This window comes from Streptomyces sp. NPDC000404, assembly GCF_040300365.1.
In the GTDB taxonomy this organism is placed as follows: domain Bacteria; phylum Actinomycetota; class Actinomycetes; order Streptomycetales; family Streptomycetaceae; genus Streptomyces; species Streptomyces ramulosus.
The window spans coordinates 513,040-570,710 of sequence record NZ_JBEPDN010000002.1; the positions used below are offsets into that span (position 1 = coordinate 513,040).

Below are 57,671 nucleotides of genomic sequence, written 5' to 3' on the forward strand. Positions count from 1 at the left end.
GACGCTGATGGTGCCGGTCTCCGGCAGGTAGAGGCTGGTGAGCAGCTTGGCGAGGGTGGTCTTGCCGCTGCCGTTGCCGCCGACGACGAACAGCACCTCGCCGCGGCGGAAGGTGAAGTCGAGCGGGCCGAGGCGGAATTCCTGGCCGGCGGCGCCGGTGTAGGCATGGGTGACGCCGCGGAACTCGATGGTCCGCCAGTCGCCGAAGACGGTCTGCGGCAGCTGCGTGGCGCCGCCGTCGTCGGTCTCGCGGCCGGCCTGCTCCAGGGAGGCGAGGCGCTCCTCGACGGTGCGCAGCGCGACCGCGGCGCGGCCCAGGACCGGCAGCCAGGTCAGGACGCCCTGGAGGCTGGAGACCATGAACAGCAGGATCAGCACCGAGTCGGACAGGGTGGTGGCGTCGAGCGCGAAGGCGGCGGGCAGAACGAACAGCAGCACGCCGATCAGCGCGAAGAAGACGGCCTGGCCGCTGCCGGCGGCGCCTTCGAAGACGGTGAGGCCGGTGACGGAGCGGCGGCGGTAGGTGTCGGCGGTGGCGTCGAGGGCGTCCCCGGCGAGCGCCTCGCGGCGCGGGCGGCTGAGCTTCAGCTCCTTGACGCCCTCGGTGACCGCGCGGAAGTGGCCGAAGAGGCGGTCCTGTTCGGCGCGGGCGGCGGTCAGGGCGCGCATGCCGCGGGCGGCGAAGAGGCGGTAGAGCCCGATGCCCAGGAGCGTGGTGAGCAGTCCGGCGAGGGCCACCACCGGGGAGACGGTCACCAGGTAGACGATGCTGACGACGGCGAAGGTGGCGCTGAAGCAGAGCAGCGGCAGGCCGGGCAGCGCGTCGGCGATGACGACGACGTCGTCGGAGAGCGCGGCGTAGAGCTTGGCGGTGCCGAACCGTTCGACGGTGCGCAGCGGGGCGGCGAGGACGGCGTCGATGAGGCGGCGGCGCAGGTCCTGGATGACGCCCTGGGAGAGGCGGAAGAGGAGGCTCTGCGCGAGGAAGCGGGTGACGACGGTGGTCAGGCAGAGCGCGGCGAACGCCCAGACGAGGGCCGCCGGGCCGGTTCCCGGGCGGGCCAGGGCGAGGTTGACGACGGCGATGAAGCCGGCGCCGGCCGCGCCGCTGACCACGCCGGCGGCCATCGCGAGCAGGAAGGGGCGGCGCGAGGACCGCAGCAGATAGCGGAAGAGTCCCATGTCAGGCACGGTCCTTGGGCTGGTCGTCGGTGTCAGCGGGCTGTCGCGCGCCGCGCAGGGCGGTGGTGAGGGAGGTCGTGGAGCGGTCGGGGTCGGCGGCGACGGCGGCGAGCAGCTCGGGCCAGGCGCGCATCATGGCGGCGACGGCGCGGGCGTCGAGGCGTTCGAGGGCGTAGAGCCACATGCCGCGCAGCGCGCCGTCGTCGTCCTCGCGGACGATGAGGGCCAGATCGACGGCGGACGCCTCGAAGTTGACGACGACCTCGGAGAAGACGTAGTCGTCGCCGACGCCGAGGTCGAGCGGGGCGGCGGTCAGGCCGTGCAGGTCGCGGGAGGGGACGTCGGCGTTGAGCAGGTTGAAGGAGATGCCGGACGGGCTGTGGCCCTCGGGGATCACGCCGTCCAGGGCCCACAGCGGGGCGCTCTGGTGGGTGTAGGCGGCGAGGGTGCGTTCGCGGACCTGGTCGACGAGGGCGCCGAACGCCGGGTCGCCGGAGAGGTCGGAGCGGACCACCAGGTGGTTGACGAAGTAGCCGATCAGATGCTCGGTCTCGGGGCGTTCGCGGCCGGCCAGCGGGAAGTCGACGGGGATGTCGTCGCTGCCGGAGTAGGCGGCGAGCAGCACGTCGAAGGCGGCCAGCAGGACCATGAAGAGGGTCGCGCCGCGGGCCCGGCCGATCTCGGCGAGGGCGGTGGCGGTGGCGGCGTCGACGGTGAAGCCGCGGGTGGCGCCGGTCGCGGCGGTGTGCGCCTGGTGGTCGGGGGCGGTGAAGCAGAGGGTGGGCGGCAGGCCGGCGAGGGCGGTGCGCCAGTGGTCGAGGTGGGCGTCGAGTCCGCCGTCGGCGAGGCGGCCCTGCTGCCAGGCGGCGAAGTCGCCGAACGGCACGGTGATCTCCGGCAGGTCGGCCGGGCGGCCCTGGACGGCGGCGGCGTACAGCTCGCGCATCTCGTGGAAGAGGACGCCGTAGGACCAGTTGTCGGTGACCAGGTGGTGCATGACCTGGATCAGGGCGGTCTCGCGGTCGGTGAGGCGGACGAGGAAGCCGCGGACCGGCGGTTCGGCGGCGAGGCGGAAGGGGCGCCGCTCCTCGGCGGTGACCAGCGCGCGCAGTTCGGCGGTGCGGGTCGGCTCGTCCTTCGCGCGCAGGTCGACGGTGGTCATCGGCCAGCCGCCGTCGGGCTCGAAGGTCTGGCGGGGGGCGGTGGCGTGGCCGGTGATGCGGGAGCGGAGCGGTTCGTGGCGCCGCACGACGGTGTCGAGCGCGGTGCGCAGCGCCGCCTCGTCGAGGTCGCCGGTGAGGTGGACGGCGGTCAGCACGTTGTGGAACGGCTCCTCGGCCGGGACCGGCTGGTGCAGGCACAGCTCCTCCTGCGCGAAGGAGACCGGCAGGGGGGCCAAGCGGTCGGCGGCCGGGATCGGGTCGGCGGCGGGGCCGGACGCATGGGCGGTGAGTTGCGCGGCCATGCCGGCGACCGTGGGGTGTTCGAAGAGGTCGCGCAGCGGGATGTGGACGCCGTGGGCGGCGCTGAGCTGGGAGGCGAGCTTGGTGATCAGCAGCGAGTGGCCGCCGAGGTCGAAGAAGTCGTCGTGGGCGCCGATCCGGGCCACGCCCAGCAGACCGCGCCAGGTGGCGGCGACGGCCTCCTCCAGTGGGGTGCGCGGCGCCTCGAAGGCGCGGGGCGCGTCGCTCTCCTCGTCGGGGCCGGGCAGTGCGCCGCGGTCGACGGTGCCCGCGTCGGTGAGCGGCAGCGCGTCGAGGACGACGAAGGCGGCGGGGGCCAGGTACTCCGGCAGGTGGGCACGGGCGTGCGCGGCGAGTTCGGCTGGGTCGGGAGCGGCTTCGCCGGCGGGGGTGACGTAGGCGACGGGGCGGCGGGCGCCGGTGGCGTCGGGGCGGGCGAGCAGGAACACGTCGGCGAGCTGCGGGTGGTCGCGCAAGGCGGCCTCGACGGGGGCGGCGTCGTGGCGGAAGCCGCGGACGGTGAGGCGGTCGGCGGTGCGGCCGGTGAACTCCAGGGTGCCGTCGGGGCGGACGCGGACGAGGTCGCCGGTGCGGTGCAGCACGGTCGCCGCATCGTGCGGGTCGGGGGCGAACCGTTCGGCGGTGGGTCCGGGCCGGTCGAGGTAGCCGTCGGCGAGGCAGGCGCCGGAGACGTACAGCTCGCCGGGGACGCCGTCCGGGACGGGGCGGCCGGCGTGGTCGCGGAGGTGGAGCCGGGCGTGCGGGAGGGGGCGGCCGAGCGGGGCGGTGGCCTCGGGGGCGCCGGGGTGGCAGGGCCGGGTGGTGAGTTCGCCGGTCTCGGTGGTGGCGTAGAGGTGGTGCAGCTCCGCGGCGCAGCCGGCGAAGAACCGCTCCTGGAGGGCGCGGGGCAGGACTTCGCCGCTGGTCAGGACGGAGCGCAGGGTGGTGCAGCCGGCGAGGCCGGGTGCGTCGAGGAGGGCGGCGAGGCGGCGCGGGGTGGTGTGCAGCGTGGTGATGCCGTGGGCGCGCAGCGCGGCCGGGGAGGCGTCGGCGACGGGGACCACGGCGGCGCCCGCGGCCAGCGGCCGGAGGATGTCGCGGACGGTGGTGTCGTAGGTGACGGGCCCGGTGTGCAGGACGCGGTCGGCCGGGGTGAGGGGGTGGCTGTCCTGGAGCGCGGCCAGGCGGGCGCGGAGCGCGGTGTGGGTGATGCGGACGGGTTCGGGGCGGCCGGTGGTGCCCGCGGTGTGGGCGACGCAGGCGAGGTCGTCGCCGGTGACGGTGGTCGCGGGGGCGTCGCCGGATTCGCCGTCGAGCGCGGCGGCCAGTTCGTCCAGGCACCAGATCTCGGTGTCGGTGGCGGGCAGCCGGTCGGCGAGGGCGCGGTGGGTGAGCAGCAGCGGGACCTGCGCGTCGTCCAGGCGCCGGACCAGGGCGGCCGTATCCACGCGGTCCCCGCCGTCCAGCGGTACGTAGGCGGCGCCGGACTTGAGGACGGCCGGGACGGCGACGGCGAGGTCGGCGGAGGGCGGCAGGGCGAGGCCGACGAGCACACCGGGGCCGGCGCCGTTGCGGAGCAGGCGGTGGGCGAGCTGGTTGGCGCGGCGGTCGGCGGCGGCGTGGGTGAGCCGGGGGCCGTCCGCGTCGCGCACCGCGGCGGCATCCGGGCTGGCGGCGGCCGCGGCGGCGGTGGCCTCGTGCGCGGTGGCCTGCGGCGGCTCCGCCGGGCGGGCGGCGGCCGGGAGCGGGGCGGCGGTGGCGGGCGGGAGGGCGCCGAGGCGGATGTCCGGGTCGGCGGTCGCGGCGGTCAGGGTGCGGACGAAGAGGTCCGTCAGCGCGCGGGCGGACTCCTCGTCGTAGAGGTCGGTGCTGTATTCGAGGCGGCCGCGGACGGTGTCGCCGTCCTCGAAGAGGTCGAGGAGGAGGTCGAACTCGGCCTTGTGGCCGGTCAGTTCGAGCGGTTCGACGCGCAGTCCGCCCTCGTTCCAGGTGGGGAAGGGGACGTTCTGGTACGAGACCATCACCTGGAAGACGGGGGTGTGGGCGAGGGAGCGCTCCGGCTGGAGCTGTTCGACGAGGCGCTCGAAGGGCACGCTCTGGTGGTCGTAGGCGTCGAGGCAGACGGCGCTGACGCGGCGGACGGTCTCGCGGAACGTGGGGTCGCCGGAGAGGTCGCAGCGCAGCGCCAGGGTGTTGACGAACAGGCCGACCAGCGGCTCCAGTTCGACCTGGGTGCGGCCGGCGACGGGCGTGCCGACGACGATGTCGTCGTGGTCGCAGAGCCGGGCGAGCACCGCCTGGAAGGCGGCGGTGACCACCATGAAGGGCGTGGCGCCCGCGGCGCGGGCCACCTCGCGGACGGCGGCGGTCAGCGGCGCCGGAAGGGCGAGGGGCACGGAGGAGCCGCGGTAGGTCTTCTCGCGGGGGCGGGGCAGCGGGGTGGGCAGGCCGATCTCGGCGGGGGCGCCCTTGAGGGTGCGCAGCCAGTGGTCGGTGTCGGCGTCCCAGGCGGCCTGGGCGTCGTCGCCGTTCTGCCACTGCGCGAAGTCGGCGTACTGCACGTCGAGTTCGGGCAGCCGCGGGTCGGTGCCGCGGGTGCGGGCGCCGTAGAGGGCGATGAGTTCGCGCATCAGGACGCCCATGGACCAGCGGTCGCAGACGATGTGGTGCAGCGTGACGAGGACGGCGGCGGAGTCGTCGGCGAGGTCGAGGAGTTCGACCCGGAAGAGGGGGCCGTCGGCGAGGTCGAAGGGGCGGGCGATGAGCGCGGCCTCGCGGCGGGCGATCTCCTCGTCCACCGCGTCCGCGGCCAGGCCCCGCAGCGCGACGGTGCGGATCTCCGGCGGCAGGGTGGCACGGACCTCCTGCACGGGGCCGTCGGGGCCGTCGCGGAAGACGGTGCGCAGCGCCTCGTGGCGCCGGACGATCTCCTCGCAGGCGGCGGCGAAGGCGGCGAGGTCGCAGGCGCCGTGGATGCGCAGCCCGGCGGAGATGACGTACGAGGCGCCGTTGCCGGAGAAGCGGTCCCAGAACCAGAAGCGGCTCTGCGAGAACGCCAGCGGGGCGGGCGCGGACGGGTCCGGGCGGCGCGGCACGGTGGTGGCGGGCCGGCGGTCGATGCCTTCGGCGCGCAGCAGGCTCTCCAGGAGTTCCCGGCGCTGCGGGGAGAGGTGGAAGCGACCGGTGGTCACTGGTGCGGCCCCTTTCGTGCGGTGGTGAGCGGGCGGTGCGGTGGGTGCTGCGGCGCGGCGCCGGCGGGTAGCGGGCCGGGGCGGTCCGGGCCGGTCATGCCGGGCTCCCGGGGTCGCCGAGGGCCGCTTCCACCTGGTCGTCGCTGAGTTCGGCCAGGCGGATCAGGAGGGCGGCGGTCTTCTCGATGACGGCGCGGTCGCCGCCCTCCTGGAGCAGGACCTCGGCGAGCCCGGCGACGGTCGGCTCGCGGAAGACGCGGTGCAGCGGGACGTCCGCCTGGAAGGTGTCGCGGAGCCGGGCGACGATGCGGGTGGAGAGCAGCGAGTGGCCGCCCAAAGCGAAGAAGTCGTCGGTGACGCCGACCCGGTCGAGACCGAGCGCCTCGGCCCAGATCCCGGCGATGACCTCCTCGACGGGCGTGCGGGGCGCCGTGTAGTCGTCGCCGGAGCGCCGGGTGTCGGGGGCGGGCAGCGCCTTCCGGTCGATCTTGCCGTTGGGCGTCAGCGGCAGCGCGTCGAGGGCGACGTAGGCGGTGGGGATCATGTAGTCGGGCAGCGGCACGCCGAGCGCGGTGCGCAGCCGCGGGACGAGGGACGCGAGGCGGGCCGCGGCGTCCGTTCCTTCGCCGTCGGTGTCCGGGGCGAGGACGACGTAGGCGGTCAGCCGCTGGTCGCCCGCGGTGTCCTCGCGGACGGTGACGACGGCCTGCTCGACGGAGTCCTGGGCCTCCAGCACGGTCTCGATCTCGCCGAGTTCGATGCGGTAGCCGCGGAGTTTGACCTGGTGGTCGAGGCGGCCGAGGAATTCGATCGCGCCGCCCTGGGTGCGGCGGACGAGGTCGCCGGTGCGGTAGAGCCGCTCGTCGGGGGCGGTCGGGAAGGGGTGCGGGACGAAGCGTTCGGCGGTGAGTTCGGGGCGGCCGAGGTAGCCGCGGGCGAGTCCGGCGCCGCCGATGCACAGCTCGCCGGGGACGCCGGGGGCGGCGAGGCGGCCGTGTGCGTCGAGGACGTGCAGCTGGGTGTTGGCGATGGGCGTGCCGAGGGTGACGGGGCCGTCGCCGACGCGGGCGACGGACGACCAGATCGTCGTCTCGGTCGGGCCGTACATGTTCCACACCTCGGCGCCGGTCGCCACCAGCCGGTCGGCGAGTTCCTGCGGCAGCGCCTCGCCGCCGGCCAGGATCCGGAAGCCGTCGGCGGGGTGCCAGCCGGCGTCGAGGAGCATCCGCCAGGTCGAGGGGGTGGCCTGCATGACGGTGGCGCCGGACGCGGTGAGGGCGGCGGCGAGGCGGGCGCCGTCGGCGGCGGTCCCGCGGTCGGCGAGCAGCACCCGGGCGCCCGCGGTCAGCGGCAGCAGCAGCTCCAGCATCGAGATGTCGAACGCGAGGGTGGTGACGGCGCAGAGCAGGTCGCCCTCGGCGAGACCGGGCCGCTCCCCCATCGCCGCGAGGAAGTTGCCGAGCGCGGAGTGCGGGATCTGCACGCCCTTGGGGCGGCCGGTGGAGCCCGAGGTGTAGATGACGTAGGCGAGGTCGTCGCCGCCGATCGGGCCGGTGGCGGGCGGCTGGGTGGACTCGGCGTCGAGCAGGCCGTCGGCCTCGTCGAGGCAGAGGGTCTCCGCCACGGGCAGTGCGGTCTCGGCGGTGAGGGCGGTGAGGACGGCGCGTTCGGTCAGCAGGAGGGCGAGGCCGGAGTCCTGGAGGGTGAAGGCGATGCGGTCGGCGGGGAAGCCGGGGTCCAGGGGGACGTAGGCGCCGCCCGCCTTGAGGACGGCGAGCATCGCGATCAGCATCCGGGGGGTGCGCTCGACGCACAGGCCGACCAGCACGTCCCGGCCGACGCCCTTGGCGCGCAGCACGCGGGCGAGTTGGTTGGCGCGGCGGTCCAGTTCGCCGTAGGTGAGGGTGTGGGCGCCGTCGGCGGTGCGGACCGCCTCGGCGTCGGGGGCGTGGGCGGCGCGGGCGGCGATGCGGTCCGGGACGGGCAGGTCGGCGGAGCGGTCGCGGGCGGTGTCGTTGCCGGCGGCCCGCAGCGCGGCCTCCTCGGCGGGGGTGAGCATCGCGGCGTCGCCGATGGGCGCCTCGGGGGCGGCGGCGAGGGCGGTGGTGAGTTCGGTGAGGTGGCCGGCCATCCGCCGGACGGTCGCCTCGTCGAAGAGGTCGCTGTTGTACTCCAGGGAGCCGCTGAGGCCGTCGGGGCCCTCGAAGACCTCCAGGGTGAGGTCGAAGCGGGCGGCGGCGCCGGGGACCTCGACGGGCTCCATGCGCAGGCCGACACTGCCGAAGTCGGGCAGCGTGATGTTCTGGTAGATGAAGGAGACCTGGAAGACCGGCGGGCGGGAGAGGTCGCGCTGCGGGTGCAGCTCCTCCACCAGCCGCTCGAACGGCAGCTCCTGGTGGGCGAAGGCGCCGAGCGCCGACTCGCGCACCCGGCCGATCAGTTCGAGGAAGGTGGGGTTGCCGGAGACGTCGGCGCGCAGCGCGACCATGTTGACGAAGAGGCCGATGAGCCCCTCGACCTCGGGCCGGGTGCGGTTGGCGACGGGCACGCCGACGACCAGGTCCTCCTCGCGGCTGTAGCGGTGCAGCAGGACGTCGAAGGCGGCGAGCATGCCCATGAACGGGGTGCCGCCCGCCCGGCCGCTCGCCTCGCGCAGCGCGCTCGCCGCGGCGGCGGGCAGCCGGAAGGGGACCGAGCCGCCGCGGGTGGACTGGACGGCCGGGCGCGGCCGGTCGGTCGGCAGCTCCAGCATCGGCGGGGCGCCGCGCAGCGTCTCCCGCCAGTACGCGAGGTCGGCGGCGGTGGCCTCGCCGGTGAGCCGCTTGCGCTGCCAGAGGGTGTAGTCGGCGTACTGGATCGGCAGCGGCGCGAGGTCCGGTTCGGCGCCGGTGGTCCAGGCGCCGTAGAGGGCGATGAGTTCGCCGAAGGCGACGGAGGTGGACCACAGGTCGCCGGCGATGTGGTGGAGCGTCATCAGCAGGATGTGCTCGTCGTCGGCGAGGCGCAGGAAGCGGAAGCGCAGCAGCGGGCCGGTGGCCAGGTCGAAGGGGCGGGCGAACTCCTCGCGGGCCAGGGCGACGATCTCGGCGTGCTGCTCGGGGCCGTCGCCGCGCAGCTGCGGGCAGTTCGCCACGGTGATCTCGGGCTCGCCGTCCGGGGCGATGACCTGCACCGGTGCGCCGTCGGCCGCCTCGAAGGTGGTGCGCAGCGCCTCGTGGCGGCGGACCAGTTCGCGGGCGCAGCGCCGCCACACGTCGAGGTCGAGCCGCCCGTGGACCCGCATCGCGCCGGGGATGCTGTACGCCGCGTTGCCGGGGGTCAGCTGCTCCAGGAACCACATGCGCGACTGTGCGAACGACGCGGGGAAGCGGCGCTCCTTCCGGCGGCCGCGTAGCCGCTCGGCGAGCAGGGCGCGCTTCTCGGCCGGCGACAGGCTTCCCAGATCGGTGGTGCTCACGGGCGCATCATCCTTGTGTCGTAGAGGTGGGGCGGCGGGTGCGGCGGCAGGCTCTCGGAGGTCGGCCGGTGCCGGGCGCGGGGCGTGTCGCGCGGCAGGCGGGGCCTTGCGGACACGCCCCGGCACCGGCCGCGGTTCAGCTGCGGTCCTCGTCCGTCTCCTCGGCGAGCAGCCGGGCGAGTTCCGCCTCGACCTCGGCGTCGCTGAGGTCGTCGAGCCGGTCGGCGTCGGGCAGTTGGTCGTCGTCGCGGCTGAGCGCCTCGATGGTGTCGGCGGCGGCGGGCGCGGCGGTGAGGAGGGTGACGGTGCGGGCGATCGTCGGGTCGTCGAAGAAGGCCCGCAGGTCGAGTTCGGTACCGAAGTGGCTCTGGAGTTTGGTGCCGATCTGGACGGCGGCGAGCGAGTGCCCGCCGAGGGCGAAGAACGGGTCGTTGACCCCGGCCCGGTCGACGCCGAGGACCTCCTGCCAGACCGCGGCGACCGCCCGTTCGTCCTCGGTGGCCGGTGCGACGTACGGGATGTCGAGGTCGGGGCGCGGGTGGGTGCCGGCGAGCGGGGCGAGGGCCGCGCTCTCCCGGGCGAGGGTCTCGGGGGTGAGGGCGGCGGCGAGGCGGCGCACCTCGTCGAGGTCGTGGTGGGTGACGACGAGGTGTGCGGGCAGGCCGGGCCCGTCCGCCGCCGAGAGGATACGGGCGAACGCGACGCGGCCGTCGGCCTCGGAGATGCCCTCGCCCAGCAGTTGGAGCGTCGTGGGGGCGGCGGCCGGTTCCGTGGCGCCGGGGCCGCTCTGCTCGCCGACGGCGCGTTCGATCTGCGCGATCATCCCGTCGACGTCGTTGATGCGCTTGAGGGTGAAGTCCCCGATGCGGACGAGGAGTTCGCCGGCCGGGCCGAGGATGTCGATGTCGCAGGTGAGGGTGGAGCCGCCATCGGGTGAGCCCTTGAGGGTGACGTCGCAGGTGAGGGCGGCGGTGAGCGGGGCGGCGATCTCCAGGCTGCGGTAGGTGAAGGGCAGGTAGTAGCCGTCCGCCATCTGGATGCGGGCGGAGACCCCGGCGACGTCGAGCAGCGCCGGGTGCAGCGGGTAGCCGTCGAGGTCGGCCAGGAAGGCGTCGTCGAGGCGGAGTTCGACCAGCAGCCGGCCGTCGCCGACGTGCACGCCCTTCAGGCAGCGCCAGCGCGGGCCGAGGGTGAAGTCGATGCGGCCGCCCTGTTCCATCAGGTCGAGCTTGAACAGCCGCTTCAGCTCGTCCTGGTCGGTGACGGTGCGGGCCCCGGCCAGGTCGCGGCGGAGCGCGTCGAGGTCGCGGACCGGGGTCTCGGTGCGGTCGTGGAAGGCGACGGTGCCGACGGCGTGGGTCTGCCAGCCGTCGCCGCCGGGCTCGGTGGTGCGGCTGCGGACGGTGAAGCGGGTGGCGCCGTCGCGCTCCTCGACGGTGGTGTAGAGGTCGCGGCTCTGGCCGTCGGGGACGATGACGGGCAGTGCGAACAGCACGTCCTGCAGCTCGATGACGCGGCCGGCGGCCTGTTCGGCGACGGCGGCGCGGACCAGTTCGAGGTAGGTGGTGCCGGGGACGAGGCCCTGGCCCATGATCCGGTGGTCGTCGACGATCCAGCTGCCGGCGGTGGTCAGGGTGGTGAGGTGGGTGCGGCCGGTGTCGGTGGTCTCCAGCAGGCGCTGGAGCAGCGGCTGCCCGGTCGGCTCTCCCCCGGGCCCGCCGCCGAGCTGCTCGGCGAGTCCGGCGGCCATGCCGACGCCGCGCCAGGTGTCCCAGCCGACGGAGACGACGGCGGTGGTGCCCTCGGCCCGCTTGTGCTGGGCGTAGGCGTCGAGGAAGGCGTTGGCGGCGGCGTAGTCGCTCTGGCCGGGGCCGCCGAGGACGGCGGTGAGCGAGGAGCAGAGCAGGACGAAGTCGAGCGGGTCGGCGGCGCAGACCCGGTCCAGGACGAGGGTCCCGCGGGTCTTGGCGGCGAGGACCGCGTCGGCGTCGGCACCGGTCTTGTTCATGACCATGCCGCGGGAGGGCACTCCGGCGGCGTGCACCAGGCCGTTCAGCGGACCGTGGCGGTCGCGGAGCGCGGCGACGGCGGTGGCGGTCGCGGCCTCGTCGGTGACGTCGGCGCGCAGCACCACGACGCGGGCGCCGGCCTCTTGAAGGCGGCGCAGCCGGCCGATGCGGACGGAGGTGGGGTCCTGCGGGCCGTGGGCGGCGACGTGGTCGTCCCAGGTCTCCTCGGCGGGAAACTCCGAGCGGGTCAGCAGGCCGATGGCGGGGTTGCGGACGCTCTGCGCCAGGTGGTCGGCGAGGGCGAGGGCGATGCCGCCGAGGCCGCCGGTGAGCAGGTAGACGCCGTTGTCGCGGAGGCGGGCGGGCGGCTGCGGGGCGGCCTCGGGGGCGGTCAGGGGAACGGCGTCGAAGCCGCGGGCCCACCAGTGGGTGCCGCGCAGCGCGAGGTCGCGGGCGTCGGTCGGGCGGCGCAGCAGCTCCATGAGGGCGCGCAGCGCCGGGTCGGCCGGGCCGTGCGGGTCGGTGCCGGTGACGTCCAGGGTGCGGCAGCTGACGCCGGTGATCTCCTGCGGGAGGACGGTGCTCGCGCCGAGCAGCAGGGCGTGTTCGGGCTGGAGCGCCTCGTCGCCGGTGACCGCGTGCACGCCGCGGCAGACGGTGTCGAGGGTGACGGGGGCGGCCCCGCGCCGGTCGGCGAGGGCGCCGCCCAGGGCGAGGAGGCTGTCGAAGCCGGCGCGGCGGGCACGGCCCAGGCGGGCCTCGTCCAGGGGGCCGTCGGGACCGCAGCCGGTGCTCCAGACGTGGACCAGGCGCAGCCGGGCGGCGCCGGTCGCGTCGAGCGCGGTGAGCAGCTCGGCGAAGTGGTCGCGGTCGGCCGGGTCGAGGGCCCAGGAGTCGCCGTCGTGGTGGAGCCCGCGGCCGGCGGCGACGCCGATCACGCGGGCGCCGTCGTCGCCGAGGCGCCGCGCCAGGTCGCGGCCGAGCGGCAGATCGGTGCCGAGGACGGCCCAGACCGCGTCGCTGTCCTGCGGCGGGCGGGCGGCGTCCGGGGCGAGGCGGGTCCAGCCGGGGGTGTGGAACCAGTCGTCGAGCGAGGTCGGCGCGGTGGCGCCCGGCCGGTCGGCCGGGGCGGGTGCCTGGTCGGGCTCGACCCAGTAGCGGTCGCGGGCGAAGGCGTAGGGCGGCAGGGGCAGCGGCGGGCGGTCCCCCGGTGCGGTGGCGGACGGCCGGGCGGCGGGGACGCCGGCGCTCCACAGGGCGCCGAGTCCGGCGAGGAGGTGGGCGCGGTCGTCGGCCGGCTCGTTGGGGTGGCGCAGCGAACCGCGGACGGTGCGGCCCTCGCGGAAGGCGCGGTGCTGCCGTACGAAGTTGCCGAGCGTCTGGCCCGGGCCGACCTCCAGGAGGACGAGGTCGGGGTCGGCGAGGAGGACGTCCAGCGCGTCGGCGAAGCGGACCGGGCGGCGCAGGTGGGCGCCCCAGTAGGCGGGGTCGGTGGCCTCGGCGTCGGTGATCCAGGTGCCGGTGACGTTGGAGAGGTAGGGGATGCGCGGCGGGTGGAGGGCGACCTTGCGGACCTCGTCGACGAACGGGTCGATCGCGCCGTCCATGCTCGGCGAGTGGAAGGCGTGCGAGGTGTGCAGGCGGCGGCAGGCGACGCCGTCGGCGGTCAGCGCGGTCCGCAGCCGCTCGATCGCGTCCTCGGGGCCGCTGACCACGCTCAGCTCGCTGGAGTTGGCGGCGGCCAGGCAGAGCGCGTCGTCCCCGGCGATCCGGGCGAGGGTCTGCTCCTCGGAGAGGAAGACGCTGAGCATCGCGCCGGGCTCCATGGCCTCGACGAGGGCGCCGCGGGCCGCGACGAGGCGGACGGCGTCCTCCAGCGAGAGGACCCCGGCCAGGCAGGCGGCGGCGAACTCGCCGATGCTGTGGCCGACCATCGCCTTGGGGGTGACGCCCCAGGCGTTCCAGAGGCGGGCGAGGGCGTACTCGACGCTGAAGAGGACCGGCTGGGTCAGGGCGGTGCGCTCCAGCCGCGCGGCGGCGTCCGCGGCCTCGGCGTCCGGGGCGAAGAGGACGGTGCGCAGGTCGGTGCCGAGGTGCGGGGTGAACAGTTCGGCGCAGCGGTCGAGTTCGGCGGCGAAGGCCGGTTCGCTGTCGTGGAGGCCGCGGGCCATGGCGACGTACTGGGAGCCCTGGCCGGGGAAGAGGAACGCGACGGGCGCGGGCCGCTCGGGGGCGGCTACGGCGTCGGCCGGGGTGAGGGCGCGCAGTGCGGCGGCGGCCTCGGCGGCGGTGGCGCCGACCACGGCGGCGCGGTGGCCGAAGGCGCGGCGGCGGTGGGTGAGGGTGTGGGCGAGGGCGTCGAGGCCGGTGTCCGGGTGGGCTTCGAGGTGGTCGGCGAGGCGGGCGGCGTTGTCGGCGAGGGCCTGCGGGGAGGCGGCGGACAGCGGCAGCAGCCGGGGCGCGCCCGCCGGGGCGGCCGGCGGCGCGGCGGGCGCGGGCGGGGCCTCCTCCAGGACGACGTGGACGTTGGTGCCGCCGATGCCGAACGCGCTGACCCCGGCCCGGCGGGGCTCGTCGCCGCGCGGCCAGGGGGTGAGGTCTCCGCTGACCCGGAAGGGGCTCTTGTCCAGGTCGAGTTCGGGGTTGGGGGCGGAGAAGTGGGCGGTGGCGGGGATCGCCTCGTGGCGCAGGGCCAGGGTGGCCTTGATGAGCGCGGTGATGCCGGCGGCGGCGTCGAGGTGGCCGACGTTGGACTTGACCGCGCCGAGGGTGCAGTAACCGGTGGCGTCGGTGTGTTCGCGGTAGGCGCGCGTGAGGGCGGCGATCTCGATGGGGTCGCCGAGCGCGGTGCCGGTGCCGTGGGTCTCGACGTAGCCGACGGTGGCCGGATCGACGTCGGCGACGGCGAGGGCCTCGGCGATGACCTCGGCCTGGCCCTCGACGCTGGGCGCGGTGTAACCGGCCTTGAGGGCGCCGTCGTTGTTGACGGCGGTGCCGCGGATGACGGCGTCGATGCGGTCGCCCGCGCCCTGCGCGTCGGCGAGGCGGCGCAGCACGACGAGACCGGCGCCGTTGCCCGGGACGGTGCCGCCGGCGGCCGCGTCGAAGGGGCGGCAGTGGCCGTCGGCGGAGAGGATGCCGCCGGGCTCGTGGACATGGCCGCTCTTGAGGGGCGCGGAGACGGAGACGCCGCCGGCCAGCGCGATGTCGCACTCGCCGTTGAGGAGGCTCTGGCAGGCGAGGTGGACGGCGGTGAGCGAGGTGGAGCAGGCGGTCTGCACGGTGACCGCCGGGCCGGTGAGGTCGAACTTGTAGGCCACGCGGGTGGCCAGGAAGTCCTTGTCGGAGGCGAGGAGGGTGCGGTAGATGCCGGTGGCCTCGAAGTACCGGCGGTTTTGGAGGATGTTGAAGAGGAGGTACGAGTTGAGGCTGGCGCCGCCGAAGACGCCGATGCGGCCGCCGGCGGTGGCCGGGTCGATACCGGCGGACTCCAGGGCCTGCCAGGCGCATTCGAGGAACACCCGGTGCTGGGGGTCCATGAGTTCGGCCTCGCGGGGGCTGTAGCCGAAGAAGGCGGCGTCGAAGCGGTCGCCGTCCTCCAGCACGCCCTTGGCCTTGACGTAGTGGTCCCCGTCCAGCTCCTCGGGGGTGACGCCGGAGGCGAGCAGTTCCTCGTCGGTGAGGGCGGAGACGGTCTCGCGGCCCGCGGCCAGGTGCTGCCAGAAGGCGTCGACGTCGGGCGCGCCGGGGAACCGCCCGGCCATCCCGATGATCGCCACCTGGTTCGTCTCGTCCGGAGTGTCCGGCACTGGGGTCACCTACCGTTCCGTGAGCGCGACCGGCGGTCGGCCGCTTGCCGGCGCCGGTTGTGGGACTGGCGGCGGCTCTCGGCGCGGCGCTGCGCGTCGAGGGCGGTGCCACCAAAGGACATGGGGCCGTCGAGGTACCGGGCCAGCGAGCCGACCGTGGGGTACTGGAAGAGTTCGACCATCGTCAGGTCGGTGCCGAGCCGGTCGGCGATCTTGCCGCGGACCTCGGCCAGCAGCAGCGAGTGGCCGCCGAGGTCGAAGAAGTTGTCGTGCACGCCGACCCGTTCGACGCCGAGCGCCTCGCGCCACAGGGCGGCGAGGGTGTCCTCCAGGCCCGTGTCCGGGGCGACGTAGGACGTCGCGAGGTCGGGGCGGTCGGTGTCGGGTTCGGGGAGCGCCGCGCGGTCGGTCTTGCCGTTGGGGGTGAGCGGCAGCGCCGGCAGGACGAGGAACGCCGCGGGCACCATGTGGGCCGGCAGGTACTCCTTGAGGTGGGTGAGGAGGTCGCCGGTCTGCGGGGCGGTGCCGTCGGCGGTGAGGTAGGCGGTCAGCCGTACGTCGCCGGGGGCGTGTTCGCGGGCGGTGACGACGGCCTCGCGGACCCGCGGGTGGGCGGCGAGGCGGGCCTCGATCTCGCCGAGTTCGATGCGCAGGCCGCGGATCTTGACCTGGTGGTCGAGGCGGCCGAGGAACTCCAGGGCGCCGTCGGCGCGGTGGCGGGCGAGGTCGCCGGTCTTGTAGAGGCGGGCGCCGGGTGCGGTGGCGAACGGGTCGGGGACGAAGCGTTCCTCGGTCAGCTCGGGACGGTTCAGGTAGCCGCGGGCCAGGTTGCGGCCGCCGATGTGGAGTTCGCCGGGGACGCCCGCGGGGACCGGCCGCAGATGGCGGTCGAGGACGTACATCCGGGTGTTGGCGATGGCGTGGCCGATGGGGACGGGGCCGCTCTCCTCGCGGCGGCAGGTCCAGGCGGTGACGTCGACGGCCGCCTCGGTCGGGCCGTAGAGGTTGTGCAGATCGGCGTCGAGGGCGGCGAGGAAGCGGTCCCTCAGCTCGGCGGGCAGGGCCTCGCCGGAGCAGACGACGCGGCGCAGTCCGGTGCAGCGGGCGGCGTCCGGTTCGGTCAGGAACAGCTGGAGCATCGAGGGGACGAAGTGGACGGTGGTGACGGCCTCGGCGCGGACGGTGGCGGCGAGGTAGCGGGCGTCCTTGTGGCCCTCGGGGCGGGCGACGACGAGGGTGGCGCCGGTCATCAGCGGCCAGAAGAACTCCCACACCGACACGTCGAAGGAGAACGGCGTCTTCTGCAGGACGCGGTCGGTGGCGTCCAGTCCGTAGGCGTCCTGCATCCACAGCAGGCGGTTGCGGATCGCCGCGTGGACGTTCATGACGCCCTTGGGGCGGCCGGTGGAGCCGGAGGTGTAGATGACGTACGCGAGGTCCTCGCCGCCGACCGGCACGTCCGGGTCGTGGTCCGGTGCGGCGGCCAGCGCGTCGGCCGCCTCGTCGAGGCAGAGCGCGCGGGACCCGGCGGGCAGCGGCGGCAGGGCGTCGAGGACGGCGCGGTGGGTGAGCAGCACCGGGGTCGCCGCGTCGTCGAGCATGTCGGCGAGCCGGTCGGCGGGCAGCCCCGGATCGAGCGGTACGTAGGCGCCGCCCGCCTTGAGGACCGCGAGCAGGGCGGTGACCAGGTCCAACGAGCGTTCCATGGCGACGCCGACGAGGACGTCCCGGCCGACGCCGAGGCCGATGAGGTGGTGGGCGAGGCGGTTGGCGCGGGCGTTGAGTTCCCGGTAGGTCAGCGAGGTGCCCTCGAAGCGCACCGCCTCGGCGTCCGGCGTCTGCCGCACGCGTTCCTCGACGTCCTGGTGGATCCAGCCGTGGCCGGGCCACTCGGCGTCGGGCCCGTGGCCGAGGGCGAGGGTGCGCTCGCGCGCGTCGTCGTCGAGGAGCGGAAGGGTGTCGACGGGGGCCGCGGGGTCGGCGGTGATTCCCTCGATCAGCCACCGGAAGGCGTCGGCCATGCGGACGACGGTCGGCTCGTCGAAGAGGTCCCGGTCGTACTCGAACCAGCCGGCGAGCCGGTCGCCCTCGGCGAAGAACTGCAGCTCCAGGTCGAAGCGGGCGCCCTGGGCGGCGAGCGGGACGCGGGTGATGCGCAGCCCGTCCAGGGTGAGGGCGGGCAGCGGGTCGCTCTGGTAGGAGAGGCTGACCTGGAAGACCGGCGGGCGGCTCAGGTCGCGCGGCGGGCGCAGGTCCTCGACGACCTTCTCGAACGGGATGTCCTGGTGGGCGTAGGCGCCGAAGCAGGCGTCGCGCACCCGCTCCAGGACGTCGTGGAAGGAGGGGCCGCCGCCGAGGTGGGCACGGACCGGCAGGGTGTTGACGAAGAAGCCGATCAGCGGCTCCACCTCGCGGCGGGCACGGCCCGCGGTCGGCACGCCGACCACCACGTCGTCCTGGTTGCCGTAGCGGTGCAGCAGGACGTGGAAGGCGGCCAGCAGCGCCGTGTAGGTGGTGGCGCGGTGCTCCTTGGCGAGGGCGGTCAGGGCCCGCATGACGGAGGCGGGCAGGGCGAAGGGGACGGAGGCGCCGTTGAAGCCCTGGACGGCGGGGCGGGGCCGGTCGGTGGCGAGGTCCAGGGAGCGCGGTGCGCCGGCCAGGTGGCCGCGCCAGTACGCGAGGCCGTCGGAGAGGTCGCGTTCGCGCAGGTCCTGCTGTTGCCAGGTGGCGAAGTCGCCGTACTGGACGTCGAGTTCGGGCAGGTCGGCCGGGCGGCCCGTGGTCCGGGCCGCGTAGTGGGCGGAGAGTTCGGAGACGAGGATGCCGACCGACCAGCCGTCGGCGACGAGGTGGTGCAGGGCCAGCGCGAGGACGTGGTCGTCGGGGCCCAGGCGCAGCAGCCGGAAGCGGAGCAGCGGCCCTTCGGCGAGGTCGAAGGGGTCGGCGAGCGCCGCGGTGATGTGCCGCTCCAGCGCGGCGCCGGCGGGCGGAGCGTCGCTCAGGTCGGTCTCGGGCAGGTCGAGGGTGAGGCGGTCGCGGACGAGTTGGACGGGGCGGCCGTCGCGCAGCGGGAAGACGGTGCGCAGCGCCTCGTGGCGGGCGACGACGTCGTTGAGGGCGGCGCGCAGCACCGCGGCGTCGAGGCGGCCGCGCAGCCGGAGGGCGGCGGGGATGACGTAGGCGGGGTTGTGCGGGCGCAGTTGTTCGAGGAACCACATGCCCTGCTGGGTGACGGAGAGCGGAAACGTGGTGTCGGCCTCCGTCTCGACTCCCTGTTCGGCGAGGAGTTTCTCGAAGAGGGCGCGTTTCTCCGGGGAGAGCGCGGCGAGGGTCGCGTCGAGGTCGGTCATCGCTGCTCGTCCCCCTCCAGGGCGGCACGCGCCTGGTCGTCGGGGAGGTCGGCGAGCTGGGCGAGGAGGCGGGAGGCGACGTCGCCGGCGCGGTCGACGCGGCGGATGGCGCCCGCGCCCGCTCCCGCGGCGCCGTCGGCCCCGGACTCCAGCTCCTTGAGGATCAGGTCGGCGAGGCTGCTGACGGTGCCGCCCTCCAGGAAGGCGGAGATCGGCAGGGAGACGCCGAGGCCGCCTTCGACGGCGTTCTTCAGCTCGACGGCCATGAGGGAGTCGACACCGAGGTCGATGAGCGGCTGGTCGGGGCCGAGCCGGTCGGCGGAGGTGTCGAGGGTGGCGGTGACTCCGGCGAGCAGCGCCTCGGTGAGCGGGGCGCGGCGCTCGCGGGAGCGGAGCGCGAGCAGTTCGTCGCGGGTGATGCGCAGCCGGTTGCGGCGGGCGGTGGCCCGGGCGGCGGGCACCTGGCCGCCGCCGTCGACCAGTTCGGCCAGCAGCGACGAGCCGGAGACCTCGCGGTAGCGGCGGCCCCAGTCGGCCCAGTCGACGGGGGCGACGGCGATCTGCGGGGCGTCGTGGGCGAGCAGCCGGTGCAGCACCCGCAGCGCCTGGGCGGGCCGCAGAGTCTCCATGCCGCGGCTGACGCCGGGGGTCACGTCGGCCTCCCGGGCGGCCATGCCGACGTCCTGCCAGATGCCCCAGTTGATGCTGAGGGCCGGTGTGCCCTGGGCGCGGCGGTGGTGGGCGAGGGCGTCGAGGAAGGCGTTGGCGGCGGCGTACGCGGCGAAGAACGGCGAGCCGAGGACGGCGCTGGTGGAGGAGAAGAGGGTGAAGAAGTCCAGCTCGCGGTCGGCGAAGGCGCGGTGCAGATGCCAGGCGCCGAGGGCCTTGGGCCGCAGGTGCCAGGCGAGGGCGTCCGGTTCGAGTTCGGGCAGCGGGATGACGTCGCCGACGCCGGCGGCGTGCACGATGCCGCGGATCGGCGGGCGGCCCTCGCCGTCGTAGCGGGTCAGGAAGGCGGTCAGCGCGGCCTCGTCGGCGACGTCCAGCGCCTCGGTGCGGACGCCGGCGCCGAGGGCCTCCAGCTCGCGGACGGCGGCCACGCGCGCGGCGGCCGGGTCGGCGGCGTCCAGCGTGGCCCAGGTCTCGCGCGGCGGCAGCGGGGTGCGGCCGGCGAGGATCAGATGGCGGGCGCCGGCGGCGGCCAGCGAGCGGGCGACGGCGAGGCCGAGGCCGCCGAGACCGCCGGTGACGAGGTAGGCGGCGTCGCGGCGCCAGGTGATGCCGCTCAGGGGCAGCGCGTCGGCGTCCTCGCGGACCAGCCGGGCGGCGTAGCGGGTCTCGCCGCGCAGCGCGAGCTGGTCCTCGGTGTCGCGGTGGGTGACGGCGTCGGCCAGGCGGGCGGCGGCGTCGGCGGCGTCGCCTGCCGGGTCGAGGTCGATGAGGCCGCCCCAGATCGCGGCGTGCTCCTGCTGGACGGACCGGCCCAGGCCCCAGAGGGTCGCGGGCAGCACGGCGACCGGCTCGGGCTCCGCGGGCGCGACGGCGCCGCGGGTGACCAGCCAGAGGCGGGCGGCGGTGTCGCCGGCCGCGCGGGTCAGTGCCTGGGCGGCGCGCACGGCGCTCATGCAGGCGGCGTCCTCGGCGGCGAGCAGTTCCGCGCCGGTGCCGGGGTCGGCGGGCGCGTCCAGGCTCCAGAGGTGGACCACCTCGGCGCCGTCGCCGTCCGCCGCTTGTGTCAGGAGGCGGGTGAGGTCGGCCGGTTCACCGCGGCGGACGGTGGCCTCGGCGCCGCCGTCGTAGGCGTAGGCGTCACCGGGGCGGACGCGGACGGCGCGGGTGCCGCGCGCGGTGAGGGCGGCGGTGAGGGCGTCGCCGACGCCGGTGGTGTCGGCGAGCACCAGCCAGGTGCGGGCCGCCGCCTCCGCGGGGCCGTCGGTGGCCGGGGCGTCGACGGGGTGCCAGGCGAGGCGGTGCAGCAGGTCCTCGTCGGGGTGGGCGTCCTCGTGGCCGTCGGCGGCGCCGTCGGTGAGGGCCGCGGCGTCCTGCCAGGCGGTGTCGGAGCCGGGGGTGTGGCGGGAGGTGCGCAGGCAGGGGACGCGCTGGAAGGGGTAGGTGGGGACGGCGACCTTGGTGCGGGTGTAGTCGGCGTCGAAGCCGCGCCAGTCCAGGTCGCCGCCGTGCGCGTGGAGTTCGGCTACGGAGCCCAGCAGCACCTGCCAGTCGTCCTGCTGCGGGCGCAGGCTCGGCAGCAGCAGCCCGTCGTGGTCGGGCGGGAGCATGTCGTTCACCAGGCCGAGCAGGGTGGGGGCCGGGCCGACCTCGATGAAGTTGCGGTAGCCCATGCCGAGCAGGGTGGCGATGCCGGTGGCGAAGCGGACCGGGCGGCGGGCGTGGCGGCACCAGTAGTCGGCGTCCGGGGCGTCCTCCCACGACCACAGCTTGCCGTCGACGTTGGAGATCAGCGGGATGCGGGGCGCGGAGAAGGTGACCTCGGAGGCGGCGCGGTGCAGCTCCGGGAGGATCGGGTCGACGAGCGGGGAGTGCGAGGAGGTCGTGATGTGCAGCGGCTTGGCGCGGACGCCGCGGTCGGTGAAGGCCTGGCAGACCGCTTCGACGATCTCCCGCTCGCCGGAGATGGTGGTGCTGGTGGGCCCGTTGACGGCGCCGATGGCGATCCGGTCGGCGGGGTGGCGGGCGATCTCCTCGGCCACCACCAGTTCGGGGGCGGCGATGGCGGCCATCGCGCCGGTGCCGGCGAGCGACTGCATCAGCCGGGAGCGGGCGACGGCCATCTTCAGGCCGTCCTCCAGGCTCATCGCCCCGGCGACGCAGGCGGCGACGTACTCGCCGAAGCTGTGGCCGAGCACGGCGACCGGCTCTACGCCCCAGGAGCGCCACAGCTGCGCCAGCGCGTACTCGACGGCGAAGACGGCGGGCTGGGCGTAGCCGGTCTCGTTGAGCGCGGTGGCGTCGCCGTCCTCGGGGTAGAGGACGTCGAGCAGCGGGCGCTCCAGGTGGGGGCGGAGGAGTTCGGCGCAGCGGTCCATCTCCGCGCGGAAGGTGGGCTGACTCTCGTAGAGGCCGCGGGCCATGCCGATGCGCTGGACGCCCTGGCCGGTGAAGAGGAACACCACGTCGGTGGGGCGGGCCCGGCCGGTGGCGGTGCCCTCGGGCAGCTCGGCGCCGTCGGCGAACGCGGCGAGCCGGTCGGCGAGTTCGGCCTTGGAGGTGCCGGTGACGGCGAGGCGTTCGGCGAAGGCGGCGCGGCCGGTGTTGGCGGAGTGGCAGATGTCGGCCGCGGTGTCGGGGGTGTCGGCGGTGAGCCGGTCGCGGTAGCGGGCGGCGAGTGCGGTGAGCGCCGGGCGGTTCTTCGCGGACAGCGCGAGGAGCTGGACGGGCCGGCGGGTGTCGGCGTCCGGGACGGGCTGCTCGGGCGCGGCCTCCAGGATCATGTGGGCGTTGGTGCCGCTGAAGCCGAAGCTGGACACGCCGGCGACGCGGCGGGGGCGCCCGGCGGGCCAGGGCGTCAGCGCGGTGGGGACCTCGAAGGTGGTGCCGTCGAAGGAGATGTCGGGGTTGAGGCGGGTGAAGTGGACGGTGCCGGGGATCGCCTCGCGGTGCAGCGAGAGCACCACCTTGATGAGGGAGGCGATACCGGCGGCGGCCTCGGGGTGGCCGATGTTCGTCTTGGACGAGCCGAGGTAGACGGGGGCGCCGTCGGGGCGGCCGTAGACCTCGGCGAGCGCCTCGACCTCGATGGGGTCGCCGAGGCGGGTGCCGGTGCCGTGCGCCTCGATGAGGGAGACGTCCTCGGCGGCGACGCCGGCGGCGGCGAGGGCGCGGCGCAGCACGTCGCGCTGGGCGGAGCCGTTGGGCGCGGTGACGCCGGCGCTGCGGCCGTCCTGGTTGACGGCGCCGCCGCGGAGCACCGCGAGGACGGTGTCGCCGTCGCGCCGGGCGTCCGACAGGCGCTTGAGGACGACCATGCCACAGCCCTCGGAGCGGACGTAGCCGTTGGCGGAGGCGTCGAACGCCTTGCAGCGGCCGTCGACCGACACCATGCGGCCGAACTGCGAGAAGGAGACGCTGGGCAGCGGGGAGAGGACGGCGTTGACGCCGCCGCTGAGCGCCATGTCGCACTCGCCGGAGCGCAGGCTCTGCGCGGCCTGGTGGAGGGCGACGAGGCTGGAGGAGCAGGCGGTGTCGACGGCGACGCTGGGGCCGCGCAGGTCGAGGGTGTAGGAGAGGCGGCCGGGGACGACGCTGTGGGCGGAGCCGGTGCTGGCGTGGGCGGTGAAGTCCAGCGGGTGGTGGAGCGTCTCGGTGGCGAAGTCGAAGCTGGAGACGCCCATGAACACGCCCGTGCGGCTGCCGGCCAGGGCGGCCGGGGACTGCCCGGCGTTCTCCAGTGCCTCCCAGGCGACCTCCATGGTGAGCCGCTGCTGCGGGTCCATGAAGACGGCCTCGCGGCGGGAGATGCCGAAGAACTCGTGGTCGAAGAGGTCGATGCGGTCGAGGAAGCCGCCGGCGCGGGTGGAGACCTTGCCGGGTGCGGGCTCCGCGCTGAAGAAGGCGTCCTTGTCCCAGCGGTCGGCGGGGATGTCGGTGACGGCGTCGACGCCGTTCTTGAGGATCTCCCAGTAGCTGTCGGCGTCGTCGGCGCCGCCGGGCAGGCGGCAGCCGAGGCCGATGATCGCGAGGGGTTCGGATGCCGCCTTCTCGTAGGCGTCGAGCCGGCGCTGCATCCGCTCCATCGTCAGGTACGCGCGCTTCAGCGTGGAAGCGGAGGTCTGCGTGGTGTCCGGCGGGGTCATCCTTCACGCCCTTCGTCGATCTGCTTCGTCTTGGCCAGGAGGAGCGCCTCGATGTCGCTGTCATCGAGGTCGTCGAGGTCCCGTGCGAGGTCCTCGGTGGACGGCTCGGCGGACGGCTGCGGCGCGCTGTCGCGGGCGGCGTCCGGTGCGGCCTCCAGGGGGATGTCCATCCGTTCGGCGAGGAACGGGACGAGGACGTCGAGGGTGGGGTACCGCCAGGTGAGGGTGGCGGGGAGGGTGGTGCGCAGCGAACTCTCCAGCCGCTTGCGCAGTTCGAGGGAGAGCAGCGAGTCGAAGCCCATGCTGGTCAGCGGCGCGGTGGTGTCGATGCGGTCCTCCTCGACGCCCAGCACCCGGGCGGCTTCGCCGCGGCAGTGGGCGGTGAGGACGGCGCGGCGGCGGCGTCCCGGTTCGACGGCGAGGAGCGCGCGGCGGACCTCGCCGTCGCCGGCGGCCGGGGCCGCGGCGTCCGGGGCGTCGAGCAGCCCGGTGAGCAGCGGCGGCAGCAGTCCGCCGTCGGCCGAGGCGCGGAGCGCGGTGCGGTCCAGGGGCAGCATGCAGGCCTGGGTGGCGGCGGAGCGCAGCAGCCGGTCGAGGGCGGCGATGCCGTCCTCGGGGCGGATGCTTTCGATGCCGCGGGCGGCCAGGGCGCCGCCGCGGTCGGGCCGGGCGGCGAGGCCGACCTCGGCCCACGGGCCCCAGCTGATGCTCAGGGCGGGCAGTCCGCGGGCGGTGCGGTGGCGGGCGAGGCCGTCCAGGTAGGCGTTGGCGGCGGCGTAGTTGGCCTGGCTCGCGGAGCCGAGGAGGGCGGCGGCCGAGGAGTAGAGGACGAAGAAGTCCAGCGGCCGGTCCTCGGTGGCGCGGTGCAGATGCCAGGCGCCGGCGGCCTTGGGTGCTCCGACGGTGCGGAAGCGGTCCGCGTCCAGGCCGGTGAGGAGGCCGTCGTCGAGGACGCCGGCGGCGTGGACGACGCCGGCGAGCGGGTGGTCGGGGCCGATCCGGTCGAGGGCGGCGGTGACGTCCGCTTCGCGGGAGACGTCGCCGGTGTGGACGGTGATCTCGGCGCCCTGCCCGCGGAGTTCGGCGAGCGCCCGTTCGGCGGCCTCGCCGGGGGCGCTGCGGCCCATCAGGAGAAGGTGGCGGGCGCCCTGGGCGACGAGGTAGCGGGCGGTCTCCAGGCCGAGGCCGCCGAGGCCGCCGGTGACGAGGTAGGTCGCGGCGGGGTGCACCGGCCCGGTGGCCCGTTCGGCGACGGTGGCGGGCGGTTCCGCGTCCGGGTACAGCACGATCTTGCCGGTGTGCCGGGCCTTGGCCATGTGCGCGAAGGCGGCGGGCGCCTCGGCGTACGGGTGGGCGGTGACCGGCAGGGCGGTGAAGTCGCCCCGGGCGAAGCCGCGGGTGACCTCGTCGAGGAGTTCGGCGATGAGCGCCGGGCGGTCGGCGAAGGTCTGTTCCAGGTCGACGGCGAAGAACGCCCGGTTCTTCCGGAGGAAGCCGAGGCCGAGGTGGCTGTTGTCGTAGACGTCCTGCTTGCCGATCTCGACGAACCGGCCGCCGGGGGCGAGCAGTTCGAGGCTGCGCACGAGCGCCTCGCCGGCGAGGGAGTTGAGGACGACGTCGACGCCGTAGCCGCCGGTCGCCTCCCGGATCTCGTCGGCGAACCGCAGCGAGCGGGAGTCCATGACGTGCTGGACGCCGAGGTCGCGCAGGAGGGCGCGCTTCTCCTCGGTGCCGGCGGTGGCGAAGACCTCGGCGCCGTTGCGGCGGGCGATCTGGAGGGCGGCGAGGCCGACGCCGCCGGTGGCGGAGTGGATCAGGACCTTCTCGCCCTTGCCGAGGTGGGCGAGGTATTCGAGGCCGTAGACGACGGTGAGGAAGGCGATGGGCAGCGCGGCGGCCTGCCGGTCGTCGAGCCCGTCGGGGCTGGGGGCGGCGAGGGCCGCGTCGGTGGTGGCGTACGCCGCCATGCTGGAGCGGGCGACGGCCATGACCCGGTCGCCGACGGCGAACCGGTCGACGCCGGCGCCGACGGCGGTGACGGTGCCCGCGCACTCGCCGCCCAGCGGGACGGAGCCGGAGGGGACGCCGGGGCAGATGTCCATCGCCTTGAGGACGTCGTTGAAGTTGAGTCCGGCCCCGGCGACGGCGATCTCGATCTCGCCCTCGGCGGGCGCGGTGCGCTGCCAGCGGGTGGGGGCGAGGCTGTCGAGGAGGCCGGGGCGGGTGGCGAGGAGGCGGTGGTTGGCGTCGCCGGTGAGGGCGAACGGCCGCTCCTGCCAGGCGGCGCGGTCCGCGGCGGCCGGGGCCGTCCAGGGCGCGAGGCGCGGTACGAGGCGGGCTCCGCCGCGCAGCGCGAGCTGGTCGTCGGCGGCCGGGTGCAGCAGCTCGGTCACGAGCGCGTCGAGGTCGCCGCCGGCCGGGTCGAGGTCGATGAGGGTGGGGCGCAGCTCGCCGTGTTCCAGTCCGGCGACCCGTGCCAGGCCCCACAGCGCGGCCTGGGTGACGGCGCCTGCCGGTGCGGTCCCGGTGCCCGTGTGCTGGGCGCCGCGGGTGAGCAGGAACAGCCGCGGGGCGCCGTCCTCGGCGGCGAGCGCCTGGATCAGGTGGAGGGCGGCGACGGGGCCGCCGTCGCGGGCGGACCAGAGCGCGCCGCCATCGGTGTCGGCCGCGTCGAGGGACCAGGCGTGGACGACGGCGGTGTACGGGGCCGCCGCATCGCGCAGGTCGGCGAGGAGGGCGGTGAAGTCCTCGGGGCGGGCCGGGTCGAGGGTGTAGTGGGTGGCGTCCGTCCTGTGGAACCGCTCCCCCGCCGTGACGGTGACGCAGCTGTCGCCGCGCGCCTCGGCGGCGGCCCGGATGCGGTCGGCGGTGCCGTCCTGGTCGGCGAGGAGCAGCCAGCGGCCGGCGGGCGCGTCGGTGCGCTCGGCCTCGGCCGGGTGCCAGCCCAGGTCGAGCAGGGCGTCGGCGACGGCGTCGCGGGGGCCGTCGGCGTCGAGGCGGTGCAGGGCGATGCCGTCGACGGTGCCGAGGTGGTCGCCGTCCTCGCCGTACAGGTCGACGCGGGCACCGGTGAGTTCGGCGCCGTCGCCGGTGGCGGTGCCGGCGCGGGCGCGGGCCCAGCGCGGGGCGGCGCGGTCGGCGGTGAGGGTGAACCGCGCGGCGCCGACCGGGAGGTAGGTACCGGCCTCGCCGACCGCGGCGGCGAGGGTCTGCAGGGCGCTGTCGAGGACGGCGGGGTGGACGAGGTAGGGGTCGCGGTCGGCCGTGAGGTCGGCCTGCGGGCGCAGGCGGGCGACGGCTTCGCCGGGCCCGCTCCACAGCTCCTCGACGCCTTGGAAGGCGGCGCCGTACTCCAGGCCCGCAGCGCGCAGCGCGGTGTAGTGCGCGGCGCTGTCGAGGGCCGTGGTGCAGCGGGCGCGGGCGGCGGCCAGGGGGTCGGCTCCGTCGGGGGCCGCATCGCGGGCGGGCAGGCGGTAGCGGCCGTGGGCGGCGGGCTCCCAGCCGGGTCCGTCGGCCTCGTCGCCGCGGCTGAACAGGCGGAACGTGCCGGTGTCCGCGGTCTCGGGGACGCACACGAGCTGGAGGGTGGTGTCCTCGGCGCTCTCGCGGACCACGGTCATCCGGGCGAAGTGGACGTCCTCGACGACGGCGCGGGTGTCGCCGAGCGCCTCGCGGGCGCCGGCCAGCGCGGCGTCCAGCAGGAAGCTGGCGGGCAGCACGGCGCTGCCGCCGACGCGGTGGTCGTTCAGGTAGGGGTGGCCGTCGAGGTCGATGCGGGCGGTCCAGTACGCGGCCCGGGGCGCGAGCGCCGAGCGGACGTGGTGCTGGAGGGCCGGGTGGCCGCGGTGGGGCGCGCGGCGGGTGCGGGTCTCGTCGATCCAGCAGCGGCTGCGCTGCCAGGGGTAGGTGGGCAGCTCGGTCATGGGCCCGTCGGTGCCGTAGACGCGGCTCCAGTCGACGGGGTGGCCCGCGGTGTAGAGGCGGCCCAGCTCGCCGAGGAGTTCGGCGCGTCCGGAGCGGTCGCGGCGGAGCGAGGCGACGACGACCGCGGCGGGCTCGTCGCCGTCGGCGGCCTCGGCGAGCCGTTCGGCGACGGCGTCGCCCAGCATCGGGTGCGGGGAGATCTCGACGAACGCGTCGTGACCGGCGTCGGCCAGGGCGGTGATCGCGCCGTCGAACAGCACCGGGCTGCTGAGGTTGTTCGCCCAGTACTCCGCGTCGAGGCGGGTGCCGTCGACCGTCTCGCCGGTGACGGTGGAGAGCATGGGGACGGCGCAGGCGCGCGGCCGCAGATCGGACAGCAGGCGCCAGAGTTCGGCGGCGACCGGCTCCATCTGCGGGCAGTGCGAGGCGAATTCGACGGACTCCAGGACCCGGCAGAAGACGCCGTCGGCCGTGAGGTCGCGGGCGAGCTTCTCCACGGCCGCGCCGTCGCCGGAGAAGACGGTGCTGGTGGGGCTGTTGTTGGCGGCGATCCAGACGGCGCCGGGGCGGCGCTCGTCGAGGACGCGGCGGGCCTCGTCGAGGGAGATGCCGGCCATCGCCATCCGGCCCTTGCCGACGGCGGCGCGGATGACCTTGCCGCGGTGGACGGCGATGCGCAGCGCGTCCTCCAGGCCGAGGGCGCCGGACAGGTGGGCGGCGGCGACCTCGCCGACGCTGTGTCCGACGACGGCGGCGGGCTCGATGCCCCAGGAGCGCCAGAGGGTGGCCAGCGAGATCTGTACGGCGCACAGCGCGGGCTGGCCGACGTCGGTGGTCAGCAGCCGGGAGGTGGCCTGGTCGCGGCCGAGTTCGGTGAGCAGGGACCAGTCGACGTACCGGGACAGCAGAGCGTCGCAGCGCTCCAGGGCGGCGCGGAAGACCGGTTCGGTGGTGGGCAGGTCGGCGGCGAGCGGCCACCAGCGGGCGCCCTGTCCGGAGAAGACGAAGACCGGGCGCGGCCGGTGGCCCAGCGTGCGGGGTCCGGCGGTCAGGCCCGGGGCCTCCTCGCCGCGGACGAACGCCGCAAGCTGCGCGCGCAGTTCGCCGGTGTCGGCGGCGACGGCGGCGAGCCGGTGCTCGTGGTGCGGGCGGCGGACACCGGCGGCGAAGGCCAGCGCGCGCGGCGAGGGGTGCGGGCCGTCTTGGCCGAGGCGGTCGGCGTGGCGGGCGGCGAGTTCCTTGAGCGCCTGCGGGTCGCGGGCGGAGAGGGTCAGCGCGTACGCGGCGCCGTCGGCGGGCTCCGCGGCAACCGGCCGGGGCGCCTCTTCGAGGACGACGTGGGCGTTGGTGCCGCCGAAGCCGAACGAGCTGACGCCGACGAGGGCGGGCCCGTCCGCGACCGGCCAGGGCTGGAGCTTGTCGGCGACGCGCAGCGCGAGATCGTCGAAGGGGATGTGCGGGTTGGGCTCGGTGTAGTGCAGGCTCGGCGGGACGGTGCGGTGGCGGACCATCAGCGCCGCCTTGATGAGGCCGCCCATCCCGGCGGCGGCCTCCATGTGGCCGATGTTGGACTTCACGGAGCCGATGAGGCACGGCTCGGCCGAGTCCCGTCCGGCGGTGAGGACGGCGGCGAGCGCCTTGGCCTCGATGGGGTCGCCGAGGACGGTGCCGGTGCCGTGCGCCTCGACGTACTGCACCCGCTCGGGGCGGACCCCGGCGTCGTCGTACGCGGCGCGCAGCACGGCTTCCTGGGCGTGCGGGTTGGGGGCCATCAGGCCGTTGCTGCGGCCGTCCTGGTTGACCGCGCCGCCGCGGATGACTCCGTAGACGGTGTCCTGGTCGGCGAGGGCGCGGCTGAGCGGCTTGAGGACGACGACGCCGGCGCCCTCGGAGCGGACGTAGCCGTTGGCGCTCGCGTCGAAGGTCTTGCAGCGGCCGTCGGGCGACATCACGCCCGCCTTGCTGAAGTTGACGGCGAAGGTCGGCGCGAGGATGACGTTGACGCCGGCGGCCAGCGCGGTCTCGCACTCGCCGCGGCGCAGGGCGGCGCACGCCTGGAGGACCGCGACCAGCGAGGAGGAGCAGGCGGAGTCGACGGCCATGCTGGGGCCGCGCAGGTCGAAGAGGTACGACAGCCGGTTGGCGGCGATGCTCAGCGCGCTGCCGGTGCCGGTGTAGGCGTCGATCGCCTCCAGGTCCTGGAGCTGGAGGTTGGCGTAGTCGAAGGAGGAGATGCCGACGTAGACGCCGGTGTCGGAGCCGGCCAGCCTGCCGGTGGGGATCCCGGCGTCCTCCAGCGCCTCGTACGCGACCTCGGCGAGCAGCCGCTGCTGCGGGTCCATCCGGGCCGCTTCCTGCGGGGAGATCCCGAAGAACTGCGGGTCGAAGGTGTCGATGCCGTCGAGGAAGCCGCCCCAGCGGGCGTTGGTGCGGCCCGGTACGGAGGGGTCCTCGTCGAAGAACTCGTCGACGTCCCAGCGGTCGGCCGGCACCTCGCGGACCGCGTCCCGGCCTTCGGTGAGCAGGTCCCAGAAGGCCCGCGGGCCGTCGGCGCCGGGGAAGCGGCAGCCGATGCCGACGATGGCGACGGGCTCGGCCGGTCCGTCGGCGGGGTCCGGCGCGGTGGCCGCGGGCGCGGTGGCCGCCTGCGTCACCTGTGCCGCCGGGGTGGCCGGTTCGGCGGGGACCACGGGGGCGGCGGGCTCGGTGCCGAGGTGGCGGGCCATCGCCTCGACGGTCGGGTACTCCCAGGCGAGGGTGGCGGGCAGCTTCCGCTCCAGCCAGCGCTCCAGGTCGCCGATGACGGAGACCATGTCCATCGACCGCAGGCCGTAGTGGGAGAGCGGCTGCGCCCGGTCGACGGCCTCGGGGGCGATGTTCAGCAGGGTGGCGAGTTCCCGGCTCAGCCGCTCCTCGACCTCGGCGGAGGTGACGGTCCGGACGCCGCCGGCGGCGTCCGGAGCGGCCGGGGCCGCCGGGGCGGTGGCGCGCTCGGCGAGGGTCCAGTGGGCGACGGTGGCCAGCGTGCCGCTCGCGTACGCGTCGAGGCAGGCGGCGCGCTGGAGCTTGCCGCTGGAGGTCTTGGGGACCTTGCCGCGCCGCACCAGCGCGACGGCGTGGGTCTCCAGACCGCACTCCTGCGCGACGCGGGCGCGGATGGCCGTGATGATCCGGTCGGTCTCGGCCGCCGGCGGGTTGCCGTTGAGCTCCTGGATGACGATCAGGCGCTCCTCGCCGTCGATCTCGCGGGAGCCGGCGACACCGCAACCGGCCCGCAGCGCCGGATCGACGTCCTCCACGGCCCGCTCGATGTCCTGCGGGTAGTGGTTCTTGCCCGCGACGATGATGACGTCCTTGATACGGCCGTTGATGAACAGCTCGGTGCCGTCGAGGAATCCGAGGTCGCCGGTGCGCAGAAAGGGGCCCTCGCCGGTGTCCTCGACGGTTGCCCGGAATATCTCGGCGGAGAGTTCGGGGCGCTCCCAATAACCGTGCGCCACGCTCGGACTGGCGAGCCAGATTTCCCCGACCCGGCCCTCGGGAACGCGCCGACGGGTCTGCGGATCGACGATGGCGATCTCCTGGTCCTCGATGGACCAGCCGACGCCGACCAGGGTGCGGGATTCCTCGCCCGGGGCCGCGTCGCGGGCCTGGCCGGCGGCGAGGGCGGTGTTCGCCAATTCCCTGGTGACGGGTTCCGCTTCGCGTCCCCCACCGGCCACCGCGAGGGTGCCTTCGGCCAGTCCGTAGGCCGGGAGGAAAACGCTGCGGCGGAATCCGGCGGCGGCGAAGGCGCCGGAGAAGCGGTCCATGCTCTGCAACCGGACCGGCTCGGCGCCGTTCAGGGTGACCCGCCAGCTGCTGAGGTCCAGCGCCGCCCGCTCTTCCTCGGTGCTCTTGGCGACGCAGAGTTCGTACGCGAAATTCGGTGCGCCGCTGACCGTGGCCCGGTGCGCGGATATCGCCTCCAGCCAGCGCAACGGGCGCTTGAGGAAGGCGAAGGGCGACATGAAGGTGACGGGATAACCCTCGAAGGCGGGCGCGAGCAGACCGGCGATCAGTCCCATGTCGTGATAGGGCGGCAGCCACGTGACCATGTGGTTGTCGTCGGCGATCCCGAAGAACTGCTCGTTGAGTGCATTCAGATTGTGGATGAGATTTCCGTGCCCGACCATCACGCCCTTCGGGCGGCTGGTGGAGCCGGAGGTGTACTGGAGAAAAGCGAGGGAGTCCGAGGTGAGATCCGGGTGGCGCCAGGAGTCGGCGGCCGCGGCGTCGTCGAGGGTGTCGACCTCCAGCCAGGCGATCTCCCGCAGCGCGGGGGCCTGTTCGGCGAACCGGTCGGCCATCGCGACGATCGAGGACGGCGCCAGGATCACCGCGGGCCGGGCGTCCTCGATGATGCCGATCAGCCGCGGCAGGGTCCGCTTGAGGAACGCCGGGTCCGGCGGGTAGACGGGGACCGCGATGGCGCCCGCGTACAGGCAGCCGAAGAAGGAGGCGACGTAGTCGAGGCCCGCCGGGCAGACGATCAGGGCCCGGGCACCGGCCGGAAAGCGCTCCTGGAGCACGGCGCCGATGGCCCGCGCGCGCAGGTCCATGCCGGCGTCGGTGAGGCTGAGGGGCTCGCCCTCCCCGTCCACGAGGTAGCGGTAGGTGCGCGCGTCGGGCTGCGCGGCGAATACCGACCTGAAATGGTCGACGAGGTTTTCCGGTACCTGTCCAGCCATTGCTTTCTTGGAGGTGCGCGGAAGATTTCGCAACGCTTTCAGCCCCTTCATGGCCGGATCTCTTCGAAGTCGATCGGACTGTAGTTCCCATCCGGCGCCCGTCACAAGGCTTACCTGTACGACGCATTCACCGGGTTGACACACCGAGAAACCGACGGCCGGCACACAGGATTTCCGTGCACCGACCGCCGGCCAGAATTTCCGTCAGCGAGTGCCGGACAAGACGCCGAAGCTCACTTGGAAATGGGCTCGATACGCGGTTTGGCGAGCGCCACCAAGGCGCTCGGACTCATCCCGATGGAACGGTCGAGCCGGGCCGCGTTGAAATAGACCTGATCCTGCCCGAGCAGCATCGGATCGAGCACCACCGAGAGGTGTTCCTCGAAGGAGAACGGGATGATGCAGCCGCTCTCACAGGCGGCCAGCCGTTCGGCTTCCGCCCGGTCGGCCATGACCGCGTCGGTCCCTCCGTAAAGCCTTTTGATCTTCCGGTAGTCGACCTTCCGGTCGCCCGGGATCACAGCGAGAACATACCTGCCCGCGGCGTCTTTCGCACGCACCGAGACAATCATGCACTTGGCGGCGCTGCCCAGTGCGTGACCGCGCAGTTTGCTGGCCCGTTCGGTATGCCCTTCGGCGGCATGGTTGATGACGCGGTAGTCCACCGAGGAATCCGCCAGAACCGTCATCAGCCGGCGGTACATGGAATTCGACATGACCTCGCCCTGCACTTGGGGAAGCGGCCTGCTGGAATTTTCACGGCGCCAGGCCACCCCATCACACCGAAACGCGCGGTGGGACGAGTTCATCCGGAAGGAATCCGGAACCGAAGGTGACGGAATACGGAATTCCAGCGGTGCGGACGGCGAGCGGGACACGGACGCACCACGCCGCGCGACCCCGCCGCGCGGCGCACCACCGCCCCCGCACGCACGACGGACCGGCCCCCGCGCTCTTCGCACGGCGACCGGTCCGTATCCGCGGGTTCAGCCCACGCGGCCGCGGGTCTCGACGCCCCGCAGCTCGATCTCCTTCGCGAACTGCAGCCAGTGTTCGGCGCATTGGCGGGCGGCGCGGGCCACATCGGCGTTGCGGTGCGCAGGCACCCCGTCGATGAGCCATTTGCGCTTGTCGGACGCGAGCGCATGGCTGCCCAGCAGCTGGAGCAGCGCCCGGCCGGCTTCCGTGAAGCGCAGCGAGGGGTCCTTGCGCATGTTCGTGAAGGGCGCGTCGGACAGCAGCGCCGGCGTCGACGCCATGGCGGATTGCGCCACCTCCGCCTCGCAGCGCACCCGCGCGGGGGCGACCGGCGCCGGAAGAGGCTCATCGACCGCCTCCGAGGCGACCTCGATGACCGCATCACGCTCGTGCCGCCGCAACTTGGGCGGTACGGGGTCCTGCCCCTGCCGCATCCGCTCGCGGACGTCCCGCGCGGTGGCGAGCGCCACCCCGGCCTCCTTGGCGATCTCCCGCAAGGAGGCTTCCGGCCGTTCGATGATGACCCGGCTCGCGGTTCTCCGGCCCTCCGCACTGTTCACCGGACGGCTGCGGCCGTCCCGGCCCGTACGCATGTTCAACTGTGCGATTCGGCCACTTGAACGGCTGCGCAGGGCCGCCACCGCGCTCGGTGAAAGCCCGGTCACCGAGCCGATGCGCCGGTCCGACCAGTGCGGATGGCTCTCCATGATGCGGTTCGCGGCGGCCGTGCGGTCCTTGCGGGACAGCGGCATCCCATGCTCGGCATTCAGCCGTACCGCCAGGACGAAGGCGTCCTTCTCGTCCCCTTCGACGAACCGCACCTCGATCCGCGGCGCCCCGCGCAGCACCGCGGCGCGCAGCCGGTGCATGCCGTCGACGATCCGCATCGTGGGGCGGTGCACCACGATCGGCGGGAGATCCGCTCCGGATTCGGCCAACGCCTGCGCGTGCTCGGCGATCTCACCGGCCAGCCGCGGCGAATCGGACGGTAACAGCGCGCTGACGGGGACGAGTTCCGTCGCGATGGAGGCGATCTCCAACTCGACCGGGGATTGCTGATCTTGACCGGTTAATACATCGGACATGGGCACCTTCCTCTGCGCACCGAGGGATGATTCGCGCTCAGACACACGAGAGTTCAGATGTCGGAAGGCCACGGCACCGGAGCAGACGACCGGTTCGGGCGCGGGGCGCACCGAGCATCCATAACGCGCACGGGCTGCGGGTCAACAACGCCCGAAGCCGGGGCGAACAGCTGGGTTTCCCTCGCCGGCGGCCGCGCCGTGCGGGCGGTGCGGCAGGCCGGTTCGCGCGGCTTCGCGGAAAGCGGCGACATGGTGGCGCTCGAACCTCGGCGCGCGGGCGCGGCACATGCTGTGCGGCGATCCGTTCTGCGCATGGCCGAGAAGGCGCTGGACACCCGCGGTTCGCAAACATCCCTCATCGAAGAGGATTTGCAGATCGTTCATGATGTGCTGGTTCCCCCTGCAGCGATCAGCGCGATGAAATGGCGGCCCGGGCCCCCGTTCGAGAAGCCGGCGCTCGTCCACCACAGTGGACGCCATTTCACCTCTGTCCATCTCTGCTAACAAGACGCACACGCTAGGTTCCCCGCTACACACTGTCAACTAGCATGGACGCGAGCACGACGCCGGACCATCCAGGCGTACGCGAGGAGCCTTACATGTCGTCACTGGCGGAGAAGATCGACAAGCTGTTCACCACGATCCGGCCCAACGGACGGGAGTACTCGTACGAGAAAGTTGCCGCGGAATGCGCCCAGTTGAGCGGCTCGACCTTCTCCAAGACCTACGTCTGGCAGCTGCGCACGGGACAGCGGGACAACCCGACGAAGCGTCATCTGGAGGCGCTGGCCGCCTTCTTCCGGGTGCCGGCCGCGTACTTCTTCGACGACTGCACGACCGAACGCATCGACTCACAACTCGCCATTGCCTCAGCCATGCGCAATGCTGATGTTCGTGACATCGCACTACGCGCCATGCGGATGGACGACAACGGCCGCAGGTCACTGGCGCGCATCATCCAGGAAGTCAGCGCACTGCAGGACCGCTCGCGCGCGGACACGCACCGCGGCAGGCCGGTCGACGCCGAGGAGTAACGCGAGGAGTATGGCTCAGCATGCCCACCGTCCCACGTGGCCGTCGCGCCGAACGGCGACACATGCAGGCACTGCGCCGGTCCTGTGGGCTGCGGCTTGAGGCACTCGGCCTGCCGCCGACGTACGACCTCACCACGCTCCTCAACCACCTCACCGCCGTCCGCGGCCGGCCCATCCTGCTGCTGGCCGCCCCGATGTGCGCGACCGGCCCGTGCGGCCTGTGGCTGCCCCTGCCCGACACCGACTGCATCCTGTACGAGGAGCAGACCAGCCGGCACCACCAGGAGCACATCATCGCCCATGAGCTGAGCCATATCGTCTGCGGCCACCAGGGCAGCGGCACGCTGGAGCCGGCCGCCATGGAACAGCTCTTTCCCGACCTCGATCCGTCCTTGGTCAAGGATCTGCTTTTCCGCAAGGACTACGGCGATGCCCAGGAACAGGAAGCGGAATTGATGGCCTATCTCCTCGGCGAACGCCTGCGGGCCACACCGGAGCGGACGAATGCGCTGCCGTTCCCGGAGACCGTCCTCGACCGGATCAGCAGATCCTTCGGTCGCTCCCACGGGGACTGACGATGACCAGCCTCCGCTATCCGCTGGCCGGCCTGGCGTGCATGATCGCCTTCTTTTACGCGCTGTGGCCCATCGTGCGGGGCAGATGGCGCGACCCCGCATTCATGGTGTTGTGCGCGTCCTTCGGCTGCCAGGGCATTTACATGGCCCTTTCCACTCCGGCGGCCTGGACGGGAAGTCTCTTCGGCGAAGTCACGTGGTACAACGTCGTCGTCCAGCTGTGGATCGTGGCGGCTCTCGCCTGCCAGCAGGTGCTGCTCATTCTCTGGATTCATCCGCCGCACCGGGCACGCCCCCGGATAAGACGCAGAATCGCGCTCTTCGCCGCCATCGGCGCCGCCATGGCACTGCTCTTCCTGCTCGCCGGCCGCCACGGCCCGCCGGTGAATCACTTTTCCCATCCCGGCGACCAACCCTATTTCTTTGTCTACCAGTTAATTTATCTGACAACTTTCAGCTGCAGCAAGGTGATTCTTGGCCACGCCTGTCTGCGCTACTCCCGGCTCACCCACAGCCGTTGGATACGCCACGGCCTGCGGATCGCCGCCGCCGGGTCCGCCGTGGACCTGCTGTATCCGCTCGGCCGGTTCGCCGACATCCTGCTGGTCCCGCTGGGATGGAACCCGGCGTCCTGGTCGGACGTCTCACGCACCGGCCTGACCGTCGGCATCACCCTGAACGTCATCGGCTGGACCGCACCGCTGTGGGGCCGGCACCTAGCCGACGCCCGCCGCTGGTGCACCGACTTCCGGCGCTACCACCGGCTGCGCCCGCTGTGGCTCGCCATCCACCGCGCACACCCCGAATCCGTTCTGCTGCCGGCCGCCCGCAGCGACGTCTGCGCGGTGCGCGACCTGCGCTTCCAGCTCCACCGGCGGGTCATCGAGATACGGGACGGCTGCCTGGCGCTGCGGCAGTGGATCGATCCGGCCACCGAGAGACGGCTGGCCGCGCGGTACGCGGGCCGTCCGCGCGCCGACCACGAGGCGGCGCGGATCGCGGCGGCGCTGTCGGTCACCGGTCCCGGCGGGCCGCGCTCCCCCGCACAGCCGCCCGACGCCCCGTCCGCGGTGCTCACCTGCCCGCTGGGCCCCGACTACGTCGCCGATGTGGTGTGGCTGGTCGAGGTGTCGCGCGCCTTCGACCGGGCGCGGCGGCCGGCGGCCGGGCGATCCGCCCGCTGACCGGCCGCCGGCGCCGCGCCCCGCCGGCGCGTCCGCTCAGCGGCGGGCGACCGGCCCGCCGAGTGCCCGCTGCACGGCGTCGGTCAGCACGCCGGGCCCGTCCGCGTCCAGCACATCTGCCACCGGCAGTCCCAGATGGCGCAGTTGCCGCACGCTCTCCGCGCCCTTGGTCGCCAGCGCGACGACCGGCGCCCCGCCCAACCGCTCCACCAGGGCGATCTCCTCCTCGACGGCGCCGACGGCCAGATGCTCCCAGTGGTAGCGCGCCTTGCGTCCGGGGTCGTGCGCGAAGACCACGGCGTCGGGCTGGGAGCCCTGGAGTATCGCGGTGGCGAGCCCGCCGAACGCCGGGTGCAGCACCGACGCCTGCCCCTTGATGACCAGCAGATCGTGGTCGGCCTCGGCCTCCTGGACGAGGTGTTCGACCAGCCCCGCCGCCTGGAAGACCGGCGTGCGGTCGACGATCGCGCCGGTGGCGCACCCCGTCAGCAGACAGGTCTGCCCGGTGCCGACGTAGCCCGCCGCGACGCCGCGCGCCCGCGCCTCGCGGTGGAGCTGAAGGGCCGCGGTGCGCTTGCCCACCACGCAGTCGCTGCCGGCGACGTGCACGACCCGCGCTCGGGAACGCGGCGCCCGGCCGGAGTACTTGGGCAGTGTGGGATAGGGCCGTCGTACGTCGATGATCTGCCGGCCCTCGGCGAGCAGGCCGGCGAGGGGCGTTTCCCGCAGTTGCTGGTGCAGGCAGGAGATGAGATGGAGTCCGGCGCGGGCCGCCCGCTCCAATTCGTCCCACCAGAATTCCGGTATGTCGCCCGGCTCCCGGGGGTCGCGCAGGAATCCGTCCAGCCCGGATTCCCCGAAATCGGATTCGGTCATCGCCAGGACCAGGGCGTCGGGCCGGTACCGCAGCGCCTCCGTCACGGAATCGACGACGGGTACGTCCGTGCCGGGCACCATGGCCGCGGTGGTTTCCGGGCGGTGCGCACGGTCGACGACGGCGACCGGCTCGAGGAGGGTGCTGTGCCGGAGAATTCCGTGGGCGGTCTTTCCTTCGAGGTGTCCGAATACTCCGTCGGCGAAGAGGACGGCACGGACCGGGGAGGTGGCGAACGAAGACGTCAGCATGCGGGCGAGAGTACCCACAACTCCTTTACATTCTCCAGGAATTACCCATACGCTCACGGCCGCTGAAATCACCCGGAATGCGCCAGGAACAGGCACCTTGAGGCCGACCTCACCCCCCGGGCAACCGGAGCGCATCACTCTCATCCGGCGCTCCCGAACTCCCCCTCACCATGGGCCCGTTCAACCTGCCCCCACCTTCCCCCACTTGGTTGACGTGCTAACGACACGCGCCCTAATCTCCCGGCGAAGAAGTTTCCACGCTAACTCTCCGGTTCGCGGGCCGTCGTACGGCGCCCCGGCCCGGCCCGCCGTCCTGCCTTCGGACGGCCGCCGCGCCCCGCGGCCGCACCGTTCCCCGTCTCCTTGAGGAGCCGCACCATGGCCACAGTCACGGCCGACACGGCACCACCGGACACCATCGGCCGACCGGGCCCCACCATGGCGATCACCTCGCTGGCCGCGTTCATGGTCTCCCTGGACCAGCTGGTGGTGACCACCGCCCTGCCCACCATCAGGGACGAACTGCACACCGACATCACGGGCGTCGGCTGGGTCGTCAACGCCTACACCCTGACGTTCGCCGTCCTGCTGCTCACCGCCGCCGCGGTCGCCGACCGGTTCGGCCGACGGCGGCTCTTCTGCCTCGGCCTCGCGCTCTTCACCGCGGCTTCGGCTGCCGCGGCGCTGTCCACCGGCATCGGCGCCCTGATCGCCGCCCGCGCACTCCAGGGGCTGGGCGCCGCCGTCGTGCTGCCGCTCACCCTGACCATCCTCTCCGCCGCCTTCCCGCCCCGGAAGCGCGGTGCCGCACTGGGCGCCTGGGGCGCGGTCGCCGGACTCGCGGTGGCCTGCGGTCCGGTCGTCGGCGGCTTCCTCACCGATATCGCGTCCTGGCAGTGGATCTTCTGGATCAATGTGCCGATCGGCGTGGTCCTGCTGGCGTTCGCCGTCCGCGGCCTGACCGAGAGTCACGGCGCGAGCGGGCGGCTCGACCTGGTGGGGACCGCGGCCATCAGCCTCGGCCTGCTCGGCGTGGTGTTCGCGATCGTCCGCGGTCCCGACGAGGGCTGGGCCTCGGCCGAGGTGCTCGCCAGCGGCCTGGCCGGGCTGATCCTGATCGCCGGCTTCTTCGCCTGGGAGGCGCGCACCGCCTCGCCGATGCTGCCGCTGCGGCTCTTCGGCAACCGCACCTTCTCCGTCGTCAACGCGCTGTCGCTGCTGATGTTCTTCGGCATGTTCGGTTCGATCTTCCTCGTCACCCAGTATCTGCAGACGGTGCAGGGCAGTTCGCCGCTGGGCGCGGGGGTGAAGATGCTGTCCTGGACCGGCATGGTGCTCTTCGCCGCGCCCCTGGGCGGCGCGCTCTCCGACAAGATCGGCGGACGCCCGATCCTGCTGGCCGCCCTCGGCCTCCAGTCCCTCGGCCTGCTCTGGCTGGCGCTGTTCGTCGAGGCCGACACCTCCTACGCCGCGCTGGTCCCGGCGTTCGTCTGCAACGGCATCGGCATGGGTCTGTACTTCGGGCCGACCGGCAACATCGTCATGGGCGCCGTCCCGCGCGCCGAGGAGGGCATCGCCTCCGGCGCCAACAACGCCATCCGCGAACTGGGCGGCGTCCTCGGCGTCGCCGTGCTGACCTCGGTGTTCGCCGCGTACGGCAGCGTCGACACCGACCAGCGGTTCGCGGACGGACTCGTACCGGCGCTCTGGCTCGGCACGGCCGTCGTCGCCGCCGGAGCCGTGACCGCGGCCCTGCTGCCCGGCAAGCGCGCCGCGGACCTCGCGGCAGAGGCGGCCGCGGCGGAGCGGACCGCTCCGTCCGCCGCACCCGCCGCGGAGCACAGCGCCGTGTGAGCCGTGTCCGCTCCCCCGCCGTCCGGCACGGCCGCCCCTCCACGGCGCGGCCGCCCGTCCCGCCGGGCCCCGGCCGGCAGCCCCCGCTCAGGGCTGCCGGCCTCCGGCGTACCCGGCATCAGGTCCCCGCGTGGCGCCCCAGATAGATCACCAACACGAGGAACCCGGCGACGAGATGACCGACGGCTATGTAGAGCAGCACCTGACGGGTGGTCGGGTACTCCTTGTGCCGGGAGATCAGCGCGAGGACCCGCGGCGGCGCCGACGGGCGGACCAGCGGGCGGCCGATGGGGCGGCCGGTACGCCGCCGGGGCGGCAGGGCGCGCCGGCGCACCCCGCACCGCGGCGCGGTGCGCCCGCCGGCCGGGCGCCACGGACAGGGGTGCGGCCCCCGTGAGGCGACCGCGCCGTCGTCGTACGGGTGGTGGTGCGGGCCGCCGCAGGGGCGCCGGGAGCCCGGGGTGCCGGTGACCGGCAGGCAGGTGCGCGAGTGGACCGCGCGCCACGGCGGCGGCCCCTTCCGCCGGGCGGCGCCGGGCACGGGGCTCATCCGACGAGGCCGCCGGGCGGCCTGCCCCGGTCGCGGTGGTCCGCCGTCGCCCGGCGGACCGCTCGGGCGGGCCACCGCGCGCCGCGCCCGGCCGGACCCGGCGGCGCCGCGCCGACGGCGCGCACCGCGCTCATCCCTGCTCCGTTCACGTGCGCTCCGCCCACTCCCGTTCCGCTCATGACGCCTCCTGGACGCGGGGCTGCCCGGCGGCCGCCCGCCGCAGGTCGGCCGGGCCGTCGCCGCGGCCGGTCAGCACCACGGGGAGGGTCCGGCGGGCGGCTCCCAGCAGACCGGCCACATCGCCGCCGGCCAGTTCGTAGACGACCGTGGTGCCCGTGCGGGTGGCGGTGACGATGCCGGAGCGGCGCAGGACCGCGAGTTGCTGGGAGAGCGCCGCCGGTTCCACGCCGATCTGACCGCGCAGCTGCCGCACCGGCAACGGGCCCTCCTGCAGCAGCTCCAGCACACGGATGCGCACGGGGTGGCCGAGCACCCGGAAGAATGCGGCCTTAGCCTCGTACAGCGGCATCCGGGCGTCGTTCATGCGCCCGCTCCCGCCGCGGCGGGGTGCAGGTGGTGCGGTCGGTGCGGCGCCCGCGCCGTGCGGCGCCGGGCATCCCGGGTCCGCTCCCCTGCCGCTCCGGCCCATCCGCCCACGCATGCCTCCGCTCACGGTCCGCCGACAACCACACCAACTGTTGAATTGCAGACTTCTGCAACTGTAGACGACATCCGGCCGTCCATGGGCGGGCAGGGCCCGATCGGGACAGCTTTCCGACGGGGGACATCCGACGCATCGAGCATGTTCACGACATCTCTCGGGGTTCATCAGGGGGACACACGCCCGTACGCCGGAGGAATCGCCGCTCCTCCGCCGCCGGCGCCCCGGGAAAGGACCGGCCGAAGATCGCCTTGACAGCATGTGCGCCCCTCTTCCGCCGTCCCGCTTCCCGCGCGGAGCCGCCACCCGCCGGCCCGGGCTCGCCCCGTCCTCCCGGACCGGGGCGGCAGTGGGCCGCCTGCCCGGCGGGGCGGCATGTCAACCGCGACGCGCGCGGGAACGTATCTTCTGCCCGTCACCGGCGCAGGCGCATCTGCGGCGGTCCGGGTGGTGTGCCCGCAACCCGCGGGTGGGTCGGCTGGTTGAGTCCGGTCATGGACGCCAAGCAGAACGCCGGGCCCCCGCTCCGGCGCCGCGCTCTCCCCCCGTCGACCCCCGCGGCCCCGACGCCGCAGGCCACGCGCCGCGAGGAGGCCACGCCGATCTTCGATCAACTGCTGCGGGAGTGGCGCTCCGGGACACCGCTCCCGATCACCTGGCCCCCGGCCGACGCCCCACCCCAGCCCGGGGACCCGCGTCCGCCCGCCACCGCGGACGAGGAACGCACCATCCCCCGCTCCCGCCGCCACGACGCGCCCCCCGAGGGCCGCGGCGCCCGGCACACCGAGGAGTGAGGACCCGGGGCCGACGCCGCCGGGAGCGGATCGCGACCGGCGTGCGCTACGGGCCCCCTCAGCGGCGCCCCCCCCCGCGGCGGCGACGGTCTCCGGGCCATCGAGGGCGATGAGGACCTTCTGGGTTTCTTCTCCGATGCCCGTCTGCCGTGATCTGGGCAGATACAGCCAGTTCAGGGAGCCTGGTGCTCCCAAGGGGAAAGTGCAGAGTCCCCGGCCGGGGACTCTGTGCGTGGTGAGCCGCGCCGCCCCGCGGTGAACACGAGCGGCGCGGCGCAACCGAAATCGCGGAGCCCTTGATGCTGAGGTCGAGGCCGTCTGCCTCGTCGGGCACGGCCCTGCGAGGAGCACGACAAGCAGACGCATACGTACGCCACCCGTGGCCGTGTCACTCGCCTGCGCCGCCGGGAGCGACGGTGGGCAACCGTCCGCCAAAGCTGGGACCTGGCACAGGCGGCGCGCTGCCTTGTTCCGGAGCAAACGGAACAGGCGGGATCGCGGCACGGCAGGCACACGCTACTGAAGGAAGGGAAGGTCTCTCCGCATGTCACACCACACCGCGACGGTGTCGGGGGCGACCTGGGTGGCCAGATTGGCGGGAGCTCTGCTGTGTCTCGCGGTGGCCGTCATTCACGTCGTGGACCAAGGCGGCATCACGGTGACGAGAGAGCCCTATTACATCGGCGTCGCCTACCACGTCCTGGAGATCGCGGCCGTGATCGCCGCCGCGCTGCTCCTCGTCGGCCTCGTCCGACTCGGCTGGTTGCTGGCAGTCGTGGTCGCCGTCGGCCCCCTGCTGGGCTACATCCTCTCCAGGGGGCCGGGGCTGCCCCACTACAGCGACGACGTCGGCAAGTGGACGGAACCGCTCGGGCTGGCCAGCCTGGCTGTCGAAGGCGCCCTGCTCCTGCTGTCGGCGCCACTCTTCGTCCAGAGCCTGCGCCGCAGAGCCTGAGGACTGTCGCGGCGCGCCCACCAGGTATTACGGGACAGCCCTTGGCCGAGTCATTCGGCCGGCCGGGCTTTCACCTTGGTGTGGAGGATGAGGGCGTGCCGTCCCTCAGAGGGCGGTAGCGGCGGCGTGGGGGCGGAGTCGGGCGGCGATGTGGTCGTCGACCTGATCGAGGGCGACCCAGCGCGCCAGGCCGCCATCCAGGACAGCGGAGGACACGAAGCTGCTGTGGGTGACGAGCAGATACCGGAAGCCGATATGGAGCCGCCGGGGCCCTTGGAACACGTCGATGATCAACGGTCCTTCCGTCCCTGGCAGCGCCCAGGCCTCCCGTATCCCGCCAGACTCCATCAGCAGAGCCGATGCGGCGTCGCACAGGCTGAGGTCACCGGGTTCGGGGACCGTGCGGACGCGTTCGGCATCGACCTTGCCGTGCTCGACCGTGCCGCGGCTGTCAGCCGGCAGCGGCGAAAGGAGTCTGATCGCGGTACCCACGCCCGACCCGGTGATCGCGCACATGGCTTCCTACCGGGCATGGGCCGCTCGGCACGACGTTCCGTTCAACGCCACGCTCAGACGCGCGCAGACGCTCGTCGAGCGCCACATCGAGCAGCACGGAGCGTTCGAGATCAACGCGCTGGGCGGACTCCTGGTCTGCTCGAAGTAACACACGGAGAACGCGGGAAGCGCCCCCGCTCCCGCCGCCATGACGCGCCCCCGAAGGGCCGCGGTGCCCGGCACGCCGAGGAGTGAGGCCCCAGGGCCGCCGACCGCCGGGAGCATGTCGCGGCGAGCGCGCGCCACGGGCCCTCAACGGCGCGCCCCCGCCACGGCAGGCGCGCGCCGTGCCCTCACGCGGGCAGCTGCGCCTCGACGGCGGCGACGACCTCCGGGGCATCCGGCTCGGTCTGCGGGGCGAAGCGCGCCGCGACCGTGCCGTCGGGGGCGATGAGGAACTTCTCGAAGTTCCAGCGAATATCGCCCGTGTACCCCTCCGCGTCCGGCGCGTCGGTCAGCTGGGCGTAAAGGGCGTGCCGCGCGCCGCCGTTGACGTCGATCTTCTCGGTCATCGGGAAGGTGACGCCGTAGGTCGCGGAGCAGAACTGTGCGATCTCCTCGGCGGTGCCGGGCTCCTGGCCCATGAACTGGTTGCAGGGCACGCCGAGGACGGTGAAACCGCGCGGCGCGTACTGCGCGTGCAGCCGCTCCAGTGCGGCGTACTGCGGGGTGAGGCCGCACCTGGAGGCGACGTTGACGAGGAGTACGGCCTTGCCGCGGTACTGGGCCAGATCGGCGGGGCCGCCCTGGAGGGCATCGATTTCCACTGTGTGAACGGACATGGCAAGGGAGCGTAGTCCGCCGGGCCCCGTCGGCGGCGGCCCGGCCCCTGGGGGTGTGTTGCCGGATCGGCAAGACACCCCCAGGGGCGTTCACCATCGGCCCACCGGCGCGTCGTGCCCGGACGCCGTGTCCGTGTCGAGCAGGTCGAAGGCGTCGGTCAGACCGGTCAGTTCGAGCAGGCGGCTCACCGCGTCGCCCGGGGCGATGCCGGCCAGCCGCAGCCTGCCGGAGGCGGTGCGCACCCGGTGGCGGGCGCGGCACAGCAGCGACAGTCCGGAGCAGTCGATGAAGGTCACCGCCCGCAGGTTCAGCACCAGGTCGGGGCGGCGGGTGGCGGTCAGGTCGTCCATGGTGGCGGCGAGCGCGCGGGCGGCGAGGAGGTCGAGTTCGCCGTGGAGTGCGACGACGGTGACGCCGTCGGTCGTGTCGGTCCGGCCGAGGTACGGCCGTACAGGGGGGTGGTCGTCGTTCATCGCCCGTCCCTCTTCTGTGCCGGGGCGCGCGTTTTCGCCACCCGCAGGCGGCGAAGGCGTGCGGAGGATGTGGGGTGCCACCGCGGACCGGACGGATCCGGCCGCCGGCGGCGTTTCGCTGTGGCCGCGGCGCCGGGCGCCGGAGTGAGCCGTGCGCCGCGTGTGCCGGGTGTACGGATGTGCCGCGGGTGTCTACGGACTACCCGTTGGACACCGCGTCAAGTCCCGGCCCGAGCCTTGGCGGGCGAGGTTGGCGTGATCCGGCCGCAACGTAACGGGGAATGCAGGTAGCTGGGCGGCGCGACCGGCCGCCCTTGACCTCAAGAATGCTTGAGGTTCTAGGTTTCCGTTCTGCCGCCGCCACGCCGCGGCGGCCTTGACACCACGATGACGGGAGACCGCGATGGACATGGAAGTGACCGCCTGGCACGCGCTGCACGGCACGGTCAACGCGCAGCAGGGCACCCGGCGGCTCTCGCGTGCCACGCTGCGCCGGATCGCCGCCTTCGCCCGGCCGCACCGGCGCCGTCTGGTGTGGTTCCTCGTGCTGAGCACCGTCACCGCGGCGGGGGCGGTGGTGACACCGCTGCTGGCCGGGCGGGTGGTCGACGCCATCGTCCACCGCGGGTCCACCGGACTCGTCCTCGGCATCGCGGCGGTGATCGCGGTGATCGCGCTCGCCGAGGCGGGGCTGGGGCTGCTCACCCGGTGGCTGTCGGCGAGCATCGGCGAGGGGCTGATCCTGGATCTGCGCACCACCGTGTACGACCACGTCCAGCGGATGCCGGTCGCCTTCTTCACCCGGACCCGCACCGGCGCCCTCGTCAGCCGCCTCAACAACGATGTGATCGGCGCGCAGCGGGCGTTCAGCGACACCCTCTCCGGCGTGGTCAGCAATCTGGTGACGCTGCTGCTGACCCTCGTGGTGATGCTCGGACTGTCCTGGCAGATCACGCTGATCGCGCTGGTGCTGCTGCCGGTGTTCGTGCTGCCCGCGCGCCGGGTGGGACGGCGGCTGGCCGCGCTGCGGCGGGAGGGCGCCGACCACAACGCCGCGATGGGCACCCGGATGACGGAGCGGTTCTCCGCGCCCGGCGCCACGCTCGTCAAGCTGCTGGGACGGCCGTCGCGCGAGTCCGCGGAGTTCGCCGCGCGGGCCAGGCGGGTCCGGGACATCGGGGTGCGCACCGCGATGGTGCAGACGTACTTCGTCACCGCCCTCACCCTCGTCTCCGCGCTGGCGCTGGCCGTCGTCTACGGGCTCGGCGGCTACCTGGCGCTGCGCGGCAGCCTGGAGCCCGGCGCGGTCGTCTCCCTCGCGCTGCTGCTGACCCGCCTCTACGCCCCGCTGACCGCGCTGTCCGGCGCGCACATCGAGGTGATGAGCGCGCTGGTCAGCTTCGAGCGGGTCTTCGAGGTGCTCGATCTGAAGCCGCTGATCGCGCAGAAGCCGGACGCCCGCGCGGTCCCCGAGGGCCCGGTCTCCGTCGAGTTCGACGCCGTACGGTTCGGCTACCCGTCCGCCGACAAGGTGTCGCTGGCCTCCCTGGAGGAGGTCGCCGCCCTCGACACCCGCGGCGGCGAACGCGTTTTGCACGACATCTCCTTCCGCGCCGATCCCGGCCGCATGGTCGCCCTCGTCGGCTCCTCGGGCGCCGGGAAGTCGACCATCGCGCAGCTCCTGCCGCGGCTGTACGACACGGATGCCGGAGCGGTGCGGATCGGCGGGGTCGACGTGCGCGATCTGACCGCGGAGTCGCTGCGCGACACGCTCGGCATGGTCACCCAGGACGGCCATCTCTTCCACGACACGATCCGGGAGAACCTGCTGCTGGCCCGGGACGGCGCCACCGAGGACGACCTGTGGGACGCGCTGCGCCGGGCGCGGCTGGCGGAGCTGGTGCGGTCGCTGCCGGACGGTCTGGACACCGTCGTCGGCGAACGCGGCTACCGCCTCTCCGGCGGCGAACGCCAGCGCCTGACCATCGCCCGGCTGCTGCTCGCCCGGCCCCGGGTGGTGATCTTGGACGAGGCCACCGCCCATCTCGACAACAGCTCGGAGGCGGCGGTGCAGGAAGCCCTCACCGAGGCGCTGGCCGGCCGGACCTCGGTGGTCATCGCGCACCGGCTCTCCACGGTCCGCGCCGCCGACGAGATCCTGGTCGTCGAGGGCGGACGCATCGTGGAGCGGGGCACCCACGAGACGCTGCTGGCCGCGGACGGGCGCTACGCCGAGCTGTACCGCACCCAGTTCGCGGACGGCTCCGGCGGTCCGGAGGCCACCGGCGCCGGGGCATCCTCCCTGGTGGGCTGAGCGGACCGGACGGGACGGAACGCCGCGCTCCGCGCCCGTGGGACGCGGTTCCTCGCCAAGGGCTCCCGGTTCCGGGGCCGGCGCCGCGCTCCGCGCCCGCGGGGCCCGGCGTTCGGCCGCTCAGCGGTCCGCGGGCCCCCGGAACGGTGGGGATCACCGCCGCCCCCTGTCCGTGCCGCGCCGCAGCGCGCAGACTGGCCGCGTCGCCCGCCACCGGAACGGACCCGGACGGCAACGCCGGAGGGGAAACACATGGCCACACCCAGTGCCACCACCACCGCGCCGACCGACGCGGGAGCCGCGCGCCGCCCCCGGGCCCGGTGGCTGCGGGCCGCCGCCGCGCTGCTGTGCGGCGCGCTGCCGGCCCTCGCCTTCCCCGCCCCGTCCCTGTGGTGGACCGCGTACATCTCCCTCGTCCCGTGGCTGTTGCTGCTGCGGACGGCGCCGACGAACCGGCGGGCGGCGCTGGAGGGATGGCTCGGCGGCATCGGGTTCATGGTGGCGGTGCACCACTGGCTGCTGCCGAGCCTCCATGTGTTCCTGGTGGTACTGGCGGCGCTGCTGGGCGCGCTGTGGGCGCCGTGGGGGCCGCTGGTCCGGACGCTGCTGGGCGGCACACCCGGAACGCGGCGGTCCCTGGCCGCCCTGGCGCTGGTGCCGTCCGGCTGGCTGATGGTCGAACTGATCAGGTCCTGGGAGCAGTTGGGCGGCCCGTGGGGGCTGCTGGGCGCCGGGCAGTGGCAGGTGCCGCCCGCGCTGCGGCTCGCCTCCCTGGGCGGAATCTGGCTGGTCAGCCTGCTGATCGTCGGGGTGAACACCGCGCTGGCCCAGCTGGTCGCCCTCCGCCGGGCCCGCCCCGTCGCCGTCGTCGCGCTGCTGGTCTGCGCGCTGACGGTGACCGCCGTCCGGTACGCCGCGCCGGTACCGCGACCCGGCGGAACCGCGCGCATCGCGATCGTCCAGCCGGGTCCGGACGGCGGTCCCGGCGCGCGGCTGGCGCGCAGCGAGGCGCTGACCCGGCAGCTGGCGGGCCGGGGCGTACGCCTCGTGGTCTGGGGCGAGAGCAGTCTGACCCGCGATCCGGCGGACGATCCGGCACTGGCCGGACGGCTCGCCGCGCTGTCCCGGAGCACCGGCGCCGATCTGCTGGTCGGGGTGGACGCGGCGCGCGCCGGGCGGCCCGGCGTCTACAAGAGCGCGGTGCTGGTGGGGCCGGACGGGCCGACGGGTGACCGGTACGCCAAGATGCGGCTGGTGCCGTTCGGCGAGGCGGTCCCGGCCCGGCCGCTGCTGGGCTGGGTCACCCGTGTGGGCAAGGCGGCGGCCACCGACCGGATGCGCGGCACCCGCCAGGTGGTGATGGACCTGCCCGCCGCGCACGGCCTGCCGATCGGCCCGCTGGTCTGCTTCGAGACGGCGTTCCCGGACATGAGCCGGAGCCTGGCCGCCGATGGCGCACGGATGCTGGTCGCGCAGTCGTCGACCTCGTCGTTCCAGGACAGCTGGGCCCCCGCACAGCACGCCTCGCTCGGCGCGCTGCGGGCCGCCGAGACCTGGCGCCCAATGGTGCACGCCACGCTCACCGGCATCAGCGCGGTCTACGGCCCCCGGGGCGAACCGGTCGGCGAGCGGCTGGCCACCGACCGCAGCGCCGCGGCCGTCTACGACGTGCCGCTCGCCCACGGCACCAGCCCGTACACCCGGCTGGGCGACTGGCCGGTGTACGCGGCCGTGGCGGCACTGGTCCTGGCGGGCGCGCCGGCGGCGGGGCGGCGGATCAGGCTCCGGTGGTCCGCGCGAGCGCCTCGCTGACGCCCCGTTCGCACAGCTCGTGGGGGGCGCAGCGCATCCCGCGCGCCCGGCCGCTCCCCCGCCCGTACGGCGTCCGGGAAGGCCGGCACCGCCTGCTCGATGCCGGGCTGCCGGTGACCGCGACAGCGATGCGAACAAGGTCATCGCTGGTCGTGCCCGGTATTGAGCATCGGTACGGCGAGGCGGACGACGGCGTACGAACGGCGTGGATGCTGCACGCCGGCGGTTCCTGGGCCCGCGCGGCGGGCGCCCGAGGGGAGCCGCCCGAGGTGCACCTGGGGCGGCCCCCGCCGCTTGTGGAACGAGTGCCTCCGCCACGACTGGCCACCGATGGCCCTCTGCGGCTCTTCGGTGCGATGCCCGTCGCCGGCGCGCTCACCTGAACCCGGGGCCGGTCAAAGAGGCTGGCCCCGAGACAGTTCGGCAGCTGCCCTGCGCTTCACGGACAGTCGATTCCGCTCAGCATGCGCTTGATGATGGCGCAGACCATCTCCTCGATGGTCGTGGGATCCACGGGATCGCCCTTGTCCCCCTTGTCGCCTCTGTCGCCACGCGGGCCGGGGTCGCCCTTGGGGCCGGGGTCGCCCTGCTCACCTCGGGGGCCAGGCTCTCCCGCGTCGCCCCGCTCACCCGCTTCACCGTCCCGGCCGGGGTGTCCGGGGTCACCGCGCTCCCCTTGCACACCTGGCTCGCCCTGGGGCCCGGGCTCACCATCATCGCCCTTGTCGCCTCTGTCGCCTTTGTGGCCAGGCTCGCCCCGGTCCCCCTTGTCGCCCTTCCGGCCTCGTTCCCCCGGGTCGCCCTTGTCGCCCCGCTCCCCTTTCTCGCCGTCCCGGCCCGGATCCCCTCTCCCTCCCTTGTCGCCCTTGCTCCCCTTTTCCCCTTGGTCGCCCTTCTCCCCGCGAGGTCCGGGATCACCTCGGTCGCCTTTCTCGCCCCGCTCTCCCTCGTCCCCCTTGTCTCCTTTTCTGCCGCGCGGCCCGGGGTCACCTTTCTCGCCGCGCCTGCCCGGCACCCCGCGAGGCGGATCTTTGATGGTGATCCCGACCGTGACGGTGAAGCATTCGCGCCCCGCCGCCTTCCTGAGCGTTAATTCCGCCTCACCCGCGGAGGCGTGGGGGGACACCTCGAAATCTCCCGCCCAGTAGTGCCCTCCGGAAATGGGCGTGAGACCGTGCCAGGCGCCGGAACCACCGGCGACGACGTCGCCACGGTATTCGACTTCTCCACCGCCCGCCGGCCTTGGCCAGTAGACAATGATTCTGGCGTCCACGCCCGGGTAAAGCGGCTCTCCGAAGAAAACGAGAAGAGAAGAGTCCTGATCTACAGGGGTGGCCATGCTTTCCTCCTTCAGGCGGCCGCCGGCACGCGGTGCGCACAGGCAGCGCTCCCTCATTCGACAGACGGGGAGCTGAGGCCCGAGAAGAGCAGCACGCTGAAGGTGCCCGGAAGAATTACGTGCGGCCGGACTGGCGCATCCCCGAAAATGAAATCTGTTGACGGATGGGTGTCGACGTCAAAATCGCTGCGCATCGTACTCATCCGGCTATATACCCCTACGACCATCCGCCACTCATCAACGCGCCGGAAGTATAGGCTTTTAACCCGGTGGAGTGAATTACAAGTGCCTGCAATGCCCCCCGAGAACTTCGCGCACTGTAACTTTCGGAGGGAATCGAAATTCACGACGCCCGCAACAATAACGTAAGGCCCCACCACCACGGAGGCCCACGTAGGCCTCCATGCGCCCTTCGACCTCAGCCCGGATTTCTCGCCTCGCGCACCGCATCATTATCCATGCCGGGGGCCATGGCGACTTGATCGAGGGCCGTTTCGAAATGGGATCCATCAGGCCCCCGCCAACGGAATCAAGGACCATGACGTCTTCTGCCGGCGTGGAGATCGGCGGGACGGCGCCCAGCAGCGCCGGAGCGGCCACGGTCGCGGCGGAGACATCGCGCCGGGCGCCGTGCCGACCAAGATCGCCGAGCGCGAGGCCCACGGCTCAACTCACTTTGAATCGTCAGCTGACCGATCGGCGAGCCGTCCTAGGACACCTCGCGCACGATGCGCTCGCACAGCTCGTGCGTCTCCAGGGCGTCAGCGGCGCTGAGCACCTCGCCGGCGCGCACCGAGTCGAGGAACGCGAGCACCCCTTGCTCGATGCCGCGCTGCCGGGCGACCGGCACCCAATCGCCGCGGCGGTGAATGGTCGGCTGCCCCTTGTGGTCGATGACCTCGGCAAGGTTCACGACCTCGCGCTTCGCGTCCTGTCCGGAGACTTCGAGGCGTTCCTCGGCGGACCCGCTCAGCCGGTTCATGATCCCGATCGCCGTGAAGCCGGATCGGGCGTTGGAGCAACTACCGCCGGAGAGCTGCAGGACGACGTGGTCCATCAGTCCGTCGCGGACCCGGGCGCGGACGTCGAGGTGCTCGATCTCGCCCGGGACCAGGAAGCGCAGCGTGTCCACGACATGGATGAAATCGTCGAGCACCATGGTCCGCGGGTCCTCGGGCATCCCGACCCGGTTCTTCTGCAGCAGGATCAGCTCACGGGGGTGCGTGAGGCAGTCGGCGTAGCCGGGGGCGTGGCGGCGGTTGAAGCCGACGGCGAGGCCGACGCCGCGCTCCTCGGCGAGGCGGACGAGCCGCCGGGAGTCGGCCAGCTCGTACGCGAGCGGTTTGTCGACATAGGTCGGCACCCCGGCGTCCAGCAGCCGGGCGACGATCTCCGGGTGCGCGGCGGTCGGGGCGTGCACGAACGCGGCGTCGAGCCCCGCGGCGAGCAGTCCGTCCAGATCGGCGTGGCACCGCGCGGCGGGAATCCGGTGGGCGTCGGCGACCCGCCGGAGAGTGGCCGGGGTGCGGGTCTGCAGATGCAGCTCCAACCCCGGCCGGGCGGCGAGGACCGGCAGATATGCCTTCTGGGCGATGTCGCCCAGCCCGATGCAGCCGACCTTCATACTCTCTCCCTGTGCCGGACGGTCCGCCCGATACGTGGGCGGATCATCCCGAATTGCCCGGTGGTGCCAGGCCGTCCTCATTCGCCGTGCCCGGCCGTCCGTACGGAGTTTACGGAGTGGGGACGGAGGGCTGGGGGCCGGTCGGCTCCGGAGGCGGGGGACGGTCCCGCGGGGCGGAGGGGCGACCCCGGGCCGGCCGTGGTTACGGCGGGCCGACGGTTGCCCGCGTCGCCCCGGGGCGCGCGCGATCACCCCTGCGGGGACTTCCCAGGCCCGTAGGAGCCGGGCAAAGCTGCAAGGATGCACCGTTTGTCCGCTCTCGTGCTCCTCTCGGTGATGGTCGCGGCGACCACCACCGGCTGCGTGACACTCCCCTCCCGGCCGGCCCCGACGGGCCATCATCCGCCCCCTCCCGCCCCCACCGGCCGGCCCGGCCCGGCCGTGCCGTTGCCCCCGCAGGACCGCATCGGGCCGGTGACGACTCAGCCGGCGCCCCGGCAGCCCGACGCCGCGCACCGGGCGACTCCGCCGCCCGGCCGTCTCCCGCACCACGACGGCGGGGCCCGCGGCGGTGCGGGCGGCGGCGCCCGGCCGCTGCCCCCGCCCGCGGGCACGTCCTCCCGGGAACGCGCGCCCGCACCATCCGCGCCCTCCCGGCTGCCGCGCCTGGGTGACGGCCTGTCGGCCGGAGCGGAGCTGTGCGCCCTGGGACGGAAGTACGGCCGCTGGCACCGGGACGCCGCAGCGATGCGGATCTGCCGGCAGACGTACGGCTGACGAGGCGGCGGGGCGGCGCGGTCCGGTGATGGGCCGCGCCAGTGACGGCCGGGGCGGCGGCGTCCGGGCCGGCGGCAAGTCGGGCCGGCGGCAGCGGCCCGGCGCGCTGCGGCTCGGTCCGGTGTGCGCCGAGCCGGGCCCTCTGCGGCGGCCCGGTCAGCCCCTGCCCGGGCCGCCGCCCAGCCCCGCCCCGAGGCGGTCGATGTCGGCGTACAGCGTCTGGCGGTGGGCACCGTCGGGCAGGGCCGCGGCCCAGGTGCGGGCGCGCAGCAGATGTGTCCGGGCGTCCCCGGGGCGGCCCAGCGCCGCGTAGTCGGCGACCAGGCTCAGATGCAGCGCGGGGAAGAGCGCCCGGAGCGCGGCCAGCGACCTGTCGGTGCTGACGGCGGGCCGGGGTCCGTCGCCGTCGCCCGTGGCGTCGTCCCTGTTCAGGCCGTCGCCCGCGAGCGGGTCGTCGCCCGTAGGCGGGGCGTCATCCGCGGGCGGGTCGTCGTCCGCGTTCGGGTGGCTGTCGATGTAGCTATCCGTGTTCGGGTGGCTGTCCGTGTGCGGGTGGGCGTCCCGGCGCGGGTGGCCGTACCGGATCGGGCTGCCGCCCTTCCCCGAGCCCTCCTCGCCCGCGCACCGCTGCCCCCGGGCCCGCCCGGTCGTGACGGAACCCTCCGCCGCCTCCAGGGCCGTGAGGTCCCAGGAGAGGCGGTCCCGCGGCGTGTCCTGGGTGGCGGCGAGGTAGTGGGCGAGGGTGCAGCGGTGGAGGGGGTCGGCGGACGGGCCGAGTTCGTGCCAGAGGGCGGCGAGGCGGTTGCGGGCCTCTTCCCGGTCTCCGGCGCGGTGCAGCATGACCGCCTGGCCGATCCGGGTGGGGACGCCGCCCTCGGCCGTCCGCTCCTGCTGCCGCTCCGTCACGCTCACTCCCACATCGGTCCGCCGCAGCCTCGCCACCCGCCGCTGCTTCCCGACGCTAACCGCCGGGCGCCGCCGCCGCGCGGTGTGGGCGCCACGCCCGGACGCCCGCAAGCGCCGCCCGGGCGCACCGCGCACCGGACCCGCCCGCCGACGGGCCCGGTGGGCGCCGGGCCCGGTCAGCCCAGGTCGGGGATGCGCCAGTCGATCGGGGCGTGGCCCTGGGCGGCGACCGCCTCGTTGATCTGGGTGAACGGGCGGGAGCCGAAGAACTTCTTGGCGGACAGCGGCGAGGGGTGCGCACCCTGCACCACCGCATGGCGGTCCTGGTCGATCAGCGGCAGCTTCTTCTTCGCGTAATTGCCCCACAGGACGAAGACCGCCGGGTCGGGGCGGGCGTCGACGGCGCGGATGACGGCGTCGGTGATCTTCTCCCAGCCCTTGCCCTTGTGGGAGTTGGCCTCGCCCTCCCGGACGGTGAGCACCGCGTTGAGCAGCAGGACGCCCTGGCGGGCCCACGGCATCAGATAGCCGTTGTCCGGCACGGGGTGGCCCAGCTCCTCCTTCATCTCCTTGTAGATGTTGCGCAGCGACGGCGGGGTCTTGACGCCGGGCTGCACCGAGAAGCACAAACCGTGGCCCTGCCCGGCGCCGTGGTACGGGTCCTGGCCGAGGATGAGGACCTTCACCTGGTCGTACGGCGTGGCCTCCAGCGCCGCGAAGACCTGCTCGCGCGGCGGGTAGACCGGCCCCTGGGCCCGCTCCTGCGCCACAAAGTCGGCCAGCTCCTTGACGTAGGGCTTCGCCAGCTCTTCGCCGAGGGCGCCGCGCCAGGACTCGGGCAGCGTGTCGGTGACCACGTGAACAACCTCCGGTGTGCGTTCCGTATCTCGCACTCCAGAACCTACCGGCGACCACTGACAACGCGGCAACGCGCGGTGACCGACCGCGGGCGATCGGCGTCCCGCGGCCGTCGCCCCGGCCGTATGACCAGGGAAAAGACGCGGGACGCCGGCCCGCAGTGACCGGCGTCCCGCCGCTGAGGTGGCCGGAGATCCGGCCGTCGCCCCGCTACACCCCGGCGTTGAGCAGGAGCCCGCCGTCGACGACGAGGGTCTGGCCGGTGATCCAGCCCGACGCGTCGGAGAGCAGGAAGGCGGCGGCGCCCCCGATGTCCTCCGGCACGCCCAGCCGTCCCAGGGGGTAGGAGGCCGCGACCTCCTCCTCGCGGTTCTCGTAGAGCGCCGCGGCGAACTTCGTCTTGACCACCGCGGGCGCGATGGAGTTGACCCGGACCACGGGGGCGAATTCGTGCGCGAGCTGCAGCGAGAGGTTGACCATCGCCGCCTTGCTCATGCCGTACGCGCCGATGAACGGCGAGGCGCCGATGCCGGCCATGGAGGCGATGTTGACGATCACGCCGCCGTTCTCCTTCTGCCAGGCGTGCCAGGTGCGCTGCGCGAAGCCGAGAGCGGAGATCACGTTGGTCTCGAAGACCTTGCGGGCGACGCCGAGGTCGAGGTCGGCGATCGGGCCGAAGACCGGGTTCGTCCCGGCGTTGTTGACGAGGAAGTCGACGCGGCCGAAGGTCTCCATCGCCCGCTCGACGGCGACGGCCTGGTGCGCCTCGTCGTGCGCCTTGCCCGCGACGCCGATCGCGCGCTCCGCGCCGAGCCGCTCGACGGCCTCCTTGAGCGCGTCCTCGTTGCGGCCGGTGATGACCACCCGGTCCCCGCGGGCCACCAGCGCCTCGGCGATGCCGTAGCCGATGCCGCGGCTGGCGCCGGTGACCAGCGCCACCTTGCCGGAGAGGGCGGGGAGCGCGTTGTGCTGCTCGGTCATGTGTCGTTTCTCCCGGTGGGGTGGTGCGGTCAGTTGAGCGGTCCGCCGGCGACGTACAGGACCTGGCCGGAGACGAAACCGGCCGCGTCGCCGGTGAAGAAGGCGATGGCGTTGGCGATGTCCGCCGGCTCGCCGACGCGCCGCACCGGGATCTGGGTGGCGGCCGCGGCCTGGAAGTCCTCGAAGCCCATGCCGACGCGTTCGGCGGTGGCGGCGGTCATGTCGGTGGCGATGAAGCCGGGGGCGACGGCGTTGGCGGTGATGCCGAACTTGCCCAGCTCGATGGCGAGGGTCTTGGTGAAGCCCTGCAGACCGGCCTTGGCAGCGGAGTAGTTGACCTGGCCGCGGTTGCCGAGCGCGGAGCTGGAGGAGAGGTTGACGACGCGGCCGAACCCGGCGTCCACCATGTGCTTCTGGCAGGCGCGCGCCATCAGGAACGCGCCCCGCAGGTGGACGTTCATGACGGTGTCCCAGTCGCTGTCGCTCATCTTGAACAGCAGGTTGTCGCGGAGGACACCGGCGTTGTTGACGAGGACGGTGGGCGCGCCCAGTTCGGCGGCGACCCGCGCCACGGCCGCCTCGACCTGTGCGGCGTCCGAGACGTCGCAGCCCACGGCGAGGGCCCGGCCACCGGCCGCGGTGATCGTGTCGACGGTGTCCTTGCAGGCCGCCTCGTCGAGGTCGAGTACGGCGACGGCGCGGCCCTCGACGGCCAGCCGGACCGCGGTGGCGGCGCCGATGCCGCGGGCCGCGCCCGTCACGATGGCGACGCGCTGCTCGGTGGTGGACATGCGGGTTCTCCCTAGCCTCGGATCCGACCTCGACAAGCGGTGTGCCGCACCCTTCCCGAAGTGAGCAACCGCTTAGTATCTCCAGCACCGGTGACGCTAGAAGCCCGGCCACCCCCTGTCAACGCCCATCGCCGCGCCGTTACGCAGCTCACCCGCGCACGGCCGCCCGCCTACGGGAAAAGCCGGAACGCGGCCCGTGGCCCCGCTCCGGCTTCCCGCGCCGATCACCCCGCGGCTCAGCGCACCAGCAGCTCCAGCAGCCGCTCGGCCTCGCCGGTGGGATCGCAGGTCAGGCCGGTGTGCACCGGGCCCGGCTGGACGACGGTGCTGCGCGGCGCGATGAGCCACCGGAAGCGGCGCCCGGCGTCGTCGCCCGCCGCCTGACCCGCCAGGGCACCGCCGTGGCAGACGCCCTCGACGGCCCGGAGGGCGGCGCGTACGCCCTCCACGTCGACGGCCGGATCGAGGGCGAGCAGCCGCGCCTCGTCCAGATGGGTACGGGCCTCGACGAAGCGGCGGGCGTGGCAGTAGACGACCACTCCGGCGTTGATCATCTCGCCACGCTCGACGCGGGGTACCACCTTGAGGAGCGCGTACTCGAAGACATCGCGCCCGTTGTGCAGTCCGGTCACTTCACTGCCCTCCGCGGGGGGAGCTTGCCGGCCAGCCACTCCGGCGCCCGGGACGGTCCGTCCGGGGAGCGTTCCCCCAGGGTGATGTGGTCGCCGATCACCTCGGCGCGGGCCAGCAGCGCCCGGACGTACGCGGCGCGCACCGCCTCCGGGGAGTCGAAACCGGGCTCGTCGGCCAGCCACTCGTCGGGGACGTCCGCGGCGATCTCGGTGAGCAGCTCCTCGGTGATCTGCGGGGCGAACTCCGCGGCGGCCGAGGCGAGATCGGGTGCGAAGGTGGCCAGTACGTGGTCGGACGCGTCGTACGGCTTGACCGCGGCCTTCTCCGCGCCCGGCCAGTTGTGGTGCCAGATCATCGTGGCGCCGTGGTCGATCAGCCACAGCTTGCCGTGCCAGACGAGGAGGTTCGGGTTCCGCCAGGACCGGTCGACGTTGTTGATCAGCGCGTCGAACCACACCACCCGGCCCGCCTCCCGCGCACCCACCTCGAACGCGAGCGGGTCGAAGCCGAGGGACCCCGGCAGGTAGTCCATGCCGAGGTTGAGCCCGCCGCTCGCCCTGAGCAGCTCCTGGACCTCCTGGTCGGGCTCGCCCAGGCCGATCACCGGGTCGAGCTGCATTCGCACCAGCTCCGGCACCCGCAGCCCCAGCCGCCGCGCCAGCTGCCCACAGATGATCTCCGCGATCAGGGTCTTCCGCCCCTGGCCCGCACCGGTGAATTTCATGACATACGTGCCGAGGTCGTCGGCTTCGACGATCCCCGGCAGCGACCCGCCTTCACGCAACGGCGTGACGTAGCGGGTCGCGATGACTTCGGTCAACATTTCCCCAGGCTATACGCCCCTCTGACCTTGGGAATCGCGGCGAGGCGACAGGACCTTCCGGGCCGCGGCCCGTAGCAGCGAGCGTCCCACGGCCGCCGGCACCGCGAACGCCGCCGGCATCTCCCGGTCCTGACCGGACACGCGGACCGACGGACATTCCGGTCGGCCCCTGCAACGGATCGCACAAGTCCACCGCGCATCGGTCCCACTCGTGCCAGGCTGAGCGAATGCGTGTGCGTATCGGAGACATCCGCTTGTACTTCGACGTCGATGGCTGC

Annotated in this window: 35 protein-coding genes (2 of these 35 only partly in view); 12 read left to right on the plus strand and 23 right to left on the minus strand. The window is 73.9% G+C overall.

Going from position 1 to position 57,671, the window contains the following annotated elements:
* The 9 genes from ABT345_RS05385 to ABT345_RS05425 all read right to left on the minus strand — a co-directional run.
* A protein-coding gene (locus tag ABT345_RS05385) for a cyclic peptide export ABC transporter (RefSeq protein ID WP_345082272.1) crosses the window boundary here: on the minus strand, positions 1 to 1,182 show its 5' portion. 462 nt of this gene lie to the left of the window's left edge; only the first 1,182 of its 1,644 coding nucleotides appear in the window; the start codon lies at positions 1,180 to 1,182; its stop codon lies beyond the left edge, outside the window.
* Between the two features lies 1 nt (position 1,183).
* Complete coding sequence (locus ABT345_RS05390; RefSeq protein ID WP_345082275.1) at positions 1,184 to 5,836, minus strand: condensation domain-containing protein; 4,653 nt, start codon at positions 5,834 to 5,836, stop codon at positions 1,184 to 1,186.
* Positions 5,837 to 5,930: 94 nt separating this feature from the next.
* Positions 5,931 to 9,293 carry a non-ribosomal peptide synthetase gene (locus tag ABT345_RS05395; protein ID WP_345082278.1) on the minus strand — a complete coding sequence of 1,121 codons (3,363 nt, stop codon included), beginning with the start codon at positions 9,291 to 9,293 and terminating at the stop codon, positions 5,931 to 5,933.
* Positions 9,294 to 9,429: 136 nt separating this feature from the next.
* A complete protein-coding gene (locus tag ABT345_RS05400; protein WP_345082281.1) occupies positions 9,430 to 15,120 on the minus strand; it encodes a type I polyketide synthase in 5,691 nt (1,896 codons plus the stop codon).
* Positions 15,117 to 18,461, minus strand: a complete 3,345-nt coding sequence (locus ABT345_RS05405) for a non-ribosomal peptide synthetase (RefSeq protein WP_345082285.1) — start codon at positions 18,459 to 18,461, stop codon at positions 15,117 to 15,119. Before ABT345_RS05405 ends, ABT345_RS05400 begins: the two co-directional genes overlap by 4 nt.
* Positions 18,458 to 23,275, minus strand: a complete 4,818-nt coding sequence (locus ABT345_RS05410; protein WP_345082288.1) for a type I polyketide synthase — start codon at positions 23,273 to 23,275, stop codon at positions 18,458 to 18,460. Before ABT345_RS05410 ends, ABT345_RS05405 begins: the two co-directional genes overlap by 4 nt.
* The gene (locus ABT345_RS05415) at positions 23,272 to 31,929 is read right to left on the minus strand and encodes an SDR family NAD(P)-dependent oxidoreductase (protein WP_345082291.1); all 8,658 of its coding nucleotides are present in this window, start codon (positions 31,927 to 31,929) and stop codon (positions 23,272 to 23,274) included. The genes ABT345_RS05410 and ABT345_RS05415 overlap by 4 nt, the downstream gene beginning before the upstream one ends.
* A gap of 233 nt (positions 31,930 to 32,162) precedes the next feature.
* Positions 32,163 to 32,645, minus strand: coding sequence for a YbaK/EbsC family protein (locus ABT345_RS05420; RefSeq protein WP_345082293.1), 483 nt, complete (start codon positions 32,643 to 32,645; stop codon positions 32,163 to 32,165).
* A gap of 270 nt (positions 32,646 to 32,915) precedes the next feature.
* Positions 32,916 to 33,992, minus strand: a complete 1,077-nt coding sequence (locus tag ABT345_RS05425) for a ParB/RepB/Spo0J family partition protein (RefSeq protein ID WP_345082296.1) — start codon at positions 33,990 to 33,992, stop codon at positions 32,916 to 32,918.
* A gap of 57 nt (positions 33,993 to 34,049) precedes the next feature.
* On the opposite strand from ABT345_RS05425, the gene ABT345_RS05430 reads away from it, so the two are divergent.
* From ABT345_RS05430 to ABT345_RS05445, 4 genes are read left to right on the plus strand one after another with little or no spacing between them, the layout of a single operon-like run.
* On the plus strand, positions 34,050 to 34,496 hold the full coding sequence (locus ABT345_RS05430) for a hypothetical protein (protein ID WP_345082299.1): 447 nt from the start codon (positions 34,050 to 34,052) through the stop codon (positions 34,494 to 34,496).
* Between the two features lie 44 nt (positions 34,497 to 34,540).
* Entirely contained in the window at positions 34,541 to 35,026 is a 486-nt protein-coding gene (locus tag ABT345_RS05435) for an XRE family transcriptional regulator (RefSeq protein ID WP_345082302.1), read from the plus strand.
* 20 nt (positions 35,027 to 35,046) lie between these two features.
* The gene (locus ABT345_RS05440; protein ID WP_345082305.1) at positions 35,047 to 35,601 is read left to right on the plus strand and encodes a toxin; all 555 of its coding nucleotides are present in this window, start codon (positions 35,047 to 35,049) and stop codon (positions 35,599 to 35,601) included.
* A 2-nt stretch (positions 35,602 to 35,603) separates the two neighbouring features.
* Positions 35,604 to 36,785: an MAB_1171c family putative transporter gene (locus ABT345_RS05445; protein ID WP_345082308.1), complete on the plus strand. Its 1,182-nt coding sequence runs from the start codon at positions 35,604 to 35,606 to the stop codon at positions 36,783 to 36,785.
* 36 nt (positions 36,786 to 36,821) lie between these two features.
* On the opposite strand, the gene ABT345_RS05450 is transcribed toward ABT345_RS05445, so the two are convergent.
* The gene (locus ABT345_RS05450) at positions 36,822 to 37,910 is read right to left on the minus strand and encodes a DUF1611 domain-containing protein (RefSeq protein ID WP_345082311.1); all 1,089 of its coding nucleotides are present in this window, start codon (positions 37,908 to 37,910) and stop codon (positions 36,822 to 36,824) included.
* Between the two features lie 378 nt (positions 37,911 to 38,288).
* Here ABT345_RS05450 and ABT345_RS05455 point away from each other — a divergent pair, with 378 nt between their 5' ends.
* Positions 38,289 to 39,764 (plus strand): DHA2 family efflux MFS transporter permease subunit, encoded by a 1,476-nt coding sequence (locus ABT345_RS05455; protein WP_345082314.1) that lies wholly within the window; start codon positions 38,289 to 38,291, stop codon positions 39,762 to 39,764.
* A gap of 118 nt (positions 39,765 to 39,882) precedes the next feature.
* Here the strand turns inward: ABT345_RS05455 and ABT345_RS05460 are convergent, their stop codons facing one another.
* Positions 39,883 to 40,314, minus strand: a complete 432-nt coding sequence (locus ABT345_RS05460; RefSeq protein WP_345082317.1) for a DUF6126 family protein — start codon at positions 40,312 to 40,314, stop codon at positions 39,883 to 39,885.
* A gap of 175 nt (positions 40,315 to 40,489) precedes the next feature.
* Positions 40,490 to 40,858 (minus strand): ArsR/SmtB family transcription factor, encoded by a 369-nt coding sequence (locus ABT345_RS05465; RefSeq protein WP_345082320.1) that lies wholly within the window; start codon positions 40,856 to 40,858, stop codon positions 40,490 to 40,492.
* A 611-nt stretch (positions 40,859 to 41,469) separates the two neighbouring features.
* Here ABT345_RS05465 and ABT345_RS05470 point away from each other — a divergent pair.
* Positions 41,470 to 41,769, plus strand: a complete 300-nt coding sequence (locus tag ABT345_RS05470) for a hypothetical protein (RefSeq protein ID WP_345082323.1) — start codon at positions 41,470 to 41,472, stop codon at positions 41,767 to 41,769.
* A 658-nt stretch (positions 41,770 to 42,427) separates the two neighbouring features.
* Positions 42,428 to 42,724, plus strand: coding sequence for a hypothetical protein (locus ABT345_RS05475; protein ID WP_345082326.1), 297 nt, complete (start codon positions 42,428 to 42,430; stop codon positions 42,722 to 42,724).
* A 105-nt stretch (positions 42,725 to 42,829) separates the two neighbouring features.
* On the opposite strand, the gene ABT345_RS05480 is transcribed toward ABT345_RS05475, so the two are convergent.
* Positions 42,830 to 43,240 (minus strand): hypothetical protein, encoded by a 411-nt coding sequence (locus tag ABT345_RS05480; protein WP_345082329.1) that lies wholly within the window; start codon positions 43,238 to 43,240, stop codon positions 42,830 to 42,832.
* Between ABT345_RS05480 and ABT345_RS05485 the strand changes: the two genes are divergently transcribed.
* Positions 43,239 to 43,388 carry a hypothetical protein gene (locus ABT345_RS05485; RefSeq protein WP_345082332.1) on the plus strand — a complete coding sequence of 50 codons (150 nt, stop codon included), beginning with the start codon at positions 43,239 to 43,241 and terminating at the stop codon, positions 43,386 to 43,388. The genes ABT345_RS05480 and ABT345_RS05485 overlap by 2 nt on opposite strands.
* A gap of 184 nt (positions 43,389 to 43,572) precedes the next feature.
* Here the strand turns inward: ABT345_RS05485 and ABT345_RS05490 are convergent, their stop codons facing one another.
* Together ABT345_RS05490 and ABT345_RS05495 are read right to left on the minus strand one after the other, a co-directional pair.
* Positions 43,573 to 44,061, minus strand: coding sequence for a glutathione peroxidase (locus ABT345_RS05490; RefSeq protein WP_345082335.1), 489 nt, complete (start codon positions 44,059 to 44,061; stop codon positions 43,573 to 43,575).
* A gap of 90 nt (positions 44,062 to 44,151) precedes the next feature.
* Positions 44,152 to 44,535, minus strand: coding sequence for an STAS domain-containing protein (locus ABT345_RS05495; protein WP_345082338.1), 384 nt, complete (start codon positions 44,533 to 44,535; stop codon positions 44,152 to 44,154).
* 403 nt (positions 44,536 to 44,938) lie between these two features.
* Between ABT345_RS05495 and ABT345_RS05500 the strand changes: the two genes are divergently transcribed.
* Both ABT345_RS05500 and lnt read left to right on the plus strand, forming a co-directional pair.
* Positions 44,939 to 46,849, plus strand: coding sequence for an ABC transporter ATP-binding protein (locus tag ABT345_RS05500; RefSeq protein WP_345082341.1), 1,911 nt, complete (start codon positions 44,939 to 44,941; stop codon positions 46,847 to 46,849).
* Between the two features lie 252 nt (positions 46,850 to 47,101).
* Positions 47,102 to 48,661: an apolipoprotein N-acyltransferase gene (gene lnt, locus ABT345_RS05505; RefSeq protein WP_345082344.1), complete on the plus strand. Its 1,560-nt coding sequence runs from the start codon at positions 47,102 to 47,104 to the stop codon at positions 48,659 to 48,661.
* A 439-nt stretch (positions 48,662 to 49,100) separates the two neighbouring features.
* Here lnt and ABT345_RS05515 read toward each other — a convergent pair whose 3' ends face one another.
* Entirely contained in the window at positions 49,101 to 50,000 is a 900-nt protein-coding gene (locus tag ABT345_RS05515; protein WP_345082347.1) for a collagen-like domain-containing protein, read from the minus strand.
* Between the two features lie 709 nt (positions 50,001 to 50,709).
* Positions 50,710 to 51,624: a Gfo/Idh/MocA family protein gene (locus tag ABT345_RS05520; protein WP_345082350.1), complete on the minus strand. Its 915-nt coding sequence runs from the start codon at positions 51,622 to 51,624 to the stop codon at positions 50,710 to 50,712.
* 309 nt (positions 51,625 to 51,933) lie between these two features.
* Between ABT345_RS05520 and ABT345_RS05525 the strand changes: the two genes are divergently transcribed.
* On the plus strand, positions 51,934 to 52,401 hold the full coding sequence (locus tag ABT345_RS05525) for a hypothetical protein (protein ID WP_345082353.1): 468 nt from the start codon (positions 51,934 to 51,936) through the stop codon (positions 52,399 to 52,401).
* A 156-nt stretch (positions 52,402 to 52,557) separates the two neighbouring features.
* Here ABT345_RS05525 and ABT345_RS05530 read toward each other — a convergent pair whose 3' ends face one another.
* The 6 genes from ABT345_RS05530 to ABT345_RS05560 form a co-directional block, all read right to left on the minus strand.
* On the minus strand, positions 52,558 to 53,307 hold the full coding sequence (locus tag ABT345_RS05530; RefSeq protein ID WP_417832891.1) for a hypothetical protein: 750 nt from the start codon (positions 53,305 to 53,307) through the stop codon (positions 52,558 to 52,560).
* A 176-nt stretch (positions 53,308 to 53,483) separates the two neighbouring features.
* Positions 53,484 to 54,164 carry a uracil-DNA glycosylase gene (locus tag ABT345_RS05540; protein WP_345082356.1) on the minus strand — a complete coding sequence of 227 codons (681 nt, stop codon included), beginning with the start codon at positions 54,162 to 54,164 and terminating at the stop codon, positions 53,484 to 53,486.
* A 211-nt stretch (positions 54,165 to 54,375) separates the two neighbouring features.
* On the minus strand, positions 54,376 to 55,146 hold the full coding sequence (locus tag ABT345_RS05545; protein ID WP_345082359.1) for an SDR family oxidoreductase: 771 nt from the start codon (positions 55,144 to 55,146) through the stop codon (positions 54,376 to 54,378).
* A 29-nt stretch (positions 55,147 to 55,175) separates the two neighbouring features.
* Complete coding sequence (gene fabG / locus ABT345_RS05550; RefSeq protein ID WP_345082362.1) at positions 55,176 to 55,937, minus strand: 3-oxoacyl-ACP reductase FabG; 762 nt, start codon at positions 55,935 to 55,937, stop codon at positions 55,176 to 55,178.
* 236 nt (positions 55,938 to 56,173) lie between these two features.
* Entirely contained in the window at positions 56,174 to 56,569 is a 396-nt protein-coding gene (locus tag ABT345_RS05555) for a DUF3037 domain-containing protein (RefSeq protein WP_345082365.1), read from the minus strand.
* Positions 56,566 to 57,393: a HipA family kinase gene (locus ABT345_RS05560; RefSeq protein ID WP_345082368.1), complete on the minus strand. Its 828-nt coding sequence runs from the start codon at positions 57,391 to 57,393 to the stop codon at positions 56,566 to 56,568. Before ABT345_RS05560 ends, ABT345_RS05555 begins: the two co-directional genes overlap by 4 nt.
* A 227-nt stretch (positions 57,394 to 57,620) precedes the next feature.
* On the opposite strand from ABT345_RS05560, the gene ABT345_RS05565 reads away from it, so the two are divergent.
* A protein-coding gene (locus ABT345_RS05565) for an alpha/beta fold hydrolase (protein ID WP_345082371.1) crosses the window boundary here: on the plus strand, positions 57,621 to 57,671 show its 5' end (the start). The gene runs 813 nt beyond the window's last position; only the first 51 of its 864 coding nucleotides appear in the window; the start codon lies at positions 57,621 to 57,623; its stop codon lies beyond the right edge, outside the window.

Coding starts and splice junctions, on each gene's coding strand:
- ABT345_RS05405 (WP_345082285.1), bottom strand. CDS start 18,461: ATGACCGACCTCGACGCGACCCTCGCCGCGCTCTCCCCGGAGAAACGC.
- ABT345_RS05410 (WP_345082288.1), bottom strand. CDS start 23,275: ATGACCCCGCCGGACACCACGCAGACCTCCGCTTCCACGCTGAAGCGC.
- ABT345_RS05415 (WP_345082291.1), bottom strand. CDS start 31,929: ATGGCTGGACAGGTACCGGAAAACCTCGTCGACCATTTCAGGTCGGTA.
- ABT345_RS05420 (WP_345082293.1), bottom strand. CDS start 32,645: ATGTCGAATTCCATGTACCGCCGGCTGATGACGGTTCTGGCGGATTCC.
- ABT345_RS05425 (WP_345082296.1), bottom strand. CDS start 33,992: ATGTCCGATGTATTAACCGGTCAAGATCAGCAATCCCCGGTCGAGTTG.
- ABT345_RS05430 (WP_345082299.1), top strand. CDS start 34,050: ATGTCGGAAGGCCACGGCACCGGAGCAGACGACCGGTTCGGGCGCGGG.
- ABT345_RS05435 (WP_345082302.1), top strand. CDS start 34,541: ATGGACGCGAGCACGACGCCGGACCATCCAGGCGTACGCGAGGAGCCT.
- ABT345_RS05440 (WP_345082305.1), top strand. CDS start 35,047: ATGCCCACCGTCCCACGTGGCCGTCGCGCCGAACGGCGACACATGCAG.
- ABT345_RS05445 (WP_345082308.1), top strand. CDS start 35,604: ATGACCAGCCTCCGCTATCCGCTGGCCGGCCTGGCGTGCATGATCGCC.
- ABT345_RS05450 (WP_345082311.1), bottom strand. CDS start 37,910: ATGCTGACGTCTTCGTTCGCCACCTCCCCGGTCCGTGCCGTCCTCTTC.
- ABT345_RS05455 (WP_345082314.1), top strand. CDS start 38,289: ATGGCCACAGTCACGGCCGACACGGCACCACCGGACACCATCGGCCGA.
- ABT345_RS05460 (WP_345082317.1), bottom strand. CDS start 40,314: ATGAGCCCCGTGCCCGGCGCCGCCCGGCGGAAGGGGCCGCCGCCGTGG.
- ABT345_RS05465 (WP_345082320.1), bottom strand. CDS start 40,858: ATGAACGACGCCCGGATGCCGCTGTACGAGGCTAAGGCCGCATTCTTC.
- ABT345_RS05470 (WP_345082323.1), top strand. CDS start 41,470: ATGGACGCCAAGCAGAACGCCGGGCCCCCGCTCCGGCGCCGCGCTCTC.
- ABT345_RS05485 (WP_345082332.1), top strand. CDS start 43,239: ATGGCTTCCTACCGGGCATGGGCCGCTCGGCACGACGTTCCGTTCAAC.
- ABT345_RS05480 (WP_345082329.1), bottom strand. CDS start 43,240: ATGTGCGCGATCACCGGGTCGGGCGTGGGTACCGCGATCAGACTCCTT.
- ABT345_RS05490 (WP_345082335.1), bottom strand. CDS start 44,061: ATGTCCGTTCACACAGTGGAAATCGATGCCCTCCAGGGCGGCCCCGCC.
- ABT345_RS05495 (WP_345082338.1), bottom strand. CDS start 44,535: ATGAACGACGACCACCCCCCTGTACGGCCGTACCTCGGCCGGACCGAC.
- ABT345_RS05500 (WP_345082341.1), top strand. CDS start 44,939: ATGGACATGGAAGTGACCGCCTGGCACGCGCTGCACGGCACGGTCAAC.
- lnt (WP_345082344.1), top strand. CDS start 47,102: ATGGCCACACCCAGTGCCACCACCACCGCGCCGACCGACGCGGGAGCC.
- ABT345_RS05515 (WP_345082347.1), bottom strand. CDS start 50,000: ATGGCCACCCCTGTAGATCAGGACTCTTCTCTTCTCGTTTTCTTCGGA.
- ABT345_RS05520 (WP_345082350.1), bottom strand. CDS start 51,624: ATGAAGGTCGGCTGCATCGGGCTGGGCGACATCGCCCAGAAGGCATAT.
- ABT345_RS05545 (WP_345082359.1), bottom strand. CDS start 55,146: ATGACCGAGCAGCACAACGCGCTCCCCGCCCTCTCCGGCAAGGTGGCG.
- fabG (WP_345082362.1), bottom strand. CDS start 55,937: ATGTCCACCACCGAGCAGCGCGTCGCCATCGTGACGGGCGCGGCCCGC.
- ABT345_RS05560 (WP_345082368.1), bottom strand. CDS start 57,393: ATGTTGACCGAAGTCATCGCGACCCGCTACGTCACGCCGTTGCGTGAA.